Below are 57,671 nucleotides of genomic sequence, written 5' to 3'. Positions count from 1 at the left end.
GTACAGCACTTCGCCCAGCACCGGCACCGACAGACGGCGTTCGACGAACATCGGATCGGTCACGCCGATCATCGCGTGACGGCGCAGGAAGATAAAGAACGTTCCGAGGAAGAAGCCCAGTCCCGTACCCGCCGCGATCACGAGCGACTTGTTCGGCTTGACCGGACGATACGGACGCAGCGCGTTATCGACGATATGCGCGCCGCCGCTCGTGCTCGCGCGACGCACCGAGAGCTCCTCGGCCTTGTTGACCATGCCCATGTAGATCGTCTCGGCGACGCGCGCATCACGCGTAAGCTCCGCGTTCTGGCGCTCGGAAGCCGGCATGCTGTCGAAGCGCGACTGAATCTGCTTGTTCGACGACTCCAGTTCAGCGATCTGCTGATTCAGGTTCTGCACCTGCGGGCTGCTCGGCGTGAACTTTTGCAAAGCCTGCGTGCGTTGCAGTTTCAGCGTCGCGAGCTGCTGCATCGACACGATGCTGCCTTGCAGATAAGCCTGCGCCTCGTTGATCGGCTGCACCGACTGCGACTTCGCGCGGAACGCGCTCAGGTTGCCTTCGGCTTTCTTCAGGTCGGATTCGAGGCGCGGCAGCTCTCCGCGGATGAATTCGAGCGTCTTGGTGTCGTTCGCCTGACGGGCCTGCACCGCTGCGGTCAGATAGGCCTGGCCGAGCGCGTTGGCGACGTCGGCGGTGAGCGCGGGATCGTCGGCGTTGAAGCTGATCTGCACGACGCCCGTGTCTTTCGCGGACTCGGCCACCTTCATCGTCTTCTTCATGAGCGCGATCGCGTCGAGCGTATTCAGGCGCGTGACATCGAAGTGCATGCCCGGCCGCCCGACGACATGGTTGACGAGAATCGACACACCGTTGGCGGTTGCCGGGCGACCGATCGTGCCGCGCAGCAGCGTGTCGCCGTCGGGGTCGCGCAGCTCGTACTGGTTGTTGTCGAGCAGAACGAAATCGAGCTTCTGATCTTCGAGTCCGGGCGGCACGTCGAGCCGGCCGATCTGCAGTTGCTCCCCACCCCAGCCGTATGAATCGAGGCCGAGCCACGCCGGTGCGAGATGCCCCTTCTTTGCGAAAAGCTCGGCGATCTGCCCGAGCACGGGGAATGTCTTCGGCTTGACTCTCACGTCGAAATGAAACTGCTTCACGACGGGTTCGAGCACGGAACGGCTTTGCATCACAGAAATTTCAGCGGGTGCAATCTGATTCACCGTTTGCGACATCTGCTGCATCTGCTGCTGATTCTGCGGCGCAATGCCGAGTGCGTTGGGATCGGGTGGATCCACGCGCACCACCACATCCGATGAATAGATGGGCTTGGCAAGGAATGCATAGGAGGCCGCAAGCGCGGCCGCCACCCCGATGAACAGGAAGAGTATGCCGAGATGATCGCGCAAGAGCTTGAGCATGTCGCTCGCGGTGAATTCACCGTCGTCCTTGCCTGGGCGCGAAGATCCGGAGTTGACATAGAGGGTGTTCAATGGCGCCGTCCTCAGTTCGATAAGTTGAGCATTGGTTTCAGGGCTACAAAAAGCAGCTAGCCCGCGCGGCTATGTCCGCGGTTCGTCTTGCGAGTCGTTGGTCCGGCGCATGGCCGTTGGAAAAATTCCAGACTTAGGCGCGAGAGGCTCTGAAAGCGGGTGAAGCGCGTCGCGCTTCGGATCTGCGTGACGAGAGATGTCGGCTCGTCGGAGTGCGATGCTTCGCTGAAGCACACTCCGTGCCTCGTCGCCGCGCCTCAGGATTCGGATGATGATGACCATGCGAACCCCGATGTGAATCGCCTGGCATTAAAACGACACGATACGACTGGAGAAAATAGCGTCAAAGCTATCTTCCTGTCGTCAACCGGTCGCGTCTGTTAAGTAGCGAACGTTATATGCGTCGATAAGTCGGGCACGGCACTTGCGATTTAACCGAATCGCGCGATAATTGCCGGTTTCGCAGATGTTTCATTTGTAACACTAGGCAACCGTCTTCATCGCGACGATCGCAGAACACACCGCAGAGAATCGCACGCCTTGCTCACGGCATGGGATTCGCCTTGATGAAATCGCGCACCGTATCGAAGCGCCCCTTGCGCGTTTTGCCGTCGTCCTGAATCACGCCATAGTTGCCGTCGCCGCCATAGCGTTGGTCGTCATAAAGCTCGTACAACGTCACGTTCTGGATGTTGTAGGTCTTCGCCAGCGAGACGAATCCCTTCAAGGCGTCCTTGCCCGTGAGATACCCGCCCGGGTCCGCGTGGTTAGGCCGCACGCCGTATTCCGTGATCCAGATGGGCTTGCCGTAACTGTCGCGCAGCCGTTCGAGGACATTGACCTTGTTGCTGCCCGCGGCGGTGATCGAGCCCATGTTCGAATACCAGTGCCACGCGGTGATGTCCCACTGCGGGATGGGATGACCGCTCGAACCGTCGGGCTGCGTGCCCGCATACAGCATGTCCGTGAAACCGTAGTGCAGCCAGCTGAAGGACGTGAGCAGGATCTTCGCGTCCGGGTTCGCTTCGCGTATGCCCTTGATGAGGCCGAGAATCGAACCGCGAGCCTTCATGAACTTCTCGTTGTCGTAATCCGACGGGTGCTCGCCGCTGCGGTCGGAGCCCTTGATCGTCCAGTTGTCGTATTCGTTGCCAACCTGATAGTACGTAACCAGACCCTTGAGTACGCTTCCGGCGGTCTTCCCTAGCGCATAACCGCGTTCGAACGTTTCCTGTTCGTCGCGGCGCTTCTCCGGTTCGAAGGGCGTGACGAGCGCGAGCACGCCGATGCATTGCTTCGCCGCGGCGCGCGCGAAGTCCGCGACCATCTGCGCGCTGCCCTCGCTGGACACATCTTGCGCGTACATCGTGACACCGAGATCGCGAAGCTGTGAAATCTGCAAGTCGTAGGGGACCATGCGATACGCGCCGCGATGCTCCAGATGGCCGGCGATTCCGTAGAACACGCCGGTCGAGCCCTTGCCGCAGGCGATTTTCGGCGTGGCGCCGACGGTAGCCTGGGCATTGGGCGGGGCCGAACGGCTGGTGTGGTAGGCATCGGGCGAGCCGCTGCGCGCATAGATCAGCACGGATGCGCAGAGAAGCGCGCCAAAGACGGATACCGCGACTGGCAAAGTTCGCATCGACGTTCGTCCCTGGGAATGTGCGCGCCGTTACTTCGCCAGCACGTCGGAATGTTTGGGTGAGACCTGAGCGCCTTCATGACGCGAGGGGCCCGAGTGCAAGACGACGTTCTGCGCCTGCGCATCGAACGCTTCGCGCGAGAAACGCCGTCTGAATTCGCTGGTGAGCGAGGTGAGAGTAAGATCGCGGGCCGCGAAAATGCGTCTGACGAACGCGTCATGATCATGCGCGGGGAAGAGCAGTGCGTCCGGAAGATAGGAGTCGAGCCCCGACACGCGCGACACGACGATAGGCCTCTCGGCGAGCACGGCCTCGATCATCACGAGCGGCACGCCCTCATACGCCGAGGGAAGCACGAGCGTATCGCTTGCGACGATGTACGGCAGCACGTCCTTCTGCGGACCGACCATGCGCACGCAGGCGGACAGCGGGGGACTCGCTTCGATCATGTCGCGCAGACGCGCATCGTCCGGTCCTTCGCCGATGATCAGCACGAGCGTTCGCGCAAATGCACCCGCGTGGCGCTCGATGGCTTGCATCAGGAAGTCCTGGCGCTTCTGCTGGAAGTTCAGGCGCCCGACGTGCGCGATGATCGTCGTGCCATCGTCGGGCAGGCCGAGCGTGGCGCGCGCCGCCTGCTTCGTGAGCGTCGAGCGGCTGAAGCGATCGTCGACATAGTTCTCGAGGATCATCGCGCGCGCATTCGGAGCGAGCCTCTTCAGCTTGCCGCGCAGATGATCGTTCAACGTCACATACTCGTTTGGCACGCGATACAGCACGCGCTTCACAAGCCACTTGATCTTTCCACCCACGCCGACGTTCACGGGCGCATCGTCGACGAGAGGCAGGTAGCTCACCGCGATGGTGCGCGCGTAACGCGCGGCGAAGAGCCCCGCGATACCGGAGGCGATCGTGCCTTGCGCAATCACGAGCTTGTCCAGTTGCAACACGCGCAGCCTGGCTGCAGTCGAGCGGATCATGCGCAGCAGGGCGAAGAGATTACCGCGTAGCGATTCAGCCGTGTAGGAAAGACCGACCGTCCTCACTTTCGGGTGCGCGCGCGTCAGATCATTCACATAGCGAAACAGCGGCTCGTTGGCCGTCGGCACGAGGATATCCAGCGTCTCGATATGCGCGCACGCGACGAGCGCGAGCATGAAGCGCTTGAGCATCTCTTCATGACCGCCGTTGATGCCCGAGTCGCAATAGATTCCAACCTTCACCGGCTACCTCCTTGCAGCGCGCGCGCCATCACGGCTTGTCGATGAACTGCATGAGCACGCGTGCGCTTTCGGTCCAGCGGAAACGCTCGGCGTGTGCGAGGCCGCGGCGCTTCAGATCCTCGCTCAGTTGCGGCGAGTCGAGCAATTCGCGCAGCTTGTTCGAAATATCCTCTACCGAATACGGATCGCAGTAGATTGATGCATCGCCGCACGTTTCCGGCAACGCGGCCGCGCGCCCGACCAGCGTCGGGCAGCCATTGCGCATTGCTTCGAGCGGCGGAATGCCGAAACCCTCATAGATCGAAGGATAAAGGAAGCAGGCCGCATTCTGGTAGAGCGCTCTGAGTTTTTCGTCGCTCACGTAGCCCGCCTGCTTGATGTTCGGCGCGTTCGAAAGGTCATGAGCGCGGCCGAAGATCGAAGCATTCTTCATACCGACGATCACGAGATCGATCGACGGATCGTTCAGGCGCATGAAAGCCTCGACGAGGCGTTTGAAGTTTTTCGTCGGATTCATGCTGCTCACGGCCAGCACGTAGCGGTTCTTCGTGAGCTTCAGATCGTCGATGACCGAGGTGTCCGGCGTGATGTGATCCAGATGATCGGCCGCGAGCGGCACCACGCCGATGCGTTCAGCCGGCACGCCGACATGATGCGCGAGCCGGTCCCGCGAAAACTTCGAATTCGTCAGCACGCAGCTCGACGTGCGCGCGAGAATCCAGAACATGATGTGATACCAGGTGCGGAACTTCCATGAGAAGTGCGACGGCGTGTCGAACACCGCGGCATCGTGCATGTAGATGATCTGGTTGCCGCGAAAGATCGAGCCCGAGTTGGAAAGGTTCACGATGCGCGAGCGCCCGGCGAACAGCGGCAACACGATCTGCTCCCAGAACACGCCTTTGCCGAAGCCGAGCTTGACGGTCTCGACGCCCTGCACGGGATCGAGGCCGGTTTGCGGCGGGACGGCGAGAGTGACATGCGAACCTTGCGGCAACTGCACCAACGCGGCGACGAGTTCGCGCGCGACGCGTTGCACGCCGGTGGTTTTCTGGCTGGTGAAGCGCCCGTTATAGACGAGCTTGCTGGTGGCGATGGATGTGTCCATATTCGGTGCGTCAGAACTGAGAATCGGAGCTGGTTTCATACGAGGCGGCCTCATTCGCGCCGAGCGGCTCGCGCGCGGGCTTGTCGGAAGCGAACTGATACACCGAGAGCCATTGCCGGAAAATCGCGTCCATCGAAAAACGTTTGCTGGCCGAGTTGCGCGCGGCGGCGCCCATGCGTGCGCGCAACGCGGGGTCGTCGCGCAACATGGCGATGTACTTGCCCATCTCCGCCATGTTCGAGGCGACGAAACCCGTGACGCCGTGCTGCACCACGTCACGATTGCCGACCACGTCGGTGACGACGGCGGGAATGCCCGCTACCTGCGCCTCGATGAGAGCGATAGGCATGCCTTCCCAACGTGACGTCTGCACGTAGACATCGAGTTCCGCCGTGAGTTCGAGCGCGCGCTCACGCGTCACCCAACCGCTGCATGATACGGCGTTGCGAGCCGTCTGACCGCCGGGCAGTTCATCGAGATTGCCGCCGATCCACAGAAAGCGCACGGCGGGGCCGTGCAGATCGGTCGCGAGCTTCACGAACGCTTCGTGGTTCTTCTGATACGAAGCGCGCCCGCTCATGCCAATCAGCAATTCGCCCGAGCTCTTCTCGATGCGCGGCGGAATTTCCGGCACGTTTACGCCGTTCTCGATCATGCGCGTCTCGCGCGTGCGCATCTTCGTTTCGATCTCGGAAAGCTCGCTATTCGAACAGGCGACGATGGTGCCGCCCATGCGGGCCGCGATGCGCTCGAAGCTCAGATACGCGAATTGCTTGGCCGGCGAAACATCGCGACGCAGAAAGGCCAGCCCGTGCGGCGAGTAGAACACGCGCGCATTGGGGGCGGCGATGCGCGCGGCCGCGCGGCCCAGCACACCCGCCTTCGACGAATGCAGATGCACGACCGACGGATCGCATTCCCTCAACTTGCGCACCAGGTCCCAAAGACTGGCCCAGTCGTTCTTCAAGCTCACTTCGCGGAACATGCTGACGTAGGCTAGCTTTACCGCCGGGTGAAACAGCCTCGAGAAATTATCGGGCGTTTCCTGCCGGATCGAATGAAGGATCGTTACGCCGACGCCAGCGGCCGCCGCACGGTTCGAAAGCTGGGTCAGCATCGACAGCACCCCGCCTCCAAAAGCCTCGGTTATATGGACGATCTCTTTCATGTTTAAACTCATCGATTGGCGGTTTGCCGAACGCCCCGCGGCAAACGCAATGGAAAAGGAAGCGGCCTAGTGGTTATCAGTAAAAGATGACGCTACGCGAGGCGGAGGACGTGCGAACACCTGCAACAGATCGCATAAAGAGCCGGCTATGCGCGTCGCAGTACTAATCGAGGATGTAATAGACACTCGAAAAATACACACGCGCTCCGACGTAGCATTCCTCGTTCCTCGCACGTACTATGCGAGCAACGCCCCCTCAAGCTTGCCTTCAAGCCTGGATTTACTTGCTGCGAACACCCGGCGAGTCGATCTGGCCGAGAGGGTGTCGCGTGGTCGGTCTTTGCGAAGAATATTCTGCGTCGCGCCGATGAGGCGCAGGTCAGCCGTGCAATCACGACTCCCCTGCAGCGGGACGTAAAGCCGATGGTCAATCAATGTTTAAGCTTGTCAAAGCCGGGCGCCCCCGCGCCGGGCCGGAGCACCTTTTCTGTCCGTGCCCGGGACATTGTCAACGCTGAGCTTTACTCTGCTGATAAACCTGACTCTTTACGATCATTTGGTCACGGTGGAATTCTGCTGAGCAATCGTCGCTTCGCAAATCTGCAGAAGGATCTTCAAATCCCTCAGCGGAACCGCGACCGATTGCATGCGCAGGCTTTCGGCCTGCTCGACCAGCTTCAGCACACGTTCGATCGACATTTCCTCGGATTCCATTCGACGGCTCTCTTAAATAAACACTGTTCTTACCATTAAGATATCGGCTTGAATCGCTCTGGTCCGTTCGTTCACTCACATACATGGAAGCAACTTTTGGAGTAGAGCGCAAGTCGAAAGCATTGCCTGCGCGGTGCAGGTGCGAAGCGTTTATTAAAGGTGCATACGGCGAGTAAGCCAACCACGGTAACGAAGCGAAACACTTGATGCGTTTATATCACGCGTTTTTCTCGTCATGTGATATGCACGACGGCGAGAATGACTCAATAGGATAGCCAGGTCACACATGCCGACGCGGGCTATCAGGTACCCGTGCTCGCGCCTTCCGGTATCGGCCGCTTGAGCAAAGGAACGCCCTGCAAATACAGCGTAAAGGCCATGCCGGCCGCGACAGCGGTCTCGACGATCAACACCGTGGCCGCCGCACCCTGCTCGCCGAAGAACTTCGCAAGCACGGCCAGCAAGCCGAAATTCAGCACCGCCGAGGCGATCAGCACGCGGCTGAACTGCGCCTTCATGCCGAGCGGAAGCATGGTCTGAACGCCGAAGAGATCTGCGAGGCCCGCCATTAACGGCACGAAAGCCATCCAGCGCAACACGTCTACGGTAGGCGCGAATTGCGGTCCATACAAGATCTTTACCGCGAGCGGCGCGCCGAAGAAGATGCACACCGAAATAAGCGAAACGATCGTGCCTTGCACCACGAACATCTTGCGCAGGAACGCGAACGCATCGTCCTTGGCGTGATGCATAAGGAAACTCACGCGCGGATAAGCCGCGGTCTTGAGCGGCGAGAGCATGTTCAGCGCTGCGCGAATCAGCTTGTCGGCCGCGGCGAAATAGCCGCCGGCTACGTTGCCCGCTATGAACGCGAGGATCACGATGTTGCTCGAGGCGTAGATATCGGCGAGCGCGGTCGCCATGAATACGCTCCAGCCTTCCTTCAGACGACCATGGATGGTCCTGACCGACACCGGCACGAAATCGAGCTCGCGACGGGACCACAGATAAGCGCAAATGGCGATACCGGAGAGCAGAGGCACGAGCGCATTCACGGCCATGGCGATATAGACATCGTTACGTTCGCGCACGAAGAGATACATGGCGGGAATGCTGAGCGCGCGGCCGAGGAACACGAGCGCGCTCAGCACGCCGAGGTCTTCAATGCCCTGGAAGTACCACGTCGGGATCAGCATCGCGCCGATGGCCTGGCCATAGCCTATCAACAGCAGCTCGCGATTTTCCTCGAGATAAGGCACGACGGACGTGAGCGCGACGAGCACGACGAGTCCCGCCATCGCGAGCGCCATCTGCGTGAGGATGGTTTCCCAGAACACCTGCGAGCGCAGCGCGCGATTCTCACGATTGATGGAGATCTTTGGCGTGGCGGTCAGCGAGAAGCTGTAGTTGGTGATGGAGATGAAATAGGCGGTGAACGCCAAGCCGAATGAAAGGCGGCCATACTCGCTCGGACCCAGCACGCGGGCGAGCCACGGCAAGGTCAGAAGCGGTGCAAGGTATGTGGATACCTGCAACGTCATCAGAATCGTGAAGTTCTTTCGAAAAGAAGCCATTGAACGGTTTTCCCGGCTTTAGCGCTGCGTGATCTTGATGACTGTGACGCAAGGGTGCGAATCCCGCGGGTTCGCCCGACTCGGCGGGCCTATGCGTGACAACGCCGCGGGCGATTAGTTTCGCGCGAACGTCTCGCCGTCAGTGCGGCATGAGGCCAAAGAGGTCAGCGCACCCGTGCCTTGGCCTAGCCTGGGGTGCGCGCGAGTTGAACAGAGGGCGCAGGTTCCGGGCCTGAGTTTCATCCGGAGAATGCGCCGTGCAAATGCAGCAAACATTTAACTGCAGAAAAGCGCAATCATCAGTGGGTTTCCCCACCAAAGGTCATACAAGGAATGGATTCACTCGATTGAAAACCAAGCGAAGTGCTGTTAGGCGATCATGCACGCACATGGCCGCCGCGGCAACATCCATGTGTTCGTGCGCCTTCAGACCGCAGCGTCGTCCTTCACTGTTTCATCGGTATGAACGGGCGCGTCGTTCCCCGAAGTATCGCCGCGTCGCGCGACATGCAGCGGCAAGCCGATGAATCTGCGCACCACGTTGCGCGTGATCTGATCCACGATCACGCGGCTCTGCGCTTCGGGATCCATCAGCACGCGCGGCCAGTCGGTCGTGCCGCCATTGAAGACGAGACCTTGCTCGGGACCGCCTTCGGGATCGGGCTGAAACACGCCCATTGCGCCCACGCCGCCCATGTCCCAGCCGACGAGCTGCATGGTGTCCGCGAGCTTCACGAAGCCGTTCGGAACGGGCGGCACGCCGTCGACTTCATAGCCCACGAGCCGGTCCTTCGCGCCGAAGGTTTGCCCATCGACGAGACCCGTTCCCGCGAATACCCAATGATTCGCATCGCACACCGTGTAGCCGATGGCTTCGCGCTCACGCCTGATCCAGCCGCCGCGCAAGCGCTTCCACACGCCGTACTTGCCGCCGCCGTAGCCGTAGCTCAGCCCGATGAGGTTCGATTCGTCATGCCCCGGCCATTTCTCGCCGAGGCGATTCATCGCCGCGTAATCGCCGTCTATGGGCGCATCGTCGTAATCGATCGGACGGAAGCAGGTATTGCCGCTGAAGATCGCGAGATTGCCGCCTTGCGCGATGAACTTCGCGACGCGCTCGCGCATCAGCGTGGACCAGTATTCATGATGTCCGACACTCAACATGCAGCGATAGTTCTCCAGTTTCAGGTCCGTGCCGCGATGCAGATCGTGGTCCGTGTAGAAGTCGCATGCAATGCCTTCCGTACGCAGCCAGCGGATGAATTTCGCGTCCCAGTGCGTGAACTGCTGACGCGGTGAGCGCGGATCATACGGATCGGTTGGCTCGCCGAGCTGTGCGCCCAGCCCACCGCCCGGACGCAGCAGACTCACTTTCGTCTGCGGTTGCGTGCGATGAATCGGGTCGCCGTAATAACAGCCGCCGCCCATCGAGTTATAAGCGTGATACGTATTGACCGGCACGATGTACGCGATCGCAGCCGATGGCGTGCGCGGCCGCGCGATCACGAGCGCCATGCTGTCCGAATCGGGTGGTCCTGCGAAGACCGGCATGTGCGCGGCGGCACGGCGCCCGAGCTCCGTGAGCGGCTCGCCGCTCGCGCCGACTTCATACGCGATCGCAACATAAGCGCCGGTTTCGAGCACATCGACATTGGGCCTGATCGTGATGACGGGCCAGCCCCAGTCCGCATCGTGGCGCACCGGCCCCACGCGCCCCGGCGACTGAAACACGAACTTGCCGTTCTTCAGTTCGGCCGGCACGGCGCCGCCCGGCTGCACGGCGACGCCGCCCGTGCTCGTCAGCGTCTCGTCATTGCCCTGATGGTAGATAGCGATCGAAAAGCGCGAGCCCGGCTGCACCGCGAGATCGAACCACTCGCCGGCGGTGAAGCCGGGCCTCTTCGGATAGATCTGCATACTGAACCCGCCTCGTAGACCTTTTTATCATTGTTGATTGCCCGCGGGCGGACGGCCGCGCAAATTCCCCGGAGCACGTGCACGCGGTGGCGCCACAGGCGGACGCAACTCGAGACCGAGTGCACGCTTTACCATGCGCTTGGCCTGGAACCAGCGGCGATCGGTGACGATCTTCTTGTGAAAGCTCAGTTCCTTCGGCGTATCCGTGCGGCTCGCGGCAAACACGCGATAGTGCGCCGCGGTGTCCTCGACCGTCCTGATCGATTCCGCGAACGCACGCGCATCCACGCGCGCGGCCTGATGACACGCATACGAGAAGACCTTGTGAAACATCGCGAGCCAGAAAGGGTCCAGCGGACCTCCGTCGCAACGTTCCATGGTCTCTTCGGCACAGGTCGTGAGCGAGGTGACAGTGTACGGCGTCGCGCGCGTCGTGATGCTGCCGGCGCGGCGACGATAGAAGTAGAGATTGTCGGCGAGGCGGTACAGCGTGCGCGCGCGGGCATAGACGAGCGGAATCGCGGCGGCGTCCTCGTAGACGCGGCCGGCCGGAAACTCGACGCCGTCCCACAACGCGCGCTTGTACACGCGCGCGGCCGGAAACACCTGATACACGCGCGCGAAGTCGAGCAGCGCGGGCAGATCGCACCGACGATGACCGATGGTCGCCGGATCGATCAGGCTCACATGGTCGATCACCTTGCCCGCGGAACTGATGATGCCCACGTTGAACTCGATGATGTCCGCCCGGTTCGCGTCGAGCAGCGGCATGATCTTCTCGGTGAAGTCGGCGGACCAGACATCGTCCGAGTCGAGAAAGCCGATGTAGGGCGAAGTCGCTTCCGCGATTGCCCGATTGCGCGCCGCCGACACCCCGCGGTTCTCCTGATGGATCACGCGAATGTTGCGGCCGCGCTCGGTGCGCTGGACTTCGAGAATGCGTTCGAGGGTGTTGTCGGTGGAGCCGTCGTCGATGACGATCAGCTCGATCTCCTCAGAGCGCGGCTGCGAGAGCGCGGACTCCAGCGACGCAGCGATGAAGTGCTCCACGTTGTACGCGGGGATGATCACCGAGAGCAAGGTGTTGGTCATGCCGTTGTGGACGCGTGTCATAGTGCTCGTGTCACCGGTTAGAGTTGTTGAAAGCCACCGTGGCCGAGGCCGGCTTCTAAGCGCCGGCTGTCCAAATGCGTCATTCCTCAGGAGGAATGCTATCGACACGTATAGGCCGAGAATGTTCGCCCACACACGCAAAGAATTTCAGAAATCGAATATCGGAAGTCTTGCGGGCGCGTGCGCACATATTGATGGCGGAAGAAAAATAAAATCGCCGTGCTATTTTCCGTTGAAAATATCAATCGGAAAAAGGCCATGGCAAAGCGCCCGGGAAGCCCTGTTAGCAAAAGCGATTCCTGCCCGGCCCGAACTTTTCAATAAACCGAATTAGCCCTCGAATTTAACAAATGTGACTGCCGCTTAAAAAGCGAACTAATAGCATTCCGATATTTTCTTTCCCTGGAGTTTCTAACGGCGCAAATGATTCGCTTCTAAAGGCGGCGGTTGAAATACACTCGCGCACACGTTTTCGCGCGAGATATCGAAGCGTGCGCAGGGCGGCGCTAGAACGACCGTGCATGCGGATTGCTATACCGGGCGCGGCGGCCCCGGGCGCGCAGGCCGCCGCATGCACCATAGGCGCTCACATATAATGACCTCGCAAGGGTTCATCCGCGTGGCGCAATCGTCGTCAGACGTGCCGCGTGGCGAGGAAGCGCACCATCCATCGCAACATCGACACACGCAAGGACCCATAACCGTGACAACGTCTTTTTCCAGTACGGTCGAGCCTGAAGGCGACAAGTCCTTCGATGCGGCCGTCGCAGGAAACGACGGCGTGCTGGTGCTCGACGCCGCTCAACGCTGCCTCTCGGCCGACGCCGTGTTTGCTCATCTCTTCGACATCGATCCCGCCGCGCTCAACGGCCGCGCGCTCACGGACACGCCGTTGCCGCGTCCGCTCGCAGCCGTGCTCGGCGAGGCCGCCGATGCCGCGCTCGCGGGCAACGGCACGCGTCGCGCGCACGTAACCATAGGCGACGACGCGACGCACGCCTTCGCGATCATCGCGCTGCCGGGACCGGAGTGCGTCACGTTGATCGTGTCGCCGGCGTCCGGCGCATCCGACGAAGCAAATGGCGCGGCCGATCGCGTCGCCCATCTGCGCGCGGAGACCGCGCTCTTCATGCGCGATCACGTGCTGTCCATCGTGTCGCACGATCTGCGCGGCCCGCTCAACGCGATTCATAGCTGGGGCTACGTGCTCGAGCGCAAGGTCGACGCGAACGATCCCGCCGCGCAGCGCGCGCTCGCCGGCATCCGCTCGGGCGTGGAGCAGCAGGTGAAGCTGATCGAGCAATCCGTCGATACCACGCGCGCCGAAACCAAGGCGCTGCAGGTCGCGCTGGCGCCGGTCGCCATGCGGCCGCTGCTGGAGAAGGGGGCGGCGCTCGCGCGTGCGAGTGTCGCGAGTGCGCGCGGCGTGACCATCGAAGTCGATTCGCCGCTTGCGGAGGAGCAGGTCGAAGGCGACGCCGAGCGTCTCTTGCAGACCTTGTGGCTGATGCTCGCGTTCGCCGCCGAAGCAAGCGCGGGCGGGGCGACGGTCCATGCGTCGAGCAATGTCGGAGGCAGCATGTGGCGCACCGACGTGCGTTTCACCGCCTCCGCGCAGGCGCTCAACGACACGGCTTCGCCCCATGTGCTCGAGGCGTTCGCGCGTCGTCAGGCGCTGGAGCCGCGCGAGGGCGGGCGCATCGCATGGGGGCTCGCGCTGTGCAAGCGCGTGTCCGAGGCGCACGGCGGCGGCTTTGAGCACAGCGATATCCTGGACAACGCGGAGGTCACCTTGTCGGTGCGCGTTCCGGTCGCGGGAATGTAATTTACTTTCAATTGCCTGTCGCCCATATACTGACGCTTTCCACTTTCGAAGAGAGTTGCTTTGGCTCAGGTTGTCGCGCTGATCGGCGCATTGTTGCTCGTCGCGCTGAATGGTTTTTTCGTCGCGGCGGAGTTCGGGCTCGTCAAGCTGCGGCCCACGCGCGTCAAGGCGCTCGCGCGCACCAACGGCCTGCCGGGACGTCTGCTCGCGAAGGTGCACGGGCAGCTCGACGCCTATCTCTCCGCGTGTCAGCTCGGCATCACGCTGGCGTCTCTCGGGCTCGGCTGGATCGGCGAGCCGGCATTCGCGACACTCCTGCATCCGCTGTTTACGCTGCTCGGCGTCGAGTCGGAGAAGCTGATCGACTCGATCTCGCTGTTCTTTGCGTTCACGGTCATCTCGTTCCTGCATATCGTCGTCGGTGAGCTCGCGCCCAAGTCATGGGCGATTCGCCGCGCGGAGCAGGTGGGCCTGTGGCTCGCCGCGCCGCTATATGGCTTCTACTGGCTGATGTATCCGTTCATCTGGGTGCTCAACTCGAGCGCGAATCTGGTGCTGCGCCCGTTTGGCATTACCGGCGAGCATGGTCACGACGCGCACTACTCCACCGATGAACTCAAGCTGATCCTGCGCGGACGCCGTCACGGCGGCGGGTCTTCGTACAACGAGGACGAGTGGAACACCATTGCGCATTCGCTCGATTTCAGCCGCATGACGGTGTCGGACCTGATGCGTCCGGCGCACGAGCTCGTCGGCTTGCGCAACGATCTGCCGATGCGCGATAACCTCGCCATGATTTCGCGGCATCGTTTTTCACGCTATCCGCTGTTCGCCGATGCGTCCGGCGAGCGCGTCATCGGCATGATCCATCTGAAGGACTTGCTCCTCGCGGGCGATGGCGGTGGACGCGGCTTCAACTTCAGCTTTTCGAAGGATGCGGAAAAGATCGACAAGCTCTCGCGGCATGTGCGGCCCGTGCAGTATGTGGCGCCGAACCTCTCGGCGCTCGAGCTGTTCCGGCGCTTTCGCAAGGGCGCGCCGCATCTGGCGATCGTCGGGCGCAAGGGCGCGAAGCCCATCGGCTTCATTACGCTCGATAACCTGCTCGGCGCGCTGGTCGGGCAGATTCACGACGAGTTCCGTCAGGGCGACGCCGACTGGTCGCGCATGGACGATGGCACCCTGATGGGGAAGGGCAGCCTGCCGGTGGTATCGCTGGAGCGGGCGCTCGGCATCGATATCGACGAAGGGCGCGCGGAATCGGTCGGCGGACTCGTCATCAATGCGCTCGGCGATTTGCCCACCGAAGGGCAACGGGTCGAGTTCGACCGGTTCGATATCGTCGTCAAGAAGATGAAGGGGCCGCGCATCGTGCTGGTGCGCGTGTATCCGCGAGAGGAAGCGCTGGAAGAGGCGGAGTGAACTGCGCCGCCTCACCGCGCCGCCACTTTCTCCAGCAAGCGGTCCAGCTCCGCAAAATCCACGGGCTTCACGAGATGCGCGTCGAAGCCCGCCTGCGCGGAGCGCTCCTTGTCGCCCACTTGCCCGAAGCCCGTCATCGCGACGACCATCGCGCGCCCGAGCAGCCGTTGCGAGCGCGCGGTGCGCAACACGCCGTAACCGTCCATGTCCGGCAACGCCAGATCGAGCAAAACGAGTTCCGGCGGAAAGTGCCGTATCACGTCGAGCCCTTCCTTGCCGTGATACGCGATACGCACGTCGTGCCCCTTCATCTGCAGCAGCATCGCGAGGCTGTCCGCCGAATCGCGATTGTCGTCGATCACCACGACACGCAAGCCGCTGCCTTCCCGATCCGTCGCATCCTGCGCCAGCACGCGATGCGGCCGCGGCGTATCCTCCGACGATGCATACGGCAGGCGCACCGTGAACGTGCTGCCCTGATTCGCACCGCCGCTCCACGCGCTGATCGACCCGCCATGCAGTTCGACGATTGACCGGCACAGCGTGAGCCCGATGCCGAGCCCCGCCTCGCCGGGATTCAGGTAGTGATCCTCCTGCACGAACAGATCGAAGATGGTCGTGAGGCCCTTTTGCGAAATGCCGCGGCCTTTGTCGATAACCTTGATCAGCAACGCGGTCGCCTCGCACGCCACTTCGACCGTGATCGTGCTCGCGCGTGGCGAGAATTTCGATGAGTTGTTCAAGAGGTTCTGCACGACCTGCACGAGCCGCGTGGCGTCGCCCATGACGTACACCGGCTGTGGCGGCAGCTTCGTCAGGACGCTCTGGGCGCGCTCTTCCATGAACGGATGCACGAGCTCGATGCTGCGCGCGACGATATCGCTTACATCCGCGCGCGTCATGCGCAAGTCGATCTTGCCTGTCGTGATGCGGCCCATGTCGAGCAGATCGTCGACGAGCCGGCCGAGATGCGAGGTCTGCCTGTCGATGATGTCGCGGCACGCCGACACGCGCGGCGACATGTCCGCCTCCATCTGCATCACGCCGATCGCGTTGCGCACCGGCGCGAGCGGATTGCGCAGCTCGTGTGCGAGCGTCGCGAGAAACTCGCTGATGCGCCGCGAAGAAACCTCGAGCTGCTCCAGACGCTTGCGCTCGCTCATGTCGCGCGTGACCTTGGCGAAGCCGCGCAGCACGCGATGCTCGTCGTACACCGCCGTGATCACCACGTTCGCCCAGAACAGCGAGCCATCCTTGCGCACGCGCCAGCCTTCGTTCTCCACGCGGCCCGCGCGGATCGCGGTCTGCAATTCGATCTCGGGAACGTTCGCGGCGATATCTTCCGGGCCGTAGAAGATCGAGAAATGCTTGCCGACGATCTCGGACGGCTGATAACCCTTGATGCGCATCGCGCCTGTGTTCCAGCTCGCGATGTGTCCGCCCGGGTCGAGCATGAAGATCGCGTAGTCGCTCACGCTTTCCACAAGTAGCCGGAAGCGCTCTTCCGAAAGACGCAGCTTCTCTTCCTCGGCGCGCTTCGCTGTGAGATCGCGCGTGTACTTGGCGTAACCGATGATCTCGCCCTTGGAATTGCGCGCTGCCGTAATGACGACGTTCGCCCAGAACAAGGTGCCGTCGCGCCGCACGCGCCAGCCCTCGTCCTCGAAGCGGCCCGTCGCATAGGCTTGCTTCAGTTCGTACTCGGGCCAGCCGCGCGCGACTGACTCCGCCGTGTAGAAGCGCGACAGGTGCTGACCAATGATCTCGTGCGCCTCGTAGCCCTTGATCTTGCGCGCGCCGGCGTTCCAGCTGACGATGCGGCCGTTGAGGTCGAGCATGAATATCGCGCAGTCCTCGATCGCGTCCACGAGTGCGCGATATTGCGCATCGCTCATGGCGGAGTGTTCGGACGCGTTGCGGGCGGCGTCGAGTGGGGCGGCGGCTCTCGGTCTGGTCATGGTTTGAATGGTCGGCATAGCGGATGACGATAGCCCGCGAACCCGCGCACAGGGGCGAACGTTCGTTGGACAAACCCGCTCGACACAGTTTAACCCTTGATGGCACACCGCACCGCGCCTTCATGAGGCGAGCTTCACGCCCGCGTCACGCAAACGTTGCTTGACACCGCGCGACGCGATTTATAGTTTGTAAGCATTTCAGTTTCGAAAGAGAGCCGCGCTTATCCGTCGTCCCGGCCGACGCATCCAGCGTTCTCCTGCCTCGCGTCTAACCCAAACGTACGCCCGAACGTACGTTCAAGGAGGCTCTCATGGACCGTCGCCGTTTCCTTTCCCTGTCCGCGTTCTACACCGTGGCGGCCGCGTCCGGCACGCTCGCCGCCTGCCATGGTCACGACGACAACGACAACGGCGGCGGTTCCGGCGGAAGCGGCCCGACGCCGCCGCCCGCGGGCGCATTCGCGTTCCCGCAGGGCGTCGCGAGCGGCGATCCGCGCGATGTGTCGGTGGTGTTCTGGACCCGTTGCGTCACCAATGACAATGCGGCTTCTACGTCGCCGGTCGCCGTGACCCTGCAGGTATCGGCGCAGCAGAACTTCTCACAACTGGTGGCGAGCGTGCCGCTCAGCGCGATTGCCGATTACGACTTCACCGTGCGCGCCAAGGTCACCGGCCTCGCCGCGAAGACGACCTACTACTACCGCTTCGTCGCGGGCGGCGATATCAGCGCGACGGGCACGACGCTCACGGCCGCCGCCGCGAACGAGGCGATCCCTCAAGTGCGCTTCGCGTGGTTCGTGTGCCAGAACTGGAGCGCGAACCACTGGCAGGGCATGACGCTGCTCGCCGCCGAGACCGATATTGACTTCGTCGTGCATCTGGGCGACTACATCTACGAGGCGGGTTTCAGCGCGCCGGCGGGCGGCGTCGAGCCCGCGCATCCTGCGATCACGCTGCCCGATGGGCTGCCTTCGCCCAGCGGCGGCAAATACGCGAACACGCTCAACGATTACCGCACGCTCTATCGCACGTATCGCGGCGATGCGCGCTTGCAGAACGTGCATGCGCGGTTTCCGGTGATCGCCGTCTGGGACGATCACGAGTTCTCCGACGACTGCTGGCAGGACCATCAGACCTACACGAACGCGAATCTTCAGCAGACCGCGCGCCGCCGCAACGCGAATCAGGCGTGGGCCGAATATCTGCCGGTCGACTGGGGCGACGTGTCGTTCGATCTCAACAATGCGGCTTATGACAACATCCGCATCTATCGCGACTTTCACTTCGGCTCGCTGATCCATCTCGTGATGACCGACGAGCGCCTTTATCGCGACGATCACGTCGTCAGCGAAGCAGCCATCGCGCAGGCGCTCGGGCACGATCCGGTGAACGGCAACGATCAGGTCGGCTCGCGCTACTTCGTGCCGCAAGCGGTCCTCGCGCAATTCGAGGCGCTCGACACGCAGCGCCTCGGGCGCGTGCCGTCGATTCTCGGTCCCACGCAGACGCAATGGTGGAAGGACACGCTGAAGGCATCGACATCGACCTGGAAGGTGTGGGGCAACGAAGTGATGATGAACCGCATGTGGCTCGATCTCAGCTCGCTCGCGCCCGCGCCCGGTAACACGGTCTTCGTGCTCGATTGCGACGCGTGGGACGGCTATCCGTCGCACAAGGCCGATCTCATGTCGTTCGTGAAGGCGCAGGGCATCGGCAATCTCGTCGCGATCACGGGCGACCTGCATGCGTTCCAGGCGGGCATCGTGCGCGACGTGCCGAATCCCTCGACTGGCACGCCCGTCATGATCGATCTGATGTCCGCGGGCATGAGCAGCCAGCCGTTCTTTGAAGACGTGAAGACCTATGCTGCGGGCATGCCGCTCGCATCGCTCTTCAGTTCGTCGGCGGTGTTCGATACCTTCATCCGCCAGAACAATCCGGACATGCTGTATGCGGACCATGACGGCATCGGCTATGCGACGGCGACAGTCACGCCGACGCAGTTCATCGCCATCTTCAACAAGATGAAGTTGCTCAACGCCGACGGCAGCGCGCCGCAAAGCCCGCTGCAAAAGCGCACGCGTCTGACGATCAACGCGGGCGCGGTGTCGGTGAGTGTCGAGGACAACGTATGAATGCACAATGCGCTTCATACATGAACGGCGAATCCATCCATTCCTATCCGTGCTTTTGAGGGGATTTCAGCAGCCTTTCACGCACGTAGACTGCGTGCACATTTCAGAAGGTCCGGTTGCTGGCAGGCAGTGCAATGAGGCCGATGAAGTGGTTATGTGAAACCCTCAGGAGCACTATCATGATCGGCAATCTCAAAGGCATCGTCTTCGTCGCGGCGCTCGCGGGCGCTTCCTATGCACTCGCCAGCGGCTACGGCCCCGCGCCGTATTATTCGCCGGCGACGGGCGCGCCCGCATCGCAGCAAGGCATGAACGCGCAGAACATCGCGCAGGACGCGAATCAGGCGGTGGAAAACACGAGCATGGCGAAGTCGAAGGAAAGCGCGCTCATTCAGGCGCAGGACTGAGCGTCATCGTGCGCGTCTCGCCGGCGTCGATGACGTCGCCGTCGGGACGCGTTCAGCGTTCGCTATCGAAGAGTTCGCGCAGCATGCGCCCGGGATTCGCGAGAAACGCGCGCGTCACCTTGAAGTGCTCGGTGTCTTCATAGGCGACACGCTCGATGCCGTTCGCGGTGAATTCATAGATCCACGCGTCGGGATACGCCATCAGAATCGGCGAATGCGTGGCGATGATGAACTGTGAATCATCACGGACCAGATCGTGGATGCGCGCGAGCGCGGCGAGCTGGCGCTGCGGGGAAAGCGCGGCTTCGGGTTCGTCGAGCAGATAGAGTCCCTGTCCGCCGAAGCGCTCCATCAGCAGCGTGAGAAACGACTCGCCATGCGATTGCTCGTGCAGCGACTTGCCGCCATAAGACGTAATGATCGGCGGACCGAAGCCGGGCTCGTCGTCGAGATGCTCGATCTGGGTCGCCACGTTGAAGAAGCTCTCCGCGCGCAGAAAGAAGCCGTCGCGCGGCCGTTTGAAGCCTTTCGCGATGCGCAGATATTCATGCAGCGGAGAATGCGATGCACGCGTGCCGAAGCGGAAGTTCTTCGTGCCGCCTTCGGGATTGAAGCCCATCGAGACCGCGATCGCTTCGAGCAATGTCGATTTGCCGGAGCCGTTTTCGCCGACCAGAAACGTGACCTTCGGGTGCGGCTCCAGCGTATCGAGCGCGCGCACGGAAGGCAGCGAGAACGGATAGGCGTCGAAGGACGGCGCCTTGTCGCGCAACAGCGTGATGCGGCTGATGTACTGCGTCGATAACATCGCGCGGCGCTCTCAGTGGAATGCCTGATTCGCCGCGCTTTTCGCGGCCTTTTTCGCATCGGCGCTGTCTTTCGCGCGGCCGATGTCGACGGCCGGCATGAACAGCATCGAGACGACGGCGCCGAGCGCGATCACGAACATCGCCGTGAAGGTCAGATGCAGCGCGTGATGCAGCACGAGGCGGATTTCGTCGTTGGCCGCGAAGTTGCCGGGCACGGCGGTAAGCAACTGCCTGAGCTGATCGGCATGCACGGGCGGCAGGCCTTCGGTGTGCGTGAGACCGAAGTTCTGCACCGCGCCGAACACGGCCGCGCCCAGCGTGTTGCCGAGATTGCGCGAGAACAGGTTCGATGCGGTCGCGCTGCCGCGCTGCAACGGCTGCACGATTTCCTGAATCAGGATCAGGCACGACACGCTCGTGATGCCCATGCCGAAGCCCAGCACCGCCGAGCCCACGCCCGCCCAGACCGGGCTCGATTGCGGATCGAGCAGCACGAACGGCAGCGCGCCCAGCGGAATGAACACCGGGCCGATCATCAGCAGACGCCTCAGGCCGATGCGGTGAAACGTGCGCGACGTGAAGGTCGCGCCGCTCGGCCAGCCGATCATCATCATCGTGAGCGCGAGGCCGGCTTCGACAGGCGTGCGGTGCAGGACGCCCTGCACGTACATTGGCAGGAAGGTGGTCAGGCCCATCATCGCCATGCCTGCGAGCAGCGTCGCGACGTTGCTCGCCGCGATCGGACGATGCGACCATAGCTTGAACGAGATCATCGGATCGGCGGCGCGGCGCTCCTGCATCACGAAGCAGACGATGGCAATGACCAGCACCGCGATCTCCACGCCGACGCGCACGTTGCTGGCGTGGCCCGCGTCGGTGAGCGCCATCATCAGCGCGGCGACGGCGGTGGTGAAGAAGAACGCGCCGGCGACGTCGATCGCGGGCCGGTCGTGACGCTTTTCCTCGTGCAGGAAAAGCGTGAACAGCAGCGCCGCCAGAATGCCGATCGGCACGTTGATCCAGAAGATCCACGCCCACGAGAGTTCGCGGATCAGGAGGCCGCCGATCATCGGCCCGACGACGGCGGCGACGGCCCACACGCTCGCGAGATAGCCCTGCACCTTGCCGCGCTCGCGCGCCGGATAGAGATCGCCGACCACCGTCAGCGCGACCGGCTGGATCGCGCCCGCGCCGATGCCCTGAATCAGGCGGAACACGATCATCGCGGGCATCGACCAGGCGAAGCCCGCGAGCACCGAACCCGCCAGAAAGATAGCGATGCCGACGAGCATGGCGGGCTTGCGTCCGTAGAGATCGGCGATCTTGCCGAACACGACGGTGAGCGCCGTTTGCGTGAGCAGGAACGCGGAAAACACCCAGCTATATAGATTGAGGCCGCCGAGTTGCGTGGCGATTTGCGGCATTGCGGTCGAGACGATGGTGGCCTCGACCGCGACCATGGCCATGGAGGCCATCACGGCGCCGATGACGAGAGGACGGACGGTAGTCTTGTTCTGTGACATGCGTTTTTGAAGTGCAAAGCGCCCGCCGCGCAACCGACGACGATGCGCGCAAGCGGGCCGAGCACGATAGATGGAAATGCGGCGGCGATGCCCGCAGGCTTGCAGTTTCCTTGCAGCCGAAGCAATGTCGCCGATGAAAATGCGCCGGGTGCAATGTTATCCCGGCACGGGAAACGCTGCTGGGCGTGGCTTCGCCGAGACTCCGGGCGCGCTCATTCAACGCTAATTCTTCGCGCCTACGCTTGTTTTCGTGGACGGGCGGTGCTTTCCCGAGCTATCCGGGCCCGTTTCACGTTCTCGTAACTTCTCCTCAGCCTTGACGCCGGTCCCGACGGACCGGCGGCTTTTTTCTCGCACCGCGCGCGAACCTGTCATGCACTTGTCGTCTTTCAGACCGAAATCTCCGGGAATGTCGCCTAGAATCGAACGGGCAGGCGAAACGCCCCGTTCCATTCCGACCCGGCAGGCTCGAATGATCAAATCACTGCAGAATCAACTGGTCGTCGCGCTGGGTCTGCTCGTGACCGTGATCGGGATCGTGCAGGGCGTGAGTTCTTATCAGTTGAGCAAGACCGGCATGAGCGCACTGCTCGACATGCGGCTCGAACAGGTGGCGGCGCGCCTTCGCGACGGCCTCGCCGACAGTCTCCCGAAGAATCCCGCACGCGGCACGCAGGACGACCGCGACGTGGTCGCCGTCGTATGGAAGCCGGACGAGCGGTTGCCATTCCGCACGACCGACCCGTCGCTGCATTTTTCGCGCGACGAAAAACCGGGCTTTTCCGGCGTCGAGGTCAACGGCGAGCACTGGCGCATTTTCACGCGTCAGGAGCCGACCATGACGATTCTCGTCGCGCAGCGCTCGTCGGTGCGGCATGAACTGACCACCGAAGCCGCGACGCTCACCCTCTGGCCGATCGCCGTGCTCGTGCCGCTCGTGTGGATCGCGGTGGTGCTGGTCGTGCGGCGTTCGCTGCGTCAATTGAAGCGGCTCGGCGCGGAGGTGCAGGCCATCGACATGGGACATCTTCAGCCGTTGCCGACGATCGGCGTGCCGGCCGAGATCGCGCCCTTCGTTCATTCGATCAACACGATGATCGAGCGTCTCGCGAAGGCCATCGAAAAGGAGCGCAAGTTCATTGCCGACGCCGCGCATGAATTGCGCACGCCGCTCACCGCGCTCCAGCTTCAGGCGGACAATCTCGCGCCGCATATCGTGGCCGGCAATCAGGAGCGCTTTCAGGAACTGCGCCGCGGCATTGCGCGCAGCGGCGGGCTCATCACGCAACTGTTGCGGCTCGCGCGCGCGGATGCGCCGATGGAAGGCGCGCCGCTCGCGCGCGTGGACCTCGCGGAAGTCGTGACCGGCGCGGTCGCCGACGTGCTGCCGCTCGCGATCGCGCGCGGGCTCGATATCGGCGCGGAGGAAATGGTGAGCGCGCACGTGCGCGCGGTCGAGACGGATATCGGCATGGCGGTGAAGAACCTCGTGTCGAACGCGGTGCGCTATACGCCCGACGGCGGCACCATCGATCTGCGCATGCGGCGAGACGGCGAGATGGCCTGGGTCGACGTGATCGACACGGGGCCGGGTATCGACGAGGCTTTGCTGCCGCGCGTGTTCGACCGCTTCTTTCGCGCGAATCCGGATATCGAGGGCAGCGGACTGGGCCTCTCCATCGTCAAGGCGATCGCGGCGCGTTACGGCGGAGACGTGACGCTCAGAAATCGCGGAGACGGCGGCTCGGGCATCGTCGCATCGATTGGATTTCCGGTGGAAAAAGTCGACAAGAATGTTGCCGCTGCAGCAACGGCGCCCGCATGAAGCAAGTAGGGATTTGCGCGCCGTATTGCGCCGATTACAATGCATTCGCTGCGCGGCGCGTTTTCGCCCGTCACCGGTCAGTGGAACCTCATAAGAGACCGGTCGTGCGCCTATCCTCTTTCGCCTCGCGCTTCGCCAGAGTCCGAGGTGAACATGCGAATTCTTCTGATCGAAGACGACGTGCAGATCGGCACGAGCCTCATGCGCGCGCTCAAGGATGCCGACTACGCGGTCGACTGGGTGCGTGACGGCAACGCGGGCCGCGAGGCGATTGCGGCCGCCGACTACACTGTGGTGCTGCTCGATCTCGGCCTGCCGGGCATGACTGGCATCGAGCTTTTGCGACAGGCGCGCACGGCGGGCAACGCGACGCCGGTTCTGATCCTCACCGCGCGCGACGATCTCGATACGCGCGTGCAAGGCCTCGATCTCGGCGCGGACGACTATCTGCTGAAACCTTTCGACATGCCCGAGCTGCTCGCACGCATCCGCGCGGTGCTGCGGCGCAAGGCGGGCTATGCGGTCTCGCGTCTCGGCGACGATTCGATCAACCTCAATCTCGACCAGCGCACGCTCACGTGCGGCGAAACCTCGGGCGTGCTGTCAGCGCGCGAATTCGCGTTGATGCATGCGCTGCTCGAACGTCCCGGGACGATCTTCTCGCGCGACCAGCTTGAAGATCGTCTTTACGGCTGGGGCAAGGAAGTGGAGAGCAACGCCGTCGACGTGCTGATCCATTCGGTGCGCAAGAAATTCGGCGCGGGTGTTATTCGAAACGTGCGTGGACTCGGCTGGACCGTCATGCTCGGGCAGGCGGGCCAGGCTGACCGGGAAGAAACGAAGTAGCGCACGTCGCGGCTCACGGCTCACGGTGAGTCGTGATGCCGGCCGAGCGCGCCGCAGAAGTGCATGCTGTAGTCGTGATCCTCTGTTTCCACCTGACGCATGCGCCGTTCGAGATCGGCGAGATCGCTCGAAGAAGCGAGATAGGCGTCGTGTGCATCGTGGGCGTCGCGGATGGAGAAGAGACCGTCCAGCGATTTCGAAAGACGTTCAAACATGATGTGCTCCCGTCGGTGAAAGAAGGCCGATGTGTGTGGCCGACGGAATTCAGGTTATGCCGCGCGAATTAGCATCGAATGAGAGCGATGCGGCATGTGTGATGCTTCCCTTCCTTATGACAATCGTTGGCCAGCGCACACCTCGCGCATGGCCGCGCATGTAGGTACTGCCGCGCCGCACCATCCCGTGATATCTTGTTTCTTAGGGATTTCATACGGAACAGCGCGCGTTCCCTGCATTCGTCGATCGTCTTTCGTGAAGGCCGCCATGAATGATGTGCCTCGTACCCTCAGTGCCCGCGACCGCGTCGAGTTGCTGTGCTGGCTCACATGCGGCAGTCTCGGCGCTTTCTACCTGAATGGCGACTGGCCGGCTGCCTCGTTCCATGTGCAGGCCGCGCACAAGTGGCTCGACCGGCATCAACGGCTCGCCGACTGGCTCACCATCGCGAAGCTCGCGGCCATCGCCCGGGAGATCGCCACGCAGCATTGCGCGTTGCTCGAAGCGGACTGGGCGCGCGACGCCGTCGAAGAAATTCTCGATAGCGAAGACCTCAACTATCAGTCGGACGTGGTGCGCCAGGTGTTCGACGACTGCCGCCGCGCGCTCGCCGAGAAGCGCACGCCGGAATGAGTCCGCGCCGGCGCACCGGCAACGCGGGCTCTAGCGCGAATCACTGTATGGATGTACAGTAAGCCATTTTTCCGTCCTGGCGGCATCGCGCAATGCGTGCCGTGAATCGCGTCACATGCCCCGTGCGTTCATTCCTGCCGATGCCTTGCGTGCGACCGCTCGCGCAGCGTCGTTCTGACCGCTCCAATGGACGCGCCATCCCTCGTCGCCACACTTCCGCGCCGCATCGCGCATCTCGACATGGACGCCTTCTTCGCGTCGGTCGAGCTGTTGCGCTATCCGGAGTTGCGCGGTATGGCGGTGGTCGTCGGCGGTGGACGGGACGCAACGCCCGAAACCCTTCCCGACGGCACGCGCCGCTTCCGCCGCCTGCGCGACTACGCGGGCCGCGGCGTCGTGACCACCTCCACCTACGAGGCTCGCAAGTTCGGCGTGTTCTCCGCCATGGGCATGATGAAGGCCGCCCAGCTCGCGCCCGACGCCATCCTGCTGCCCACCGATTTCGAGTCGTACCGCCATTATTCGCGGCTCTTCAAGGCGGCCGTGGCTACCTTCACGACGCAGATCGAGAATCGCGGCATCGATGAAATCTATATCGACGTGAGCGATCTGCCCGGCGAGCCCGCGGAGATCGGTCAGCGCATGAAGGACGCCGTGCGTGAGGCCACCGGCCTCACGTGCTCCATCTGCATCGCGCCGAACAAGCTGCTCGCGAAGATCGGCTGCGAGCTCGACAAACCCGACGGCCTCACCATCCTCACGATGAACGACCTGCAGACGCGCATCTGGCCGCTCGCCGCGCGCAAGGTCAATGGCATCGGCCCGAAGGCGAACGAAAAGCTCGCGGCTCTCGGCATCGTCACCGTGGGCGATGTCGCAGCCGCCGATCCCGGTCTCCTGCAGACGCATTTCGGTCATACCTATGCCGCGTGGCTCGCGCGCATCGCGCAAGGGCAGGACGATCGGCCCGTGGTCGTCAGCTCGACGCCCAAGTCGATGAGCCGCGAGACGACCTTCGAGCGCGACCTGCATCCGAAGCACGATCGCGCGACTCTGTCCTTCGAGTTCACGCGCCTGTGCACGCGCGTCGCCGAAGACTTGCAGCGCAAGGCCTATGTCGGTCGCACCGTGGGCATCAAGCTGCGCTTCGACGACTTTCGCACCGTCACGCGCGATCTGACGATTCCGGCCGCGACCGCCGAGCCGGTCGAGATTCGCCGCGCGGCGACGGAATGCCTGAAGCGCATCGTGCTCGACCGACGCATCCGCCTGCTCGGCGTGCGCGTGAGCGCGCTCGCCGGACGCGACGAACCCGGCTTCGTCGAGCCGGTGCAGGTCGAATTGCCGTTCGACGCCGACCACGACTGAGGTTTCTCTCTTCGCTAAACGTTTGCCCCGATGGCGCAATCGCACGCAAACCGTCATTTGTTTGATGTGCAACATACTTAATTCAGTCTCGCCGTTATTTTTCTGAAAGCCTCGATCGAAGGTCACCGAAGGAAGCAGGTATCGGCTCGCGCGCGCGAGTCATCGCACATGCACCCGAAGGATAACGAGAATGAAAAAGCGGACCTTGGTTTTCATGGTTGGTGGCGTCGTGTGTTCGTGGACGGCGCAGGCGCAGGAGATCTACACGCAGGGCGGGACGCAGGGTATCGGCATTGGCGCGGCATTCGCGCTCGGATCGCGCTTCGGCGTGCACGCCGATTTCAACGGCATGAACTTCAACAAGGGCTTCACGCTCAGCGGCAATCGCTACGACGGCGATGTGCGTCTCCGGCAAGGCGGCATCTACCTCGATTACTTTCCGCTAGAGAGTCGCGGTTGGCGCATCACGGCGGGCGTGCGCTTCAACGACGACACGATGACCGCCGTCTCGCAGCAGGACAACGGCACCTACGTGTTCCAGGGCAAGCGCTACCAGGTGCCGCCCGGCGCAAGCTCGACCGCGACGGCCAAATATCCGCTCGCGATGCCGTACTTCGGTTTCGGCTTCGGACACAATCCGGTGGGCAAGGGTTTCGGTTTCATCGCCGATATCGGTGTCGCGTATGGCGTGCCGAAAACGACTTACACCTTGTCGCCGGAGCTCGCGCAGTTCGCGGGCGCGAATGCCGGCGCGGTGGCAAGCTCGGGCGCGCAGGAACTGAGCGACAAGGCGTGGCGCTATCGCTGGTATCCGGTGGTGCAGATCGGTGTGTCGTACCGGTTCTGAGGGTTTATCGCCGCGGCGCATAACCAAAGCGCGGATGCTTCGTTGCCGCCGCGCCCGCCGCGCGTTAGATTGATCGCTTCCCCGAAGTGATCTTTTCCATCGTGACGATTCAGACCGCCGCCCCGACATCCGCGCTCACTGCCACAGCCGCCGATCAATCCATCGAGATTCGTCCGTTCGATGCGCCGCTCGGCGCGGAAGTGATCGGCCTCGATCTCACGCGGCCGCTCTCGCCGGCGGATTTCGCGCGCATTCATCGCGCGCATCTGGATCATCACGTGCTCGTGTTTCGCGATCAGCGCATCACGCCCGACGAACAGGTCGCTTTCAGCAGGCGCTTCGGTCCGCTGCAGATTCACGTGCTGCATCAGTTCGGCCTCACGGGATATCCGGAAGTGCTGATCGTGTCGAACATCGTCGAGAACGGCCAGCCGATCGGTCTCGGCGACGCCGGGCATTTCTGGCATTCGGACCTCTCATATAAGGACAAGCCGAGCCTCGGTTCGATGCTGCACGCGCAAGAGCTGCCGGCCATCGGCGGCGATACGCTGTTTGCGAATCAGCATCTCGCGTGGGATTCGCTGCCCGCGCATCTGAAGCGCGCGGTGGAAGGGCGCGTGGCCGAGCATACGTATCTCGCCAAATATGCCGAGTTGCAAAAGCGCAGTCCGTGGCGGCCGAATCTATCGGCGGAGCAGATCGCGCAGGTCAGGGCGGTGACGCATCCGATCGTGCGCACGCATCCGGAGACCGGACGCCGCGCGCTCTTCGTCAGCGAGCATTTCACGACGCGCGTGATCGGCATGCCGGAGGACGAAAGCCGCGCGCTGCTCGCGGAACTGTTCGCGCACGGCACGCAGCCCGGGTTCGTGTATCGGCATCGATGGCAGGCGCGTGACATGGTGTTCTGGGACAACCGCTCGGTCATGCATCTCGCGGCGGGCACGCCCGACGATCAGCGCCGCAAGCTGTATCGCACGACCATCGAAGGCGACGTGCCGTTCTGACGATGCCTACTTCGCCGCTTCGTTCTCCGTGCGAATGAAATCGATGAACGCGCGCAGCGGCCCCGGCATGTGCGCGCGGCTCGGGTAATAGAGGCGCGGCCCGGTGAAACTTTGCCACCATGACTTGAGCACCGGCGCGAGCGCGCCGCTGTCGATGGCCGCGCGCACGAACTCGTCGAACGTATAGACGACTCCGAGCCCGGCGATGGCCGCGCTCCGGCTGATCTCGATCGACGACGTGACGAGCGGCCCTTCCGGCGCGATGCGGATCACTTCGTTGCCACGCTTGAATTCCCATGAGGCCAGCACGCCGCTGTCGAAGCGATGTCCGATGCATGCGTGCTTCACCAGATCGCGCGGATGCTTCGGCTCGCCATGCGCGGCCAGATACGAAGGCGCCGCGGCCGCGACGAAGCGCTGCATGCGGGGGCCGATCGGCAGCGCGATCATGTCGCGCTCGATGCGCTCGTCGTAGCGAATGCCCGCGTCGTAACCGGCCGCGAGCACGTCGATGAACATGTCGGTTGCGCTGATCTCCAGCTTGATGCCCGGATGCGCGCTCAGGAAACGCGCGACGATCGGCGGCAGCACTTCGCGCGACACGATCCGCGGCACGTTCAGCCGCAGCGTGCCGGTCGGACTGTCGCGAAAGCCGTTGACGGCGTCGAGCGCGCCGGCGATTTCCGCGAACGCGGGCGCGAGACGCTCGATCAGTCTTTCACCGGCTTCAGTCGGCGTCACGCTGCGCGTCGTGCGATTCAGGAGGCGCACGCCGAGGCGCGTTTCCAGCCGGCGTATCGCCTCGCTCAGCGACGACGCCGACACGCCGCGCAACAACGCCGCTTGCCGGAAGCCGCGTGCGCGCGCGACGGCCAGAAAGGCGTGCAGGTCCGACAGATCCGGTTCGCTCATCGTTCACCCATCGCTCGTTCATTGTTCGCATCGGCGCACAGCCCATTCGCATTGAGGCGGATTATCGCACGCGCATTTTGCTCCGATAATGCTCTGCATCGCGCGCATTTCAGGGCGCACGTCCTTCAGGAGAGAGCGAACATGAAACAAACGAGACTTGGAAAGGCCGGACCGCAGACCGCTGTCATCGGACTCGGATGCATGGGCATGTCGGGCGTGTATGGGCCGTCCGACCGCGCGGAGAGCATCGCGACGATTCACGCCGCGCTCGAAGCGGGCGTCACGCTGCTGGACACCGGCGACTTCTACGGCATGGGCCACAACGAAATGCTGATCAGCGAGGCGTTGAAGAGCGCGCCGCCGTCGCGTCGCGACGCCGCGATCCTCAGCGTGAAGTTCGGCGGCATGCGCGACCCGAAGGGCAACTTCATCGCGTTCGATGGACGCCCCGTCGCCGTGAAGAACGCGCTCGCGTACACGTTGCAGCGGCTGGGCGTCGAGCATATCGACATCTACCGGCCCGCGCGGCTCGATGCGAACGTGCCCGTCGAGGACACGGTCGGCGCGATCAGGGAGATGATCGAAGCGGGCTACGTGCGTCACGTGGGTTTGTCGGAAGTGGGCGCGGAAACGATCCGCAAGGCGGCGGCCGTGCATCCGGTGTGCGATCTGCAGATCGAGTATTCGCTGATTTCGCGCGGCATCGAAGAGGCGATCCTGCCGGCCTGCCGCGAGCTCGGTATCGGCATTACGGCGTATGGCGTGCTGTCGCGCGGTCTGATCAGCGGACACTGGAACAAGGACGCCGCGCAGTCGAACGACTGGCGCAACAACAGTCCGCGTTTTCAGCAGGGCAACGTCGAACGCAATCTCGCGCTCGTCGATGCGTTGCGCAAGATCGCCGATGCGAAAGGCGCGAGCGTCGCGCAGATCGCGATCGCATGGGTGCTCGCGCAAGGCGACGACATCGTGCCGGTCATCGGCGCGCGCCGTCGCGATCGTCTGACGGAATCGCTCGGCGCGCTCGACGTGAAGCTCTCGAAGGAAGATCTCGCGGCGATCGAATCGGCCGTGCCGAAGGGCGCGGCGGCGGGCGATCGATACGAAGCCGTGCAGATGGCGCATCTCGACAGCGAGAAGAAGTAAGGTCTCACCTCGCGCGCACGGCGTCCTCGTCGCCGCGCGCGCGTGAACGTCGCAGGAACACCCACGCGTTGAACGCGGCGCCCGCGAACATCAGCACGCTCGTCATCGCGAAGACCGACTGCATGCCCGCATGCGCCGCGATGAAACCGCCCGCGAGCGGTCCGGCCACCTGTCCGATGTATTGCGCGGATGTCGCGTAGCCGAGGATATAGCCCGCCGCATGATCCGGCACGTTGTGGCGCACGACGCTCGTGATCGCGGGCAAGAGGCCGCCCAGCGCGAGGCCCATCAGAAAGCGCAGCACGACGAGCTGCGTGCCGCTGCCGACGAACATCTGCGGAATCAGCAGCACGCCGCAGAGCGCGAGACACACGACGATCACCTTCGGCGCGCCGATGCGATCCGCCAGCCGTCCGACGCGCGGCGCGGCGAGCACGCTGCCGAGCGCGGCGGCCGACATGACGAAGCCCGCGACCAGCGTGACCTGCTTCGGGTCCTTCACGAGCTGCGACACGTACACGGTGATGATCGGCTCGATGGACATGTTGGCGAACATCAGCAGCATCGCGCTCAGCAGCATCGCGATGACGGGCGTGAGCAGCGGCACGTCGCGCCAGCCGCCGCGCGGCGTGTTCTTCGCGTGACCGGGCGCGCGGCGCTCTTCCTTGACGAGCAGCGTGGTCGTGATGAACGAGCAGAAGATCAGCCCGCCCGCGAGAAAGAAGGTCGCGCGAATGCCGATCAGACCCGGCAGCAGACCGCCGACGAGCGGCCCGACGAGATTGCCCGCCATCATGCCCGCCGCGTGCGTGCCGAGCGCCCACGCGGTGCGATGCTTCGGCGTCTGCGTCGCGATCATCACGATGGCGCCGCTCGCATAGCCGCCGACCAGCCCCGCGAGAAAGCGGATCGCCACGAGCTGCCAGACCGACTGCACGACGCCGAGCAGCGACATCGTGATCGCCATGCCGAGGCTCGCGCGGATCAGGATCGGCTTGCGGCCGTAGCGGTCGGCGAGACGTCCCCAGAGCGGCGCGACGAGTCCCGCCGCGAGAAAGGTCGCGCCGAACGCGACGCCCGACCACTGCACCGCCGATTCCACCGAGCTCGCGCCGAGTTGCTGCACGTAGAGCGGCAGAAAGGGCAGAAGCAGCGTCATCGCCATGATGGTGGTGAACGAGCCGAATACGCAGACGTACAGATTGCGTTGCCAGTGAGCGGAGCCTTCGGACATGAATCGCGCGGTGGAGGATGGAGTTCGCGTGACTGTCGCAGATTTTCCGTTGTCTCGCTCGCGGTCATCGCCGGCACGCAAACTGCGACGCGTGTACGATCGATTCCGATCCATCGACGGAGACACGCCGGGTGAAAATCGCGACCTTCAACATCAACGGCATCCGTCCGCGGCTCGACGCGCTCCTGAAATGGCTCGAACGTGAGTCGCCCGATATCGTTTGCCTGCAGGAACTGAAAGCGACCGACGCGCAGTTTCCCGCCGATGCGATCGCGAACGCGGGCTACGGCGCGCTGTGGCACGGACAGCAGTCATGGAACGGCGTGGCGATTCTTGCGAAAGGCGCGGAGCCGGTGCTGAGCCGGCGCGGCCTGCCCGGTTTCGAGGACGACACGCATAGCCGTTATATCGAGGCGGCCGTGGGCGGCTTGGTCATCGGCTGTCTGTATCTGCCGAACGGCAATCCGCAGCCGGGGCCGAAGTTCGACTACAAGCTCGCGTGGTTCGGGCGTTTCAACGCGCATGCGAAGAGCCTGCTCGACAGCGGCCATCCGGTCGTGCTCGCGGGGGACTACAACGTCGTGCCCACCGACGAGGACATCTACAACACGCGCTCCTGGCTCAAGGACGCGCTGCTGCAGCCCGAAAGCCGCGCGGCCTACGCGGACCTGCTCGCGCAAGGCTGGACCGACGCATTGCGCACGCAGTTTCCCGACGAGCGCATCTACACGTTCTGGGATTACTTCCGCAATCACTGGCAGACCAATTCGGGCTTGCGCATCGATCATCTTTTGCTGAGCCGCGATCTGGCAAAGAAGCTGGAAAGCGCGGGCGTCGACAAATGGGTGCGCGGCGAGCCGCACGCGAGCGATCACGCGCCCACCTGGATCACGCTCAAGCTCGCGAAGCCGCGCAGGAAAGCGGCTTAGACGCACCCCGAAGCGATGCGAGAAACGGCATGACGTGTTCGCGGCCGCCCGTCTCCCAGACGTCGAGATGGTCGGCGTCTTCGATCAGCGCGAGCCGTTTGTCGCCGCGTGCGGCGTCGAACAGGCGCTGGAAATGCGCGGGAGGAATTACGCCGTCGGCGGTGCCGCCGTATATAAGGATCGGTGCATCGACCGAGGCGATCTTCGCGAGACTCTCGTAGCGGTCGCGCGCGAGCTGGCGCACGGGAAAGAGCGGAAAGCGCTTCGCCGCCACATCGACGATGCTGGTGAACGGCGCTTCGAGTATCAGCGCGTCGATTTTCGCTTCGCTCGCCAGTTGCACCGCGACGCCCGAGCCCAGCGAATAGCCGTGCAGCACGATCGAATCCGAGCGCGCGGCTGCAAAGGCGTACGCGGCGCGCGCATCGGCATAGAGGCCCGCTTCGTGCGGCTTGCCGGGGTTACCGCCATAGCCGCGATATTCCGCGAGCAGCACGCCGTAACCCGCTTCGATCATCTCCAGCGCGATATGGCCGCGTTGCGTGAGGTCTTCGCCGTTGCCGTGAAAGAGCAGGACGGTTGGCGCGGATTCCCGTGACGGCGCGCTGTAGCGCACGGTCAGATCGAGCCCGTCTGCCGTTCTGATGACGACGGCATCCGTATGCTTCTCGAGCTCATCGTTCCTGAACGCCTGGATCTGCTCCAGCGGATAGACGAGCCGCCCCTGCAGCCAGTAGAGGCCTGCCAGGGCGACGGCGTACAGCAAGGCGATCGCGGCGAGGACAATCCAGAGGACTTCGCGCATTGTGTCGGGCGTGGTTCATCTGTCACCGTACATGGTAGTGGTTTCGCGACGATCGTTCCGTGCGCTTCCTCCCTACGCGAAGTTACTCGCGCGTGGCGGTGTCAGTATCGCCATGACGCAGGCTCAGCGGCATTTCGGCGGCGATTTCCTTCTCGATCTCGTCGGCCGCGCGCCCGCGATTGAACAGCGCGTTGAGCAAGATCGCGAACACGGCGGCGAGCGTGATGCCGCTGTGCGTGAGCGGGCCGGCCCATTTAGGCATGTGCTCGAAGAAGCCCGGCGCGGCGAGCGGAATCACGCCCACGCCCAGGCTGATCGCGATGATGAGCAGATTGTTCTTGCTCTCGTAATCGACCTTGCTCAGGATCTTCACGCCGGTCGCGGCGACCATGCCGAACATGGCGATGCCGGCGCCGCCGAGCACGACCACGGGTATCGACGCGATCAGGTTCGACAGCTTCGGCAACAGCCCGAGCGACATCAGAATCAGCCCGGACACCGCGACCACCCAGCGGCTCTTCACGCCGGTAATGCCCACGAGCCCGATGTTCTGCGAAAACGACGAATGCGGAAACGTGTTGAAGATGCCGCCGATCACGGTGCCGAGACCGTCCGTGCGCAAGCCGCGCGTGGCGTCGATGCGCGACACGGGCCGTCCCGCGAGATCGCCGAGCGCGAGAAACATGCCGAGCGATTCCACCATGATGACGACCATCACGAGACACAGCGACGCAATGGCCGCGATATCGAAGCGCGGCATGCCGAACGCGAACGGATGCACCGGCGCGAACCACGCGGCGCGGCCGACGCCCGAGAAATCGACGAAGCCCATCGGCAGCGCGATCGCGAAGCCGACCGCCATGCCGAGCAGCACGGAGATGTTCGCGACGAAACCTTTCAGATACTTGTTGATGAGCAGGATCGCGAGCAGCACGACGGACGCGATCATCAGGTTCGCGGGCTGGCCGAAATTCGCCGCGCCGTGCCCGCCGCCCGCCCAGTTGATCGCGACCGGAAACAGCGTCATGCCGATGGTGAGGATGATCGTGCCGGTGACGATGGGCGGAAAGAAGCGCATCAGCCGCCCGAAGAACGGCGCGATCAGAATCGCGAACACGCCCGCCGCGATGGTCGCGCCGAAGATCGTCGTGATGCCCGCGCCGGATGACGCCATCGCGACCATCGGGCCGACCGGCGCGAAGCTCACGCCCATGATGACCGGCAGGCGGATGCCGAACTTCCACACGCCGATGCACTGCACCAGCGTCACGAGCCCGCAGGCGAAGAGGTCCGAGCTGATCAGGAACGCGATCTGATCCTTCGGCAGCTTCAACGCCGCGCCGATGATGAGCGGCACGGCGATTGCCCCCGCGTACATCACGAGCACGTGCTGGATGCCGACTGCGAGCATCTGGCCGATGGGCAGCACTTCGTCGACGGGATGGATGGTTTGGGCCATGTGCGCTCCGCGGTGTCGGTTGGACTTCTGAAACGAATATTGCATCTCCCGCCAGCCAAAAAAATATTTGCGCCGCTATACACGGCATGGAATGCAACGCTCGTCCTTTTGACCAGTCGCGCGTTTTCATCGGCTTTCGTCTGGATATTTGACCGGTCTTTGTCCAGCCGTCAGCGAACGGCCGGAAGCATTTGCCGACTCTCCCGGCGCACGCCTCGGAGCGCACGAAACAAATCGCGGAAAGCCTTGCGTATCAAGGCTTTTCGGACTGTCGAATTTCGGGATGGCGTGCTACATTCCGAGCGCAAAAAGCAATCAGTCGTCCGGGCGTCAGGCCCGCGAAAACATCACTCGCACAGGGATCTCGGCATGGAAATGGTCGGCGGAATGCGGCTTGCCCAGTTGTTCACCAACAACCAGGAGCAACTGCTCACGGAATGGCTTCCGCAACAGCACGCCATCGCCGCGCGGCGCGGGCTGGTCGGCGAGGCGGAGCTGCGTAACCAGTTCTCCCAGTTCATCTCCCTTCTGATGACGGCGCTCGGCACGGCGGAGCGGGTCGATTTCAAATCGCTCTCGTGGCAGGAAGTGCGTGCGTTTCTCGCGGAGATGTCGTCGCAGCGCGCGCGTCAGGGCTTCACGCCGGTCGAGACCGCGATGTTCGTCTTCTCGCTCAAGCAGCCGCTGTTCACGCGCCTGCGTGGGACGCTCAAGGGCGATCCCGCGACGCTCGCCGATCTCACCTGGATGATCAGCACGCTCTTCGACGAGCTCGGCCTCTACACCACCGAAGTGTTCCAGGCGAGCCGCGAACAGGTCATCGTGCGGCAGCAGCAGGAACTGCTCGAACTGTCCACGCCGGTCGTGCAACTGTGGGACGGCATTCTCGCGCTGCCGCTGATCGGCACGCTGGATTCGGCGCGCACGCAGGTCGTCATGGAGAACCTGCTGCAGAAGATCGTCGAGACGGGCGCCGCCATTTCGATCATCGACATCACCGGCGTGCCGACCGTCGACACGCTGGTCGCGCAGCATCTGCTCAAGACCGTCGCGGCGGCGCGGCTGATGGGCGCGGACTGCATCATCAGCGGCATTCGTCCGCAGATCGCGCAGACCATCGTGCATCTCGGCGTGAACCTGTCCAACGTGACGACCAAGGCGACGCTCGCGGCGGCCTTCGTGGTCGCGCTGCAGCGCACCGGCAAGTCGGTGACGGCGGGGCTCGCGCACGACGCGGCGCGCGGCGCGCGCGCGGGCGACGGCTTCGATTCGCAGCAAGCCGAATGACGCGGCCGCGCGCCATTCGAAGCCGCGCACGCGTGCACAGCGACTGAACGGGGACTCAAGCGATGGAACGCATTCCGATTCTCACGATGGGCAAGCTCCTGCTCGTCACCATTCAGGTCGACATGCATGACCGCCTGGCGCTCGCGCTGCAGGACGATCTGACGAGCCGCATCGTGAAAGACGGAGCGCGCGGCGTCCTGATCGACATTTCGTCGCTCGACGTGGTCGATTCGTTCATCGGCCGCATGATCGGCAACACGGCGGCCATGGCGCGCGTGCTGGATGCGGAGACCGTGGTCGTCGGCATGCAGCCGTCGGTGGCGATCACGCTGGTCGAGCTCGGCCTCACGCTGTCGGGCGTGCGCACCGCGCTCAACGTCGAGAAGGGCATGGCGCTCCTTTCGAGGAGCGGCACGGTCTGACGGCCGCGTGCACACGACTCCATGACGATCTTCAACTCCACAGCCGCGCCGATGTCCTCGTCGCCGCCCGACACGCTGCCGATCCGCTCCGACGAGCAGATCGTGCGGCTGCGCCAGTTCGTGCGCGAGAAGGCGGTCGCGCAAGGCCTGTCTCTGATCGATCAGACCAAGTTCGTCACGGCGGCGAGCGAGCTGGCACGCAATACGGTCATCTACGGCGGCGGCGGCGACGCGCATTGTTACCTCGTCGAGCGCAATGGCCGCCGCGGCCTCAAACTCGAATTTGTCGACAACGGGCCCGGCATCGCCGATATCCAGCGCGCGCTCTCCGACGGCTTCTCCTCGGGCAACGGCCTGGGTCTCGGCCTGGGCGGCGCCAAACGGCTGTGCGACGAATTCGACATCCGCTCGGCGCCGGGCGAGGGCACGCACGTATCGATCACCAAATGGAAACCGTTCTGAAGGAATCGATGGCCGCGCAGCAGCGCTACGAGATCGCCGAGGCGAGCCAGATCGCCTATGCGCGGCGCTCCGTCGGCGAGCTTGCGCGCGGGCTCGGTTTCAACGAGACGATTGCGGGCGAACTCGCGATCGTCGTCACCGAATGCGGCACCAATCTGCTCAAGCACGCGGAACGCGGCGAACTGCTGGTGCGCCCGCTCGTCGATGGCGGCGCGCCCGCGCTGCGTTACGGCATCGAGGTGCTGAGCATCGACAGCGGGCCGGGCATCGCCGATCTGCATCGCTGCTTCGAGGACGGCTACACGACGGCGGGCAGCCCCGGCAACGGCATGGGCGCGATCGAACGACTCTCCGACGAACTCGACATCTGGAGCGCGCCGGGGCAGGGCACCGTGCTGCGCGTCGTGTTCTGGAACGCGGCCGCCGCCGCGCCGCCGGCCGCCGCGCATCCCGTGTACGGCGTCGTGAACCTGCCGCTGCAAACCGAAACCGTGTGCGGCGATGCATGGTCGTGTCACGCGCATGGGGGCGAATTCACCGTGCTCGTCGCCGATGGCCTCGGCCACGGGCCGCTTGCCAATGTCGCCGCGATCGAAGCGGCGAAGGTGCTCGCCGCCCAGGGCGAACTGGCGCTCGAAACCATCATGGATGCCGCCAACCACGCGCTGCGCCCGACGCGCGGCGCGGCGGTCGGCATCGCGCGGATGCCGGCGTTCGCGTCGCTGGACGGCGCGCCGGTGACGTTCGCGGGCATCGGCAACATCGCGGCGAGCGTGTGGACGGAAGGCTCGCACCGGCATCTGGTGTCGCACAGCGGCATCGTCGGGCATGCGGCGCGGCGCGCGCAGTTGTTCGACGTGCCGTGCCCGCCCGACGCGCTCGTCGTGCTGCATTCCGACGGACTGACTTCGCGCTGGGATCTCGAGCGATATCCGGGTCTCGCCATCCGCCATCCGTCGCTGGTTGCGGCGGTGCTGTACCGCGACTTCGCGCGCGGGCGCGACGATGTCACCGTGTTCGTCGCCCGCGCGGCCCGGAGCGCATGATGACGCGCGCGCTCTACACGATGCGGATCGAAGACGAGCGCGATATCGTCGCGGCGCGCGTCAAGGCGCGCGATGCGAGCGCCGCGCTCGGCTTCTCGCCGCAGGACCAGACGCGCATTTCCACGTCCGTGCTGGAGGCGGCGCGCACGGTGCTGATCGCGGAGCAGGCGGCGCGCGCGGAATTTCTCGTCGATGACGCCACGCGCCCGCCGCGCTTCATCGTGCGGTTTCAGGCCGGCGCCGGCGCACGCGAGCGTCTGCGCGCGATCCGTCACGACGATTCGCAGGCCGCGCTCGGCCTGCTTGCGGCGCAGCGCCTGATGGACCATTGCGCGATCGCCGACGAAGCCGATGGCGGCACCTCGATATCGCTTGCCAAGGCGATGCCCGAGGGCGTGCCGTGCAACACGCAGGCGGCGACGGATGCGCTCCTGCGTCAGTCGAACGAGGACACGGCGGCGGAGCTGCAACGTCAGAACCGCGAGCTGATCGGCGCGCTCGCGGACCTGCGCGAGCGCCAGGAAGAACTGACGCGCCTCACGCGCGAGCTGGAAGACACGAATCGCGGCGTCGTCGCGCTGTATGCGGAGCTCGATGCTCGCGCCGATCATCTGCGCCGCGCGGACGAATCGAAGTCGCGCTTTCTGTCGAACATGAGTCACGAGTTCCGCACGCCGCTCTCGTCGATCCGCGCGTTGTCGAAGCTCCTGCTCGAACGTATCGACGGCGAACTGACCGAGGAGCAGGAAAAGCAGGTGCGCTTCATCCGCAAGGCGGCCGAAGATCTGTCGGAAACGGTCGACGACCTGCTCGATCTCGCGAAGATCGAAGCCGGCAAGATCGAGGTGCGTCCGGCCGAATTCGAAGTCGACACCTTGTTCTCGGCGCTGCGCGGCATGCTGCGGCCGCTGTCGCCGGGCGGCGCGGTGGAGCTCGTGTTCGAATCGTGCGAAGGCCTCCCGACCATCTGCACTGACGAAGCCAAGGTTGCGCAGGTGCTGCGCAACTTCGTGTCGAACGCGCTCAAGTTCACCGAGCGCGGCTACGTGCGCGTTGGCGCGAGTTACGACGAGGGGCGCAGACTGATCACGTTTTCGGTCAGCGATACGGGCATCGGCATTGCACCGGAGCATCAGCAGGTCGTATTCGAGGAATTCGGTCAGGTCGAGAACCGCCTTCAGCAATACACGAAGGGGACGGGGCTCGGCCTGCCGCTGTGCCGCAAGCTCTGCAAGCTGCTGGGCGGCGATGTGTCGCTCACGAGCGAAGCCGGGCGCGGCTCGGTGTTCAGCGCGACGATTCCCGCGCATTACGGCGCGGATTTCGATGCGGCGCATCATCCGGCGGGCGATGCGCGTCCGGCCGTGCTGGTCGTCGCGAGCAATCCGATCGAACGCCTGGACTGCGAGGCCGCGTTGCGCGCCACGCCCTATCGCGCGATGAGCGCCGCGACGCTCGACGAAGCGAGCCGGCTGCTCGCGCGCACTTCGCCCGTCGCGCTGCTGCTGGCGGTGCGGCCCGCGCCGACCGAAGCGTGGATCTGGCTCGCCGCCTTGCGCGCGCAAGCCGCGACGCGCAGCATTCCGATCGTCGTGCTGGGCGAGGCGGAAGACCGCAACGAGGCGCAGGCGCTGGGCGCGGCCGCGTTCGTCGAGCATCCGGTGGGCGGCGGCGAACTGCCGGGCGTCCTGAATGCGGTGACGGGCAAGGAACGATCATGAGAAGCGACTGGAACGAGGTGCTGATCCTCAACGTCGATGACAACGACGGCGCGCGTTACGCGAAAACGCGCATCCTGTCGCGCGCGGGCTTCAACGTGATCGAGGCCGCCACCGGCAACGCCGCGCTCGAACGCGTGCGCGCCGAAGTGCCGGATCTCGTGCTGCTCGACGTGAAGCTGCCCGACATCAACGGGCTTGAAGTGTGCCGGCAGATCAAGGCGCAGCCGGAGACCGCGAGCACGCTCGTGTTGCAGACCTCGGCGGCGGCGGTGCATAGCCTCGACCGGATTCGCGGTCTCGAAGGCGGCGCGGACAGTTATCTGACCGAGCCGGTCGAGCCTGCCGAGCTGATCGCGCACGTGCGCGCGCTGTTGCGCGTGCGGCTCGCGGAGAATGCGTTGCGCGAGAGCGAGGAACGCTTTCGCCAGCTCGCCGAGAATATCGACGACGTGTTCTGGATGCTCGATCCCGCAGCCAACGAGCTGCTCTATGTGAGCCCCGCGTACACGCATCTGTTCGATAGCGGCGGCGGCGCGCCCGCGCCCGTGCCGGGCCCGGATCACTGGTCCGGCGACATCCTGCCGCTCGACCGCGATCATGTCGCCGAGGCGTATCGCCAGTTGCTCGCCAACGGCACGCCGTATCAGGTCGAATACCGCATCACGCGCGCGAGCGGCGGGCCGCGCTGGGTCGCCGAGCGGGCATTTCAGGTGCGCGGCGCGGCGGGGCATCCGGCGCGGCCGTATCGCGTCGCGGGCATCGTCAACGACATCTCCGAGCGCAAGGCCGCCGAACTTCTGTTGCGCGAAGCCGATCGCCGCAAGGACGAATTTCTCGCGATGCTCGCGCACGAGCTGCGCAATCCGCTCGCGCCGATCCGCAACGCGGTCGATCTGCTGGACCCCGACCGCGAGCCTTCGGTGCAGCACTTCGCGACCGTGCGCGCGATCATCGACAGACAGGTGCGCCATCTGAGCCGCCTGGTCGACGATCTGCTCGATGTCGCGCGCATCACGCAGGGCAAGATCACGCTGCGCCAGGAAACGGTCGATCTCGCGGCGGCGCTCGCGGCCGCCATCGAAACCGTGCAGCCCGCGCTCGAACGCAAGCGCCATGCGCTGACGGTGAAGCTGCCGGATGCGCCGCTTTATGTAACCGGCGACAACGTGCGGCTTGCACAGGTCTTCGGCAATCTGCTGTCGAATGCGTCGAAGTACAGCATGGAGGAAGGCGAGATCGCGATCGAGACCGAGCAGTTCGGCGATGAAGCGCGCGTGACCGTGCGCGACAGGGGCATCGGCATTTCGCCGGACATGCTGCCGCATATCTTCGATCTGTTCGTGCAATCCGAAACTTCGCTCGAACGTTCGGAGGGCGGGCTCGGCATCGGCCTGCCGCTTGCGAAGACGCTCGTCGAATTGCAGGGCGGGCGCATCGAGGCGTTTTCGGCGGGACCGCAGGCGGGCAGCGAGTTCGCCGTATGGCTGCCGCTCGCGAAGGATGCACGGGTGACGACGCCGGACGTCGCGCCGGCGCCCGCGAGCGTGAGCGGCGGCAAGCGCGTGCTGCTCGTGGACGACAGCGTGGACGCGGCCACCGCAATGGCGCTCCTGCTCGAAGCAGACGGCTTCGATGTGCGCACCGCGCACGACGCGCACGAAGCGCTCGCGCTCTCCGAGACTTTCGCGCCGCAGATCGTGCTGCTCGATATCGGCCTGCCGGGCATGGACGGCTACCGCCTCGCGAGCGAGATGCGCGCGCGTCCCGCCACTGCCAATGCATTGCTGATCGCGGTGACGGGTTATGGCCAGGCGCATGATCGTCAGCGCTCGAAGGAAGCCGGCTTCGACCATCATCTCGTGAAGCCGGTCGCGTTCGAGGAGATCCAGCGCGCGGTGCAAGCGCGCTTCGAATAGATGGGTTCGACCTCTTCGCGTTTTCACTTAGTAATTCAGCGTTGACTCACGCGTTCTCGCGTCCGACACTCTAGCCCTGCAAGTGTGATCACAGGTCACACGATTTCCGAAGCATCTTCTCGAAGCATCCCCGCAACCGAACGAAAGAACGGAGGCAGATGTGGCGACACGCTCGACGACGGACTTGCCCGCGCTCGAATTGGTTGCACGCGAAACCATGGCCGGACGAGTCTACGCGCAACTCAGGCAGGCCATCATGTCAGGCCGCATCGCGCCCGGACAACTGCTGAGCCTGCGCAGCGTGGCCGAAGCGGTGGGTTCCTCGACCATGCCGGTGCGCGCCGCGCTCACGCGATTGCAGGCGGAAGGCGCGTTGATCGACGGTCCGGGCCGTGCGCTGATGGTGCCGCCCATGACCCTCGAACTGCTCGAAGAGTTGCGCGACGTGCGTTGCGCACTGGAAGGCGCGGTCGCGAAGCGCGCGGCGTCGCGCATGACGCGCGCGCATCTCGAAGCCCTGCAAGCCATCTTCGACACGATGAACGCGCAGGTCGAAGCCGGTGACGCGCCCGCGTATCTGCGCAGTAACTTCGGATTTCATATCGCCATCTACACGCACGGCGCCAGCGATCTCACACTCGCGACGATCCAGAACCTGTGGATGCGTATCGGCCCGTTCCTCAATCTCGTCGCCCCCGACATTCCCCACATGCGGCTTTCGATGGTCGCGCACCGGCTCATCGTCGAAGCGCTCTGGCGTGGCGACGGCGAAGGCGCGCGCGCGGGCATCGAGAAGGATATCGGCGATGCGGCAGCCGACCTGCGCGAAAGACTTCAGGCATGCAACAAGGACGGCGCGCAGGCGAGCGCCTGAGCGCAACGACAACAACGGAGACAGGCATGACGGTTTTGCAGATGTTGAAACCGCACGCGGGCTTGCGCGTGCTGATCACGGGCGGCGCATCGGGCATCGGGCTCGTGATGGCGCGCGCGTTCATCGATGCGGGCGCGCGCGTGCACGTCTGCGATTCGAGCGCCGAGGCCATCGATGCATTGACGCGCGCCGAAGCGCAGACGGAGTGCAACGCGATCACGTCGACGCTCGCGGACGTATCGGACGACGCTGCCGTCGAGCGCGTGTTCGCCGACGTGCGGAAGGAGCTCGGCGGACTCGACGTGCTCGTGAACAACGCGGGCATCGCGGGCCCGACGGGCGATATCGAAACGCTCGACGTGAAGGAGTGGCAGCAGACCATCGACGTCAATCTGAACGCGCAGTTCTATTTCGCGCGCCGCGCGGTGCCGCTGTTGCGCGACGCGCATGGCGGCGGGACGATCATCGCGTTGTCATCCGTGGCGGGAAGGCTCGGCTATGCATTCCGAACGCCGTATGCCGCGACGAAGTGGGCTGTGGTCGGCATGATCAAGAGCCTGGCGATCGAGCTCGGGCCGTCGAACATACGCGTCAACGCGATCCAGCCGGGCATCGTAAAAGGGCCGCGCATCGAGCGCGTGATCGCCGCGCGCGCGAAGCAACTGAAGCTCTCCTATGAAGAGATGGAGCAGCAGTATCTCGCGAAGGTGTCGCTGCGACGCATGACGACGCCCGAGGAAATCGCGGCCACTGCGCTCTTTCTGTGCTCTCCGGCGGGCAGCGGCATTTCGGGGCAAGCGATATCGGTCTGCGGCAACGTGGAAGTCCTTTAAAACAAGAGGAATAAATGGCAACGAAACGCAAGGTCATCATCACCTGCGCGCCGACCGGCGCGATCCATACGCCTTCGATGTCGCCGTATCTGCCCCTCACGCCGCAGCAGATCGGCGATGCGGCGCTGGCCGCCGCGAAGGAGGGCGCCGCGATCATCCATCTGCACGCGCGCGATCCGAACGATGGTCACCCGACGCAGGAGCCCGCCGTGTTTCAGGAGTTCCTGCCGCGCATCAAGGCGGAAACGGATGCCGTCATCAACCTCACGACGGGCGGCAGCCCGCATATGACCGTCGCGGAACGGCTGAAACCCGCGCATCACTTCAGACCGGAGGTGGCGTCGCTGAACATGGGCTCGATGAACTTCGGCCTCTATCCGATGCTGGAACGCTTCAAGGAATTCAAGTACGAATGGGAGCGCAAGCATCTGGAGAACAGCCGCGATCTCGTCTTCAAGAACACCTTCGCGGATATCGAATACATCCTGACCTCGTGCGGCGCGAACGGCACGCGCTTCGAATACGAGTGCTATGACATCTCGCACCTCTACAACCTCGCGCATTTCGTCGATCGCGGGCTCGCGAAGCCGCCGTTTTTCGTGCAGAGCGTGTTTGGTTTGCTGGGCGGCATCGGGCCGCATCCGGAAGACCTCGCGCACATGAAGCGCACTGCGGATCGTCTCTTCGGCAAGGACTATGTGTGGTCGATTCTCGGCGCTGGCCGCAATCAGATTCCGCTCGGCTCGATGGGCCTCGCGCAGGGATCGAACGTGCGCGTCGGTCTGGAAGATTCGTTGTGGATCGAGCCGGGCAGGCTCGCGGAATCGAGCGCGGCGCAGGTGCGCAAGATCCGGCAAGTGATTGAAGGCTTGTCGCTCGATATCGCGACGCCCGCCGATGCGCGCGACATGCTCAAGCTCAAAGGCGCCGCCGACACCAACTTCTGAACGGGACGAGGACCATACACAGATGCAAGCGAAGAACATTGCGGTGATCGGCTCGGGCCGCATCGGCCGGGCGTGGGCGATCGTGTTCGCGAAGAGCGGCTTCAACGTGACGATTCACGACGCGTCGCCGGAAATGCTTGCGGGCGCGATTCCCGCGATCCGCGAAAGCGTGCAGGATCTCGCGTCATTCGATCTGATCGACGAACCGGTCGATACGATTGTCGCGCGCATCGGCGCATGCGAGAGCCTCGCCGATGCCGTCGCCGATGCGGATCTCGTGCAGGAGAACATCGCGGAAGTGGTGGAGGCCAAGCGCGCGCTCTTCACCGAGCTCGACCGTCTGACGAAGCCCGATGCGCTGCTCGCAAGCTCGACTTCGGGACTGCCCGCGTCGACCTTCACGGAAGGCCTGCAAGGGCGCGCGCGCTGTCTGGTCGCGCATCCGGTGAATCCGCCTTCGCTCGTGCCGCTCGTCGAGTTGTGCGGCGCGCCGTGGACTTCGCGCGAGACGATGGAGCGCGCCCGCGCGATCTATGAAGAGGCGAAGCAAAAACCCGTGACCGTCAATCGCGAGATCGCGGGCTTTCTGCTCAATCGTCTGCAAGGCGCGGTCCTGGACGAAGCCTTGAGTCTCTACGAACAAGGCTATGCGAGCGCCGCCGATCTCGACACCGTCATGCGCGACGGACTCGCGATGCGCTGGTCGTTCATGGGGCCGTTCGAAACCATCGACCTCAACGCGCCCGGCGGTGTGGCCGATTATGCGTCGCGTTATGGCGGCACCTATCGAAGCATCGCGGCAGGGCGCAAACCGTTCGACTGGTCCGCCGACACGCTCGACCGGCTCGATGCCGAACGACGCGCCGAATTGCCGCGCGACAAAATCGAAGAGCGCAGCCGCTGGCGCGATCGTCGTTTGATGGCGTTGCTCGCGCATCGCCGCGATCTCAAGGATTGAGCACGGACGTTATCATCCCGGCGTCACTGTCACGAACGATCTCGCCTGAAATGAACGCTTCCGCACACAGCATCGATGTCGATGCGCTCATCGCCTCGCTGCCCGAGCGCATCGACGCGATCGTCACGCGCGGGACGATCGCTCAGCCCGAACACATCGCGTTGCGCGAGGACGCCCGCGCGCTGACGTATGCGCAACTGGAGCACGCTGTCGATGCGCTGGCCTCGCGTTTCGCGGCGGCGGGCGTGCGCGCGGGCGATCGCGTGATGCTGGTCGGCGAGAACAGCGTCGCGCTGGTCACGGCGTTCTTTGCCGTGAGCCGGCTCGATGCATGGGCGCTCGTGGCCAATGCGCGTCTGTCCGCCGTCGAGCTCGATGCGATCCGCGCGCACGCGAAACCGCGCATTGCCTTCTTCACGGTCGAAGCATCCGACGACGCCGCGCATCACGCGCAACGCGACGCGGCGCGCACGGAGACGCTCGACGCCACGCCGATAGGCGCGTTCGCATTGAGCGCCGTCGATGCGTCATCCGGGCAGGAGCCGCATGGTCTGCCTGCAAATCGCCAATGCGCGGCGCTCATCTACACGACAGGCACGACGGGCGCGCCGAAAGGCGTGATGCTGTCGCATCGCAATCTGCTGTTCGTCGCGGCGATATCGAGCACGCTGCGCCGTGTCGGCCCCGATGATCGCGTCTATGCCGTGTTGCCCATCTCGCATGTCTTCGGTCTCACATCGGTATGTCTCGGCTCGTTGTATGCGGGCGCGACGCTGCGGCTGGCAGCGCGCTTCGACACCGAGCAGGCAGGTCGCGTGCTTCGCGACGAGCGCATGACCATCTTTCAGGGCGTGCCGGCGATGCATGCGAAGCTGATCGACCGCTACACGCCGGAAGGCGGCCTGCACGCGTCCTCGCTCCGCTTCGTCTATTGCGGCGGCTCGCCGCTCGACATGTCGCTGAAGGCCGCGGCCGAGGCGTTCTACGGGGTGCCGCTGCACAACGGCTACGGCATGACCGAGACCAGTCCCACCGTGTCCAATACGCGTCTCGACGCGCCCGCGCGTGACGCGTCCGTCGGTCCGCTGGTGCCGGGAGTCGAAGCGCGCATCGTGCCACTCGCGCAACAAGCCGATGCACACGACGACACCGGCGAATTGTGGGTCCGCGGGCCGAACGTCATGCTCGGGTATTACCGCGATCCGGCGCAGACGGCGGCCACGGTCACGCCGGATGGCTGGCTCAGGACCGGCGACCTCGCGCGCTTCGAACACGGCGAGCTGTATATCGTCGGGCGCAGCAAGGAACTCATCATCCGCTCGGGCTTCAACGTCTATCCCGCCGAAGTGGAGCAGGCGCTCAACAGTCATCCCGATGTGCTGCATTCCGCCGTGGTCGGGCGGCATGTCGAGGGCAACGAGGAGGTGCTGGCGTTCGTCGAATTGCGGCCAGGCAGCGTGGCCAGCGAGCGTGAACTGGCCGACTGGGCAAGCGTGCGGCTCGCGCCCTACAAGCGGCCATCGTCCATCCGCATTCTCGACGCGTTGCCGGTATCGGCGAGCGGCAAGGTGCTCAAGCATCGGCTTGCGACGCTCGGCGGATAGTTGCGGGCGCAACCGCTTTCATCGCGGCGCGGAGGCGGCTTTCATGTCTTCACCCGCGCCACCCAGCGACTGGAACAGCGCGGCCGTGTCCGAGAGCCGGTTCGCTTGCGCGAGCGCGTAGTCGAGTTGCGTTTGCAGCGCCTGCCGCTGGGTGTCAAGCAATTCGAAGCGGCTCACGCCGCCCGCCGCGTGACGCGCCATGGTCGTGTCGAGACTCGCTTGTGCTTCGCTCGCCGCCACTTCCCGCGACTGCAATGCGCCGGCATCGTTCTGCAGCGCGCTCAGGCTGTCGGCGACTTGCTGCAGCGCGTCGAGCACGGTCTGACGGTACGCTTGCAGCGCTGCATCATAGGCCGCTTCCGCCGAACGTTTCTTCGCACGCAGCTCGCCGCCATGAAAGAGCGGCTGCGTCAGATTGAGTCCCACATTCCACACGTTCATGCTGTTCAGCATGTCGCGAATGCTGGTGCGCTGGCTGCCCGCACCCGCCGTGAGCGAGAACTTCGGATAGAGATCGGCCGTCGCCACCCCGACATGCGCGCTGGCCTGATGCAACAACGCCTCCGTTGCGCGGATGTCGGGACGTTCGCGCGCGAGCGTCGAAGGCAGCGTGAGCGGAACGTCGCCGGGCAGATGCAGCGAGTCGAGCGTGATCGCATCGAAGTCGGCTTTGGACGGCTCGACTCCGGTGAGCACTGAAAGACGATGATCGGCCTGATCGCGTTGCGTGACTAGCGATGGCAGGCTCGCGCGTGTCTGCTCGAGCAGCGTGCGTTGGCTGCGCACGTCGAGTTGCGCGACGCCGCCCGCTTTCAGCCGGCCCTCCATGATCGACAGTTGGCGGGCCTGTGCATCGGCGAGACGTTCCGTCAGCGTGATCTGCTGCTGCAACGACGCGCGTCGTATCACGGTGGCGACGACATTGCCCGCGATCGAAAGACGCGCCGCATCCAGCTCGAACGACTGGTAATCCACTTGCGCGCGCAGTGCTTCGAGCGCGCGCCGCTCGCCGCCGAAGACATCGAGTGTGTAAGACACGCTCACCGATGCGTCGTAAAGCGTGAACGGCCCCGGCGCCGGTATCGGCACGCCGAACGCGGCGGGATCGACTTTCTGACGCGACGTGGACAGCGAAGCGTCGACGGACGGGAAGTAAGTCGCGCCCGCTTGCGCGCGGTAGTCTTCGCGCGCCTGCACGAGTCTCGCGCGGGCCTGTTCGAGCGTCGGGCTGTCCTCCAGCGCGCGATCGACGAGATGGTTCAGCGCGTCCGAGCCGAACTGCGTCCACCACAGCGGCAACGCACGATCGGCCGATGGAAAGCGCTGCGGCGTCACTGTCGAAAGAGGTGTCTGTGGCGGCGTTTTGATGTAACTCTGCGTATCGGGCGGGGCGGGCGAATGAAAGTCGGGACCGACCGTGCAGCCGTACAGCACGAGGACGCAGAACGGAACGAGCGGTTTCATCGACGTCTCCTCAATCCAGCGTACGCCGGTAGAAGCGCAGCGCGATGCCCATCACGATGACGGTGAACAGCATCATCGGCCAGACGGAAGGCCACAGGTCCGCCCAGCCGTTGCCCTTGAGCAGAATGCCGCGAATCAGGCGGTTGAAGTACGTGAGCGGCAGCAGATTGCCGATGAACTGCGCCCATCGCGGCATGCCCGCAAACGGAAACATGAAACCCGAGAGCAGGATGTTCGGCAGGAAATAGAACATGGTGAGCTGCATGGCCTGAAGCTGGTTCTGCGCAAGCGACGACAGCGTGATGCCCACGGTCAGATTCGCGGCAATGAAGAGCAGCGCGGCGAGATAGATCGCGAACGGATTGCCGATCAGCGGTACATGGAACACGAAGCGCGTGGCCATGAGAATGATGGTCGCCTGAATCAGGCCGATGAATACATAAGGGATGATCTTGCCGGTCATCACTTCGATGGGTCGCACCGGAGTCGCGAGCAGGTTTTCCATTGTGCCGCGTTCGCGTTCGCGCGTGATGGCGAGGCCCGTCATCATGACGAGCGTCATCGTGAGGATCACGCCCATCAGGCCCGGCACGACGTTGTATTGCGTGATGCCTTCAGGGTTGTAGAGGTTGTGCACCTGTACGTCGAAGGCGGCGGGCCTGCCATTGAGGTAGGCGAGCGGCCCCGTGATGTCCTTTTGCGCAACCGACTGCGCGAGATTCGACAGGGCCATGGTCGCCTTGCTGACCGCGGTCGGATCGGTGGCGTCCGCTTCGACGAGCAGCGCGGGCCGTTCGCCGCGCAGCAGCCTGCGCGAAAAATCGGCGGGAATGTTCAGCACGAACAGCACGCGGCCTTGCGCGAGCGCGCGGCGGCCAGCTTCGTCATCGGGCAGGGTTTCGACGATATCGAAGTATTGCGAATGCTCCATGGCCGCGATGAAGCTGCGCGAAAACGGACTCTGATCCGCCGTGATGATCGCAGTGGGCAAGTGCTTCGGGTCCGTGTTGATCGCATAGCCGAACAGCGCGAGCTGCACGATCGGCAAGCCCACGATCATGCCAAAGGTGATGCGATCGCGCCGCAATTGCAGGAACTCCTTGGTGACGATGCTCCACCAGCGCGTGAAGGAGAAGCGCGTGAACATTGCGAGTGGGCCGCGCGCGTTCATGACGCCACCTTGAAGTTGTCGGTCGAATGGCTCATCAGATAGATGAAGACATCCTCGAGACCGGTTTCGACGGGCTCGGCGTGCGTCGCGCCGTCTTTGGTCGCATCGCGCACGGCCTGTTCGAGCGCGGCGTGATCGCTGCCGCTCACATGCAGCGCGGCGCCGAACACCACCGTCTGATCGACGCCGGGCGTCTTGCGCAGACGCTCCGAGAGCGCGCTGAGACGCTCGCCGTGTATGACCCACGTGGCGAGATTCTGCGAGGCGATCACTTCACTGGCCGTGCCCTGCGCGAGCAGCTTGCCGTAAGCGATATAAGCGAGCTTGTGGCAGCGCTCGGCTTCATCCATATAGTGCGTGCTGACCAGCACGGAGATGCCTTGCGCAGCGAGACGATGCAGCTCTTCCCAGAAGTCGCGGCGCGCGGTGGGATCGACGCCGGCGGTGGGTTCGTCGAGCAGCAGCAGCTTTGGTTCATGTAGCATGCAGGCGGCGAGCGCGAGACGCTGCTTCCATCCGCCCGAGAGCGAGCCCGTCAATTGTTTCGCGCGGCTTTGCAGGCCGAGTGCTTCGAGCGAGCGGTCGACGGCCTCGCGCCGGTTCTTCATCTGATAGATGCGCGCGACGAAGTCGAGATTCTCGCGGATCGTCAGATCCTCCCAGTACGAAAACCGCTGCGTCATATAGCCGACGTTTCGCTTGATCTCTTCGCTTTCGCGCACGATGTCATAGCCGAGACACGTCCCGCTGCCCGAATCGGGCGTGAGCAGCCCGCACATCAGGCGGATGGAGGTCGTCTTGCCGCTGCCGTTGGGGCCTAGAAAGCCGAAGATCTCGCCGCGCGCCACTTGCAGCGTCACGTTGTTGACGACGTGCTTGTCGCCGAAATGCTTGTTGAGATCGTGCACGTCGATGACGTACTGGGTTTCGTGCCCGCTCATTGCAGCCTCACCGCCACGGGCTGGCCGGGATGAAGCTTCGCTGCATCGGCTGGCTGCGGATGCGCTTCGACCATGAACACGAGCTTCGAGCGGCTCTCGTTGCTGTAGATGACCGGCGGCGTATATTCCGCCTGATTCGACACATAGGTGATCTTCGCAGGCACGTCTTCGGCGCATCCGTCGCAATGGATGGTTATCGCGCGCCCTGTCGCGAGACTCCCCACGACGGCTTCGGGTACGAAGAAACGCACCTTCACGTTTTGCGGCGGCAGCATCTGCACGACGGGACTTCCCGCCTGAACCCATTCGCCCACGCGATAAAGCGTGTCGTACACCAGTCCTTCCGCTGGCGCGGCGACGCGCTTCTGATCGAGCTTCCACTGGGCCTGCGCGACTGCGGCCTGTGCGGCCGCCACTTGCGCGCGCTGCGCGCCGATCTGCTGCGGCCGTCCGGGCAGGCGAGCGATTTCGACCTGTTCGCCGAGATCGCGGACTTGCGCGGCGGTGGCCTCGGCGTTCGCACGAGAGTCGTCGAGCTGTCCTCGGGCGATGCCGCCCACGCCGAACTGCGCCGCGTCGCGGCTCAACTGCAAGGCGGCCTTGCGGGCGTTCGCGCGTGCCTGGGCGAGTTGCGCGCGTACCGAGGCTACTTCCGGGGCGCGCTTGCCCGTGAGCATGTCATCGAGTTGCGATTGCGCGGCGGCGAGCTGGCGCTTCGCCTGATCCAGAGCGGCGGTTTCATCGGCGGATTCGAGGGCGAAGGCGCCTGTGCCAGCGTGCAGCGTCTGCCCGCGCGTGGCGGATAACTCGGTGAGCTTGCCCGACTGAGATGAGCCGAGATAGACGAACTCTCCCTCGACATAGCCCTGATAGCCGTCGCGGTCCTGATGGGAGCACGCAACGAGCGCCGCGGCGAGCAGCAGGCAGATCGGTGTGCCGGAAATGCGGCTCATGGCGCGCTCCACGAATGCAATGAACTTCGATGTTGGTTGGTCTACCAAACAATAAATGAAGCATGGAATCGGTGTCAAGCGCGGCGCGTTCTTTTTACCGCTCCGTCGGCGTGTCAGGAAAAGAATAGAAGAGCACGCGCCCGTTGGGGCGCGTGCGTTGAAAAATCGGGGGGGGAGGGGTTACAGCGCCTTGATGACCGACATGGCGATCACGCGCGGCTCGTCGAACATCGTCGCGAGTTCGAAGAACAACAGGAATGCGAGCATGTAGCCTACGGCCGGACGGTATTCCATGAAGCGCACGAGGAGCGGCGCGATGCGCGTGCGCAACGGCGCGCGCGTGAGGAGCCACGCGCAGAGCGCGCCGATCACCGCGCCCCCGATCACATCAGTCGGGTAATGCAATCCCAGATAGACGCGCGGCAGGCACACGAAGACGACGCAATGAATAATCGCGAGCACGCCGACCCAGCGCCAGACGAGGAAGATGCCCACTGCGATTGCCATCCACAGCGCGGCGTGATCACTGGGAAACGAACTCCACATGCGGAGGAATTTGCCGGTTGTATCCGGAAGCGAAAAGCTCAGGTGAAGATTCGGATCGTAGATCGGCCGCATTCGAAACGGCAAGGTAAGCGCTAAAAGCCTGCCGAGCAGAAACGCGATAAGCGCAGCGCACAAAATACAGATCACCATTTCGCGGCGCCATCTCAGTGTCTCTCCGGGCCTGAACCAGATTGCCCACAAAATGGCGAGCGGAATGACACCTTTGGCCAGGTAAAAGTCAGCAATTGCGTGCACTGCGTGAGTAAATATGACAGACGAAGACGCAATACTTACCAGCCAGGTTTGAATTGCTATATCAAACGCATTCACTTCTCACTACTCCATCCGTTTATGACTGTTGCATGAAAAGAATATGAGCGGAATCGCACATTTGTTAGTGCGCCGCCGCGCATAACGCGGAAAACGGCACGAATTGCGAATCTGTATTAGCGAGCTAATGAAAGCGCAAAGAGTTCTTCAGGCAGGCATTTCTTGTGCTGCGCAATATGCGACAAAGAGGCGAATGCGATATGGATAAGCTTTTGGAATTGGCGCAGGACTGCGGCTTTTCGGTCGTACTGGAAGGTCGGATCGGCACTCAGGAATACAACAGCGTCAGTGGCCCGTTGCAGGCCCTGGAGAAATTCGCGGAGATCATTCGCGAAGCGGCGCTACAGGAACATCCGCGAAAGGACGAATAGATAATGCGGATCCCGCCCCGATTCGAATCCGTTCGATGCGATTCGGTCCCTTGGGGGCGGGTTCAAGTCACTTAGCCTGCCGTTGTGACCGGCGGGGGCGGCCGGGGCGGTGATGCTCGGCTTTCGACGTATCCCGCGATTTCTGCGCGAGAGGCGGGCGTCGTTGCGATCGCTTACGCTCAGGTCATACCTATGGTGGCTGGCGGCGAGCACCCACGTTTCCTCGACCGTCGCGGCGGGCGGCGCGCGGGCACCACGCGGCGCCAGGCCGTGATGTTCGGCTCCATCACATTGAAGCGCCCTTCGATGAAGCGGATCACCGAAGTGTGAGCGAACACCTGCGAGCACACGAAGCCGCCCTTGGTCCACGGCGAGACGATCGTCATTGTTACGCGCGGCCCGAGTCCGAAGGTCAAGTTGTCGACGGTATAGCTGCCGCGCGCGATGTCGGCGGTTGCGGCGGCACGACATGATAGAAGAAGTCGTCACGATTCGACATCCGAATCAAATCAAATGTGCCCGCCCTCCGGTGCTTCATGCGGAATCATCCACCCGAAGAACACTTCTGCTTCGACCAGCTTGCCGTTCCGGATAGTGAGAATCTCGGTGTTGCGGAATGCGCCATCGTCCTTCATGCGCAGATCGTAGGTGACGAACACGCGCTCCCCGTCGCGAACCAGATGAACGAACCGGAACTCTTCCGTGATATGCGAATTCGGCCAGCAACGCGCGAAGTAGGTTGCGCGATCGAGGCGGTTGTCGCGCGGACTGGTGAAGTGGAAATCATCGGCGATGATCGCCTCGATCGCGGCGCGGTTCTTCGTGACATAGGCCTCGTACACGCGCCTGGCTATCTCGACAGGATCGAGGATTTCGGCGGTTGTGGTCATCAGATATCTCCTTTGCTAGGGGTGCGGATCCGGTTAGACGCCTCCGTACCACGACGATCAAGAGCTCGCTGAATCGACATGCGGGATTCGATCAGCCTTTGCGCGTCGATTGCATTCGAATTACATTGCGATATCGCGAGATCCTGATCAACACCTAAAAGAAGGAGACGCACCCATGAAGGGAAAGAAGGGGCAACGTCTGCTCGCGCTCGTCGCGGGCACGCTGATGATGGCGCCGCTGACGGCAAGAATTGCATACGCGGACACGGCGAGCGACGAAACCATCACTGTCGCGGGCCTGTCGCAGCCATCCGATATCCTGATCGACCGCTGGGGTGTGCCGCATATTTTCGCGGCCAACGACAGCGATGCCTTCTTCGTGCAAGGCTTCAACGCGGCGCGCGATCGTCTGTTTCAGATCGATCTGTGGCGCAGACGCGGCCTCGGCGAGCTTGCGGAGGTCTTCGGTCCCGCCTATGTGGAGCAGGACAAGGCCACGCGCCTCTTCCTTTATCGCGGCGACATGGCGAAGGAATGGCAACGCTACGGGCCCGATGCGAAGCCTGCCGCGACCCGCTTCGCGGCCGGCGTGAACGCATACATCGGCTGGCTCGCGGCGCATCCGGACCGCATGCCCTATGAGTTCCGCAAGATTGGCTATTGGCCCGCGAAATGGAGCGCGGACGACATCGTGCGCATCCGCAGTCATGGTCTCACCCGAAATCTGACCAGCGAAGTGGCGCGTGCGCGTGTCGCCTGCAAGAGTTCGCTCGACTCGGACAACGTGCGCTTCGGCCTTCAGCCGTCCTGGAAAGCGCAGATGCCCGAGGGCCTCGATCCCTGTCTCCCCGACGACGTCCTCAAGGTCTTCACGCTCGCGACGCAGGGCGTGCATGTGACGAAGGAATCGTTGAAAAGCGCGGACGCAACGACCACGATCATCGCCGCGGCCGACAATCCCGAGGAAGTCACCGAAGGCAGCAACAACTGGGTAATCGCGCCGTCGAAATCGGCCACCGGCCGCGCGATCATGGCGAACGATCCGCATCGCGCCTACGCCGCGCCGAGCTTGAGATACATCCAGCAGATCAGCACGCCGACCCTCGATATCATCGGTGCGGGCGAGCCTTCCGCGCCGGGCATTTCGATCGGGCATAACGGTTCCATTGCATACGGTCTCACGATCTTCAACATCGATCAGGAAGACCTCTATGTGTATGAGCTGAATCCGGCGAATCCGCGCGAATATCGCTACAAGGGCAAATGGGAGCCGATGCGAGTCGTACATGAGCGGATCGCGGTGCGTGACGGGACGCCCGTGAGCGCGGACTTGCTGTTCACGCGGCACGGTCCCGTGATCTACACGGAAGAGAGCAAGCATCGCGCGTTTGCGGTGCGTACCGCGTGGCTGTCTCCGGGCATGTCGCCGTACTTCGATTCGATGCGCTACATCCGTGCGAAGAACTACGCGCAATTCAAGGCCGCGCTTGCGACCTGGGGCGCGCCGACGGTCAACCAGGTCTATGCGGACAAGGACGGCAACATCGGCTGGGTGCCGAGCGGACTTGCGCCCAGACGCCCGAACTGGGATGGCCTGATGCCGGTGCCGGGCGACGGTCGCTATGAATGGGACGGCTTCTGGCCGCGCGATGCGATGCCGTCCGTGTACAACCCCGCGCAAGGCTACTTCACCACGTCGAACGAGATGAATCTGCCTGCGGGTTATCCGTATGCGGAGCGCAAGCTCGGTTTCGAATGGACCAACGGATCGCGTCATCAGCGCATCGACGAGGTACTGAAAGCGTCGCCCAAGGTGTCGATCGAGGACTCGGAGCGCTTGCAGAACGACATCGTGTCGATTCCAGCGCGCCGTCTCGTGGCCTTGCTTGCGCCGCTTTCAAGCGATGACGAGGACACGCGCGCCGCGCTCGCAATGCTCAAGGGCTGGGATGCGCACATGGGTGCTGACTCTCCGCAAGCGGCGCTGGAGGAAGTCTGGTTGTCGCGACATCTCGGACGCGCGTTCAAGGAGGCGGTGTTGCCGAAGAGCGCGGCGGCGGCGTTCGGCGCACCGGATACCGCCGTCATGCTCGATACGCTCGAGCGTCCCGAGACACGCTTCGGCGATGACGCACGGCGCAAGCGCGATGCCGTGATGTTGTCGAGCCTGCATGATGCCTATGCGGAGATGCGTCGTCTGCAAGGCGACGATGCGAGTCAGTGGCAATGGGGCAAGCTGCAGACGAACCTGAATGCGCACCCGCTCGCCGATGCCGTCGATGCCGACATGCGCGCCAAACTCAACGTCGGCCCCATAGGCAAGGGCGGCAGCGCGTACACGCCGAATCAGTCCACCTATCGCGCGAGCGATTTCCGAGAGACGAACGGACCGTCGTTTCGTGTGGTCGTCGATGTCGGCAACTGGGATGACTCGCGCGCCGTGAATCTGCCAGGCGAGTCGGGTGATCCGGATAGCCCGCACTATCGCGACCTCGCGCAGATGTGGCTCAAAGGGGAGTATTTCCCGTTGCTGTATTCGCGTGCGGCCGTCGAGGCCGCGACCGAGAAGCGCGTGCATCTCGTGCCGGATACGCACTGAGCACGCGCGCCCCGCTGCGCCATTGTTGCGAGATCGGCAAGGCATCTTCAACGCGGGCGGCGCTGATCTTCGCGCCGTCTTGCTTCACAATAGCGATGCGGTGGACGGGTGCTGGCTGGCGCCTTGCCGGACTCCTCATCCGGTTCGTCCTCCGCGCTTCTCTTCTCGTTCCCTGCTTGATGTTTCTATTCGATAGCGACGCCCGGCCGTAACGGACGCATCGCGCGATGCCCAAGGAAATTCCGTTCCGCTGCGGGAATAGATCGCCGTGTGCCCGGGTTAACCATTCGAAGCCTCACAACTTGAAACGTAAGTCGAGTGAGTCGAAGCCGCGCAAGGGCCCTGTGCGTTCGATGAGGTTCGTGGATCGCTCGCGATCCGGTCAACCTTTTCTATCGGAGTCGGAACATCATGAACGTCATCGCCAAACTCGTCGTGTCTCTCGCCGTCGTCGCGGCGCCCACCTTCGCTTTCGCGCAAAGCCAGAACGGTCCGCTCACGCGCGCTCAAGTGAAGGCGGAGCTCGTGCAGCTCGAACGCGCCGGATACTCGCCTGCAATGGGCGAGCAAGCCAACTATCCCGCCGACATCCAGGCTGCGGAGGCGAAAGTCGCCGCACAACAGAACACGAACGAAGCCAACGAAGCCTATGGCGGCACGCACGCCGGCGGCGCGGCCTCGAGTGCGAGCTCGGCGCGCATGCCTATGTCGATGAAGCACGACGCGACGTCGGCTGCGGATTGCGTCGGGCCTGCCGGCTTCTGTTCGCCGTTCTTCGGAAGCTGAGTTGCCCGGTTATTGATTTGCGGGCGAGGAGATCATTCAGGGAATTCGGCGTTCGAAACCCCTAGCCTGGAAATTGGGTGTTCGGATGCACCGGGCGGACGCAGAAAAAAATAATTTGCGAGAGGGGGTTGCGGGAGCGTCATCGGTTAGTCATAATCTCGTTTCTCTGCTGCTGACAACGCAGCGACGCAAGACGGAAGTTGATGTGATGACTCGGTTTTGCGATGTGCTCTTTAAAAACTAACAGCCGATAAGTGTGGGCGCTTGATGCAAGTGCGGCTGGTTCTTCGGGA

The 57,671-nt window shown here is 63.6% G+C and carries 49 protein-coding genes and 1 pseudogene (1 of these 50 running past the window's edge); 26 read left to right on the top strand and 24 right to left on the bottom strand.

Going from position 1 to position 57,671, the window contains the following annotated elements; translation table 11 throughout:
• The 9 genes from AWB79_RS32125 to AWB79_RS32090 all read right to left on the bottom strand — a co-directional run.
• A protein-coding gene (locus AWB79_RS32125) for a polysaccharide biosynthesis tyrosine autokinase (RefSeq protein WP_061171480.1) crosses the window boundary here: on the bottom strand, positions 1-1,491 show its 5' portion. The gene continues 861 nt to the left of window position 1, outside the view; the window shows 1,491 of its 2,352 coding nt (coding positions 1-1,491); it begins with the start codon at positions 1,489-1,491; its stop codon lies off the left edge, out of view.
• A gap of 544 nt (positions 1,492-2,035) precedes the next feature.
• A complete protein-coding gene (locus AWB79_RS32120) occupies positions 2,036-3,133 on the bottom strand; it encodes a glycosyl hydrolase (protein ID WP_061171479.1) in 1,098 nt (365 codons plus the stop codon).
• Between the two features lie 30 nt (positions 3,134-3,163).
• Positions 3,164-4,357 (bottom strand): glycosyltransferase, encoded by a 1,194-nt coding sequence (locus tag AWB79_RS32115; RefSeq protein WP_061171478.1) that lies wholly within the window; start codon positions 4,355-4,357, stop codon positions 3,164-3,166.
• Positions 4,358-4,385: 28 nt separating this feature from the next.
• On the bottom strand, positions 4,386-5,465 hold the full coding sequence (locus AWB79_RS32110; protein ID WP_061171477.1) for a glycosyltransferase family 4 protein: 1,080 nt from the start codon (positions 5,463-5,465) through the stop codon (positions 4,386-4,388).
• A 10-nt stretch (positions 5,466-5,475) separates the two neighbouring features.
• On the bottom strand, positions 5,476-6,633 hold the full coding sequence (locus AWB79_RS32105) for a glycosyltransferase (protein WP_061171476.1): 1,158 nt from the start codon (positions 6,631-6,633) through the stop codon (positions 5,476-5,478).
• Between the two features lie 552 nt (positions 6,634-7,185).
• Positions 7,186-7,347, bottom strand: coding sequence for a hypothetical protein (locus AWB79_RS39800; RefSeq protein ID WP_157695893.1), 162 nt, complete (start codon positions 7,345-7,347; stop codon positions 7,186-7,188).
• Between the two features lie 302 nt (positions 7,348-7,649).
• On the bottom strand, positions 7,650-8,921 hold the full coding sequence (locus AWB79_RS32100) for a flippase (RefSeq protein ID WP_061171475.1): 1,272 nt from the start codon (positions 8,919-8,921) through the stop codon (positions 7,650-7,652).
• Positions 8,922-9,347: 426 nt separating this feature from the next.
• On the bottom strand, positions 9,348-10,838 hold the full coding sequence (locus tag AWB79_RS32095; protein ID WP_061171474.1) for a N,N-dimethylformamidase beta subunit family domain-containing protein: 1,491 nt from the start codon (positions 10,836-10,838) through the stop codon (positions 9,348-9,350).
• A 27-nt stretch (positions 10,839-10,865) separates the two neighbouring features.
• Positions 10,866-11,951, bottom strand: coding sequence for a glycosyltransferase family 2 protein (locus tag AWB79_RS32090; protein WP_061171473.1), 1,086 nt, complete (start codon positions 11,949-11,951; stop codon positions 10,866-10,868).
• Between the two features lie 703 nt (positions 11,952-12,654).
• Between AWB79_RS32090 and AWB79_RS32085 the strand changes: the two genes are divergently transcribed.
• Entirely contained in the window at positions 12,655-13,776 is a 1,122-nt protein-coding gene (locus AWB79_RS32085; protein ID WP_332459677.1) for a sensor histidine kinase, read from the top strand.
• A 60-nt stretch (positions 13,777-13,836) separates the two neighbouring features.
• Entirely contained in the window at positions 13,837-15,198 is a 1,362-nt protein-coding gene (locus tag AWB79_RS32080; RefSeq protein WP_061171472.1) for a hemolysin family protein, read from the top strand.
• A gap of 11 nt (positions 15,199-15,209) precedes the next feature.
• Here AWB79_RS32080 and AWB79_RS32075 read toward each other — a convergent pair whose 3' ends face one another.
• Positions 15,210-17,093, bottom strand: a complete 1,884-nt coding sequence (locus tag AWB79_RS32075) for a PAS domain-containing hybrid sensor histidine kinase/response regulator (RefSeq protein ID WP_096031642.1) — start codon at positions 17,091-17,093, stop codon at positions 15,210-15,212.
• Between the two features lie 374 nt (positions 17,094-17,467).
• Between AWB79_RS32075 and AWB79_RS32070 the strand changes: the two genes are divergently transcribed.
• Positions 17,468-19,291 (top strand): alkaline phosphatase D family protein, encoded by a 1,824-nt coding sequence (locus AWB79_RS32070; protein WP_061171471.1) that lies wholly within the window; start codon positions 17,468-17,470, stop codon positions 19,289-19,291.
• A gap of 179 nt (positions 19,292-19,470) precedes the next feature.
• Complete coding sequence (locus AWB79_RS32065) at positions 19,471-19,698, top strand: hypothetical protein (protein ID WP_061171470.1); 228 nt, start codon at positions 19,471-19,473, stop codon at positions 19,696-19,698.
• A 52-nt stretch (positions 19,699-19,750) separates the two neighbouring features.
• On the opposite strand, the gene AWB79_RS32060 is transcribed toward AWB79_RS32065, so the two are convergent.
• Positions 19,751-20,506, bottom strand: a complete 756-nt coding sequence (locus AWB79_RS32060) for an AAA family ATPase (protein WP_061171469.1) — start codon at positions 20,504-20,506, stop codon at positions 19,751-19,753.
• Between the two features lie 12 nt (positions 20,507-20,518).
• Entirely contained in the window at positions 20,519-22,030 is a 1,512-nt protein-coding gene (locus tag AWB79_RS32055) for an MDR family MFS transporter (protein WP_061171468.1), read from the bottom strand.
• A gap of 472 nt (positions 22,031-22,502) precedes the next feature.
• On the opposite strand from AWB79_RS32055, the gene AWB79_RS32050 reads away from it, so the two are divergent.
• A complete protein-coding gene (locus AWB79_RS32050; protein WP_061171467.1) occupies positions 22,503-23,855 on the top strand; it encodes a sensor histidine kinase in 1,353 nt (450 codons plus the stop codon).
• 153 nt (positions 23,856-24,008) lie between these two features.
• Positions 24,009-24,701 (top strand): response regulator transcription factor, encoded by a 693-nt coding sequence (locus AWB79_RS32045; RefSeq protein WP_061171466.1) that lies wholly within the window; start codon positions 24,009-24,011, stop codon positions 24,699-24,701.
• A gap of 20 nt (positions 24,702-24,721) precedes the next feature.
• On the opposite strand, the gene AWB79_RS32040 is transcribed toward AWB79_RS32045, so the two are convergent.
• The gene (locus AWB79_RS32040) at positions 24,722-24,916 is read right to left on the bottom strand and encodes a DUF3563 family protein (protein ID WP_061171465.1); all 195 of its coding nucleotides are present in this window, start codon (positions 24,914-24,916) and stop codon (positions 24,722-24,724) included.
• A gap of 268 nt (positions 24,917-25,184) precedes the next feature.
• On the opposite strand from AWB79_RS32040, the gene AWB79_RS32035 reads away from it, so the two are divergent.
• From AWB79_RS32035 to AWB79_RS32020, 4 genes are all read left to right on the top strand, one after another.
• Complete coding sequence (locus AWB79_RS32035; protein WP_061171464.1) at positions 25,185-25,550, top strand: hypothetical protein; 366 nt, start codon at positions 25,185-25,187, stop codon at positions 25,548-25,550.
• Positions 25,551-25,736: 186 nt separating this feature from the next.
• Entirely contained in the window at positions 25,737-26,918 is a 1,182-nt protein-coding gene (dinB, locus tag AWB79_RS32030; protein ID WP_061171463.1) for a DNA polymerase IV, read from the top strand.
• Between the two features lie 190 nt (positions 26,919-27,108).
• Positions 27,109-27,765: a hypothetical protein gene (locus tag AWB79_RS32025; RefSeq protein WP_061171462.1), complete on the top strand. Its 657-nt coding sequence runs from the start codon at positions 27,109-27,111 to the stop codon at positions 27,763-27,765.
• 89 nt (positions 27,766-27,854) lie between these two features.
• Positions 27,855-28,772, top strand: a complete 918-nt coding sequence (locus AWB79_RS32020; RefSeq protein ID WP_374728579.1) for a TauD/TfdA dioxygenase family protein — start codon at positions 27,855-27,857, stop codon at positions 28,770-28,772.
• Between the two features lie 6 nt (positions 28,773-28,778).
• Here AWB79_RS32020 and AWB79_RS32015 read toward each other — a convergent pair whose 3' ends face one another.
• Entirely contained in the window at positions 28,779-29,684 is a 906-nt protein-coding gene (locus AWB79_RS32015; protein WP_061171461.1) for a LysR family transcriptional regulator, read from the bottom strand.
• Between the two features lie 141 nt (positions 29,685-29,825).
• On the opposite strand from AWB79_RS32015, the gene AWB79_RS32010 reads away from it, so the two are divergent.
• Positions 29,826-30,830 (top strand): aldo/keto reductase, encoded by a 1,005-nt coding sequence (locus AWB79_RS32010; protein WP_061171460.1) that lies wholly within the window; start codon positions 29,826-29,828, stop codon positions 30,828-30,830.
• Positions 30,831-30,834: 4 nt separating this feature from the next.
• On the opposite strand, the gene AWB79_RS32005 is transcribed toward AWB79_RS32010, so the two are convergent.
• A complete protein-coding gene (locus AWB79_RS32005) occupies positions 30,835-32,064 on the bottom strand; it encodes an MFS transporter (protein WP_061171459.1) in 1,230 nt (409 codons plus the stop codon).
• A gap of 131 nt (positions 32,065-32,195) precedes the next feature.
• On the opposite strand from AWB79_RS32005, the gene AWB79_RS32000 reads away from it, so the two are divergent.
• The gene (locus tag AWB79_RS32000) at positions 32,196-32,993 is read left to right on the top strand and encodes an exodeoxyribonuclease III (RefSeq protein WP_082862534.1); all 798 of its coding nucleotides are present in this window, start codon (positions 32,196-32,198) and stop codon (positions 32,991-32,993) included.
• Here the strand turns inward: AWB79_RS32000 and AWB79_RS31995 are convergent.
• Together AWB79_RS31995 and AWB79_RS31990 are read right to left on the bottom strand one after the other, a co-directional pair.
• A complete protein-coding gene (locus tag AWB79_RS31995; protein ID WP_061171457.1) occupies positions 32,959-33,798 on the bottom strand; it encodes an alpha/beta hydrolase in 840 nt (279 codons plus the stop codon). The two genes, AWB79_RS32000 and AWB79_RS31995, sit on opposite strands and share 35 nt — an antisense overlap.
• 82 nt (positions 33,799-33,880) lie before the next feature.
• The gene (locus AWB79_RS31990) at positions 33,881-35,257 is read right to left on the bottom strand and encodes a nucleobase:cation symporter-2 family protein (RefSeq protein WP_061171456.1); all 1,377 of its coding nucleotides are present in this window, start codon (positions 35,255-35,257) and stop codon (positions 33,881-33,883) included.
• Positions 35,258-35,626: 369 nt separating this feature from the next.
• On the opposite strand from AWB79_RS31990, the gene AWB79_RS31985 reads away from it, so the two are divergent.
• The 11 genes from AWB79_RS31985 (at position 35,627) to AWB79_RS31935 (ending at position 47,327) form a co-directional block, all read left to right on the top strand.
• A complete protein-coding gene (locus tag AWB79_RS31985; RefSeq protein WP_061171455.1) occupies positions 35,627-36,544 on the top strand; it encodes an STAS domain-containing protein in 918 nt (305 codons plus the stop codon).
• A 62-nt stretch (positions 36,545-36,606) separates the two neighbouring features.
• The gene (locus AWB79_RS31980; RefSeq protein ID WP_061171454.1) at positions 36,607-36,966 is read left to right on the top strand and encodes an STAS domain-containing protein; all 360 of its coding nucleotides are present in this window, start codon (positions 36,607-36,609) and stop codon (positions 36,964-36,966) included.
• Positions 36,967-36,987: 21 nt separating this feature from the next.
• Entirely contained in the window at positions 36,988-37,428 is a 441-nt protein-coding gene (locus AWB79_RS31975; protein WP_061171453.1) for an anti-sigma regulatory factor, read from the top strand.
• Positions 37,413-38,474, top strand: a complete 1,062-nt coding sequence (locus tag AWB79_RS31970; protein ID WP_061171452.1) for an ATP-binding SpoIIE family protein phosphatase — start codon at positions 37,413-37,415, stop codon at positions 38,472-38,474. Before AWB79_RS31975 ends, AWB79_RS31970 begins: the two co-directional genes overlap by 16 nt.
• Complete coding sequence (locus tag AWB79_RS31965; protein ID WP_232471085.1) at positions 38,471-40,195, top strand: ATP-binding response regulator; 1,725 nt, start codon at positions 38,471-38,473, stop codon at positions 40,193-40,195. Before AWB79_RS31970 ends, AWB79_RS31965 begins: the two co-directional genes overlap by 4 nt.
• Positions 40,192-42,111 carry a hybrid sensor histidine kinase/response regulator gene (locus tag AWB79_RS31960; RefSeq protein ID WP_061171451.1) on the top strand — a complete coding sequence of 640 codons (1,920 nt, stop codon included), beginning with the start codon at positions 40,192-40,194 and terminating at the stop codon, positions 42,109-42,111. The genes AWB79_RS31965 and AWB79_RS31960 overlap by 4 nt, the downstream gene beginning before the upstream one ends.
• 217 nt (positions 42,112-42,328) lie before the next feature.
• The gene (locus AWB79_RS31955; RefSeq protein WP_061171500.1) at positions 42,329-42,985 is read left to right on the top strand and encodes a GntR family transcriptional regulator; all 657 of its coding nucleotides are present in this window, start codon (positions 42,329-42,331) and stop codon (positions 42,983-42,985) included.
• A 26-nt stretch (positions 42,986-43,011) separates the two neighbouring features.
• Complete coding sequence (locus AWB79_RS31950; RefSeq protein ID WP_061171450.1) at positions 43,012-43,818, top strand: SDR family oxidoreductase; 807 nt, start codon at positions 43,012-43,014, stop codon at positions 43,816-43,818.
• 14 nt (positions 43,819-43,832) lie between these two features.
• Positions 43,833-44,765, top strand: coding sequence for a 3,5-dioxohexanoate:acetyl-CoA acetone transferase (kce, locus tag AWB79_RS31945; RefSeq protein ID WP_061171449.1), 933 nt, complete (start codon positions 43,833-43,835; stop codon positions 44,763-44,765).
• 22 nt (positions 44,766-44,787) lie between these two features.
• Complete coding sequence (locus AWB79_RS31940; protein ID WP_061171448.1) at positions 44,788-45,723, top strand: 3-hydroxyacyl-CoA dehydrogenase; 936 nt, start codon at positions 44,788-44,790, stop codon at positions 45,721-45,723.
• Positions 45,724-45,773: 50 nt separating this feature from the next.
• Positions 45,774-47,327 carry a class I adenylate-forming enzyme family protein gene (locus AWB79_RS31935; RefSeq protein ID WP_061171447.1) on the top strand — a complete coding sequence of 518 codons (1,554 nt, stop codon included), beginning with the start codon at positions 45,774-45,776 and terminating at the stop codon, positions 47,325-47,327.
• A gap of 18 nt (positions 47,328-47,345) precedes the next feature.
• Here AWB79_RS31935 and AWB79_RS31930 read toward each other — a convergent pair whose 3' ends face one another.
• The 5 genes from AWB79_RS31930 to AWB79_RS31910 all read right to left on the bottom strand — a co-directional run bounded on the left by AWB79_RS31930 (position 47,346) and on the right by AWB79_RS31910 (position 52,657).
• Positions 47,346-48,791 (bottom strand): efflux transporter outer membrane subunit, encoded by a 1,446-nt coding sequence (locus tag AWB79_RS31930; RefSeq protein ID WP_061171446.1) that lies wholly within the window; start codon positions 48,789-48,791, stop codon positions 47,346-47,348.
• A 10-nt stretch (positions 48,792-48,801) separates the two neighbouring features.
• The gene (locus AWB79_RS31925; RefSeq protein ID WP_061171445.1) at positions 48,802-49,962 is read right to left on the bottom strand and encodes an ABC transporter permease; all 1,161 of its coding nucleotides are present in this window, start codon (positions 49,960-49,962) and stop codon (positions 48,802-48,804) included.
• Complete coding sequence (locus AWB79_RS31920; RefSeq protein ID WP_061171444.1) at positions 49,959-50,903, bottom strand: ABC transporter ATP-binding protein; 945 nt, start codon at positions 50,901-50,903, stop codon at positions 49,959-49,961. Before AWB79_RS31920 ends, AWB79_RS31925 begins: the two co-directional genes overlap by 4 nt.
• Positions 50,900-51,856, bottom strand: coding sequence for an HlyD family secretion protein (locus tag AWB79_RS31915; protein WP_061171443.1), 957 nt, complete (start codon positions 51,854-51,856; stop codon positions 50,900-50,902). Before AWB79_RS31915 ends, AWB79_RS31920 begins: the two co-directional genes overlap by 4 nt.
• A 180-nt stretch (positions 51,857-52,036) precedes the next feature.
• The gene (locus AWB79_RS31910; protein ID WP_232471084.1) at positions 52,037-52,657 is read right to left on the bottom strand and encodes a phosphatase PAP2 family protein; all 621 of its coding nucleotides are present in this window, start codon (positions 52,655-52,657) and stop codon (positions 52,037-52,039) included.
• Between the two features lie 275 nt (positions 52,658-52,932).
• On the opposite strand from AWB79_RS31910, the gene AWB79_RS40225 reads away from it, so the two are divergent.
• Positions 52,933-53,103, top strand: coding sequence for a hypothetical protein (locus AWB79_RS40225; RefSeq protein ID WP_198399140.1), 171 nt, complete (start codon positions 52,933-52,935; stop codon positions 53,101-53,103).
• A 251-nt stretch (positions 53,104-53,354) separates the two neighbouring features.
• Here AWB79_RS40225 and AWB79_RS38970 read toward each other — a convergent pair.
• Positions 53,355-53,608, bottom strand: a pseudogene (locus AWB79_RS38970) (alkaline phosphatase family protein); the annotation flags it as partial.
• Positions 53,609-53,612: 4 nt separating this feature from the next.
• The gene (locus tag AWB79_RS31905) at positions 53,613-53,993 is read right to left on the bottom strand and encodes a nuclear transport factor 2 family protein (protein ID WP_061171441.1); all 381 of its coding nucleotides are present in this window, start codon (positions 53,991-53,993) and stop codon (positions 53,613-53,615) included.
• Between the two features lie 226 nt (positions 53,994-54,219).
• Between AWB79_RS31905 and AWB79_RS31900 the strand changes: the two genes are divergently transcribed.
• Together AWB79_RS31900 and AWB79_RS31895 are read left to right on the top strand one after the other, a co-directional pair.
• Positions 54,220-56,592, top strand: coding sequence for a penicillin acylase family protein (locus AWB79_RS31900; protein WP_061171499.1), 2,373 nt, complete (start codon positions 54,220-54,222; stop codon positions 56,590-56,592).
• Between the two features lie 411 nt (positions 56,593-57,003).
• Positions 57,004-57,378, top strand: a complete 375-nt coding sequence (locus AWB79_RS31895; protein WP_061171440.1) for a DUF4148 domain-containing protein — start codon at positions 57,004-57,006, stop codon at positions 57,376-57,378.
• Positions 57,379-57,671: the final 293 nt, after the last annotated feature.

The organism is Caballeronia hypogeia (assembly GCF_001544875.2).
GTDB classification, from domain to species: Bacteria; Pseudomonadota; Gammaproteobacteria; order Burkholderiales; family Burkholderiaceae; genus Caballeronia; species Caballeronia hypogeia.
The sequence above is the reverse complement of the archived record's forward strand: the minus strand, read 5'-3'. Positions and strand labels throughout refer to the sequence as shown.

What these genes read in the sequence shown, in the direction of transcription:
- AWB79_RS32010 (WP_061171460.1), top strand. Translation starts at nt 29,826, where the DNA reads ATGAAACAAACGAGACTTGGAAAGGCCGGACCGCAGACCGCTGTCATC.
- AWB79_RS31985 (WP_061171455.1), top strand. Translation starts at nt 35,627, where the DNA reads ATGGAAATGGTCGGCGGAATGCGGCTTGCCCAGTTGTTCACCAACAAC.
- AWB79_RS31960 (WP_061171451.1), top strand. Translation starts at nt 40,192, where the DNA reads ATGAGAAGCGACTGGAACGAGGTGCTGATCCTCAACGTCGATGACAAC.
- AWB79_RS31900 (WP_061171499.1), top strand. Translation starts at nt 54,220, where the DNA reads ATGATGGCGCCGCTGACGGCAAGAATTGCATACGCGGACACGGCGAGC.
- AWB79_RS31930 (WP_061171446.1), bottom strand. Translation starts at nt 48,791, where the DNA reads ATGAAACCGCTCGTTCCGTTCTGCGTCCTCGTGCTGTACGGCTGCACG.
- AWB79_RS32065 (WP_061171470.1), top strand. Translation starts at nt 19,471, where the DNA reads ATGATCGGCAATCTCAAAGGCATCGTCTTCGTCGCGGCGCTCGCGGGC.
- AWB79_RS32100 (WP_061171475.1), bottom strand. Translation starts at nt 8,921, where the DNA reads ATGGCTTCTTTTCGAAAGAACTTCACGATTCTGATGACGTTGCAGGTA.
- AWB79_RS32005 (WP_061171459.1), bottom strand. Translation starts at nt 32,064, where the DNA reads ATGTCCGAAGGCTCCGCTCACTGGCAACGCAATCTGTACGTCTGCGTA.
- AWB79_RS40225 (WP_198399140.1), top strand. Translation starts at nt 52,933, where the DNA reads ATGGATAAGCTTTTGGAATTGGCGCAGGACTGCGGCTTTTCGGTCGTA.
- AWB79_RS31905 (WP_061171441.1), bottom strand. Translation starts at nt 53,993, where the DNA reads ATGACCACAACCGCCGAAATCCTCGATCCTGTCGAGATAGCCAGGCGC.
- AWB79_RS39800 (WP_157695893.1), bottom strand. Translation starts at nt 7,347, where the DNA reads ATGGAATCCGAGGAAATGTCGATCGAACGTGTGCTGAAGCTGGTCGAG.
- AWB79_RS31965 (WP_232471085.1), top strand. Translation starts at nt 38,471, where the DNA reads ATGATGACGCGCGCGCTCTACACGATGCGGATCGAAGACGAGCGCGAT.
- AWB79_RS32120 (WP_061171479.1), bottom strand. Translation starts at nt 3,133, where the DNA reads ATGCGAACTTTGCCAGTCGCGGTATCCGTCTTTGGCGCGCTTCTCTGC.
- AWB79_RS31975 (WP_061171453.1), top strand. Translation starts at nt 36,988, where the DNA reads ATGACGATCTTCAACTCCACAGCCGCGCCGATGTCCTCGTCGCCGCCC.
- AWB79_RS31915 (WP_061171443.1), bottom strand. Translation starts at nt 51,856, where the DNA reads ATGAGCCGCATTTCCGGCACACCGATCTGCCTGCTGCTCGCCGCGGCG.
- AWB79_RS32025 (WP_061171462.1), top strand. Translation starts at nt 27,109, where the DNA reads ATGAAAAAGCGGACCTTGGTTTTCATGGTTGGTGGCGTCGTGTGTTCG.
- AWB79_RS31925 (WP_061171445.1), bottom strand. Translation starts at nt 49,962, where the DNA reads ATGAACGCGCGCGGCCCACTCGCAATGTTCACGCGCTTCTCCTTCACG.
- AWB79_RS31970 (WP_061171452.1), top strand. Translation starts at nt 37,413, where the DNA reads ATGGAAACCGTTCTGAAGGAATCGATGGCCGCGCAGCAGCGCTACGAG.
- AWB79_RS32050 (WP_061171467.1), top strand. Translation starts at nt 22,503, where the DNA reads ATGATCAAATCACTGCAGAATCAACTGGTCGTCGCGCTGGGTCTGCTC.
- AWB79_RS32045 (WP_061171466.1), top strand. Translation starts at nt 24,009, where the DNA reads ATGCGAATTCTTCTGATCGAAGACGACGTGCAGATCGGCACGAGCCTC.
- AWB79_RS32055 (WP_061171468.1), bottom strand. Translation starts at nt 22,030, where the DNA reads ATGTCACAGAACAAGACTACCGTCCGTCCTCTCGTCATCGGCGCCGTG.
- AWB79_RS31990 (WP_061171456.1), bottom strand. Translation starts at nt 35,257, where the DNA reads ATGGCCCAAACCATCCATCCCGTCGACGAAGTGCTGCCCATCGGCCAG.
- AWB79_RS32105 (WP_061171476.1), bottom strand. Translation starts at nt 6,633, where the DNA reads ATGAAAGAGATCGTCCATATAACCGAGGCTTTTGGAGGCGGGGTGCTG.
- AWB79_RS31920 (WP_061171444.1), bottom strand. Translation starts at nt 50,903, where the DNA reads ATGAGCGGGCACGAAACCCAGTACGTCATCGACGTGCACGATCTCAAC.
- dinB (WP_061171463.1), top strand. Translation starts at nt 25,737, where the DNA reads ATGGACGCGCCATCCCTCGTCGCCACACTTCCGCGCCGCATCGCGCAT.
- AWB79_RS31940 (WP_061171448.1), top strand. Translation starts at nt 44,788, where the DNA reads ATGCAAGCGAAGAACATTGCGGTGATCGGCTCGGGCCGCATCGGCCGG.
- AWB79_RS31955 (WP_061171500.1), top strand. Translation starts at nt 42,329, where the DNA reads ATGGCCGGACGAGTCTACGCGCAACTCAGGCAGGCCATCATGTCAGGC.
- AWB79_RS31980 (WP_061171454.1), top strand. Translation starts at nt 36,607, where the DNA reads ATGGAACGCATTCCGATTCTCACGATGGGCAAGCTCCTGCTCGTCACC.
- AWB79_RS31950 (WP_061171450.1), top strand. Translation starts at nt 43,012, where the DNA reads ATGACGGTTTTGCAGATGTTGAAACCGCACGCGGGCTTGCGCGTGCTG.
- AWB79_RS32060 (WP_061171469.1), bottom strand. Translation starts at nt 20,506, where the DNA reads ATGTTATCGACGCAGTACATCAGCCGCATCACGCTGTTGCGCGACAAG.
- AWB79_RS32015 (WP_061171461.1), bottom strand. Translation starts at nt 29,684, where the DNA reads ATGAGCGAACCGGATCTGTCGGACCTGCACGCCTTTCTGGCCGTCGCG.
- AWB79_RS32040 (WP_061171465.1), bottom strand. Translation starts at nt 24,916, where the DNA reads ATGTTTGAACGTCTTTCGAAATCGCTGGACGGTCTCTTCTCCATCCGC.
- AWB79_RS31995 (WP_061171457.1), bottom strand. Translation starts at nt 33,798, where the DNA reads ATGCGCGAAGTCCTCTGGATTGTCCTCGCCGCGATCGCCTTGCTGTAC.
- AWB79_RS32110 (WP_061171477.1), bottom strand. Translation starts at nt 5,465, where the DNA reads ATGGACACATCCATCGCCACCAGCAAGCTCGTCTATAACGGGCGCTTC.
- AWB79_RS31895 (WP_061171440.1), top strand. Translation starts at nt 57,004, where the DNA reads ATGAACGTCATCGCCAAACTCGTCGTGTCTCTCGCCGTCGTCGCGGCG.
- AWB79_RS32090 (WP_061171473.1), bottom strand. Translation starts at nt 11,951, where the DNA reads ATGACACGCGTCCACAACGGCATGACCAACACCTTGCTCTCGGTGATC.
- kce (WP_061171449.1), top strand. Translation starts at nt 43,833, where the DNA reads ATGGCAACGAAACGCAAGGTCATCATCACCTGCGCGCCGACCGGCGCG.
- AWB79_RS31935 (WP_061171447.1), top strand. Translation starts at nt 45,774, where the DNA reads ATGAACGCTTCCGCACACAGCATCGATGTCGATGCGCTCATCGCCTCG.
- AWB79_RS32070 (WP_061171471.1), top strand. Translation starts at nt 17,468, where the DNA reads ATGGACCGTCGCCGTTTCCTTTCCCTGTCCGCGTTCTACACCGTGGCG.
- AWB79_RS32035 (WP_061171464.1), top strand. Translation starts at nt 25,185, where the DNA reads ATGAATGATGTGCCTCGTACCCTCAGTGCCCGCGACCGCGTCGAGTTG.
- AWB79_RS32075 (WP_096031642.1), bottom strand. Translation starts at nt 17,093, where the DNA reads ATGAGCGATGCGCAATATCGCGCACTCGTGGACGCGATCGAGGACTGC.
- AWB79_RS32095 (WP_061171474.1), bottom strand. Translation starts at nt 10,838, where the DNA reads ATGCAGATCTATCCGAAGAGGCCCGGCTTCACCGCCGGCGAGTGGTTC.